Raw genomic sequence first — 57,671 nt, 5'->3', positions numbered from 1 at the left:
TCACCGACGAGGATCCGTACGAGGTGCCGATGCGGATCTACCCGGCCGTGCACTACACCATGGGCGGACTGTGGGTCGACTACGACCTGCAGACCACCGTCCCGGGCCTGTTCGCGATCGGCGAGGCCAACTTCTCCGACCACGGCGCCAACCGCCTCGGCGCCTCCGCGCTGATGCAGGGCCTGGCCGACGGCTACTTCGTGCTCCCGGCCACCATCAACGACTACCTGGCCCGCAACCCCCACCAGGACCCGGTGACCCCCGAACACCCGGTGGTCCAGGAGGTGTTGGCCGAGACCGAGGACCGGATGAACCTGCTCCTGTCCGTCGACGGCGACCGCACCCCCGACTCCTTCCACCGTGAACTCGGCGAGCTGATGTGGGAGTTCTGCGGCATGGCCCGTACGGACTCGGGGCTGCGCAAGGCCCTGGAGCGCATCCCGCAGATCCGCGAGGAGTTCTGGCGGCGCATCAAGGTGCCCGGCACCGGTGAGGAGTTCAACCAGTCGCTGGAGAAGGCCAACCGGATCGTCGACTACCTGGAGCTCGCCGAGCTGATGTGCCTCGACGCGCTGCACCGCGCCGAGTCCTGCGGCGGCCACTTCCGCGAGGAGTCCCAGACCCCGGACGGCGAGGCCGCCCGCAGGGACGAGGAGTTCTCCTACGCGGCGGCCTGGGAGTTCACGGGTACGGGCGAGGCCCCGACCCTCCACAAGGAAGACCTGGTCTTCGAGTACGTCCACCCCACCCAGCGGAGCTACGCATGAAGCTCACCCTGCGCGTCTGGCGGCAGAAGAACGCCGACGCCCAAGGCGCCATGTCCACGTACGAGGTGGACGGCATCTCGTCCGACATGTCCTTCCTGGAGATGCTGGACGTCCTCAACGAACAGCTCATCCTGTCCGGCGAGGAGCCGGTCGCCTTCGACCACGACTGCCGCGAGGGCATCTGCGGCGCGTGCTCCCTCGTCATCAACGGCGACGCGCACGGACCGGAGCGCACCACGACCTGCCAGCTGCACATGCGGTCCTTCAAGGACGGCGACACGATCGACATCGAGCCGTGGCGGGCAGCGGCCTTCCCGGTGATCAAGGACCTGGTCGTCGACCGGTCCGCGTTCGACCGGATCATCCAGGCCGGCGGCTACATCACCGCGCCGACCGGATCCGCGCCGGAGGCGCATGCCACACCGGTGCCGAAGGCCGACGCCGACTTCGCGTTCGAGCACGCGGAGTGCATCGGGTGCGGGGCGTGTGTGGCCGCGTGCCCGAACGGGGCGGCGATGCTGTTCACCTCCGCCAAGGTCAACCATCTCGGCGTCCTGCCCCAGGGGGCGCCCGAGCGGGAGACGCGGGTGCTGGACATGGTGGCGCAGATGGACGAGGAGGGTTTCGGCGGGTGCACGCTGACCGGTGAGTGCGCGACCGCCTGCCCGAAGGGGATTCCGCTCGTGTCGATCACCCACATGAACAAGGAGTGGCTGAGGGCTACCCGGAAGGTGGGCAAGAGGTAGCGCGGGCCGCACCGAGGACGTTCGTCGCACAGGCGAACGGGCGGGGCCGGGAGTGGTGCTCACCGGCCCCGTCTGGTTTTCCGGTGATCGCCGGGACCCCGGCGTTCAGCATTCCCACATCCGCTCTCCTGGCACAGGTCACGTACCGGCCAACCGGCGTCGGAAGAACAGGAGAGGCGGGTCGTACGCACCGGCCCGCCGCCGTCGCCGAACCGGCCCGTGACCAGGAGAGAGCCATGACCGGCGTTTCCACCCTCGACCGCCCCCCACAGCCCGCGGCACCGACCCGCTACACCGTCACCCTCGCCCGTGACGAGGACGACGTGCGGGCCGCCCAGCAGCTGCGGCACGACGTCTTCGCCGGTGAGATGGGGGCCCTGCTGGCCACGCCGCAGCCGGGACTCGACGTCGACGCCTTCGATGCCTACTGCGACCACCTCCTCGTCCGGGACACCGCCACCGGGCAGGTCGTCGGCACCTACCGGCTGCTGCCGCCGGAGCGGGCCGCGGTCGCGGGCCGGCTCTACTCGGAGGGCGAGTTCGAGATCGCCGCGCTCGACCCGATCCGGCCCGGACTGGTCGAGGTCGGCCGCTCCTGTGTGCACCCCGACCACCGCGACGGCGCCGTCATCGGCCTGATCTGGGCCGGGATAGCCCGCTACATGGTCGACCGCGGGCACGAGTGGCTGGCCGGCTGCTGCTCGGTGCCGCTCGCCGACGGCGGGGCCCTCGCGACGGCCACCTGGGAACGGGTACGCGCCAAGCACCTGGCCCCCGAGGAGTTCCGGGTACGGCCGCTGCTGTCGTGGACCCCGAACGCCGAGGCCCCGGCCGGGCACAGCGAGCTCCCCGCCCTGCTGCGCGGCTACCTCCGCCTCGGCGCCTGGGTCTGCGGCGAGCCCGCGCACGACCCGGACTTCGGGGTCGCCGACCTGTACGTGCTGCTGTCGATGCGCCGGGTGAACCCGCGCTATCTGCGGCACTTCCTCTCGCTCGTGCCCGCCTGATGAGCGTCTGGCTGCCCAGCGCGCCCTGCACCCCGGGCGCCTGTGTGGAGCAGGCCCGGGCCGCCGCGGCCGTACCCCGTGCCGTGCTGCGGCTGACCGCGGTCGTGGTCCTGATGCTGGCCGGCATCGCGCTGTCCCCGCTCGGCGGGAGGATCCCCGCCGAGTGGGTCAGGCGCTGGTGCCGGGCGATCGTGCGGGCCATGGGGGTCCGGGTCCGCTTCACCGGCACCGCCGCACCGGCCGGCGGACTGCTGCTGGTCGCCAACCATGTCTCATGGCTGGACATCCCGCTGCTGGCCGCCGTACGCCCCGCTCGGATGCTCGCCAAGACCGAGATCCGGCAGTGGCCGGTGGCAGGCGCGCTGGCCGCGCGCGGCGGGGTCCTGTTCATCGACCGGGACCGGCTGCGCGCCCTGCCCGAGACGGTCGCCCGGGTCGCCGGGGCACTGCGCGAGGGCGCGGCCGTGGCCGCCTTCCCCGAGGGCAGCACCTGGTGCGGGCGGGCCCAGGGCCGATTCCGCCGGGCCGTCTTCCAGGCCGCGCTCGACGCCGGCGTCCCCGTGCAGCCGGTGCGGCTCCGCTACACGCAGCAGGGCGGCACGGCCAGTACCGCCGCCGCGTTCGTCGGCGAGGACACCCTGCTCGCCTCCCTGTGGCGGGTGGCCCGTACCCGGGGCCTGATCGCGGAGGTGGAGATACGCCCGCTGATCCCACCGGGCACCCACCCCGACCGCCGCTCCCTCGCCCGAGCGGCCCAGCCCGTCGACCCGGAGCCCGCCTGGACCCACGCGGTGCTCGTGTCGTAGGCGCCGGTCCATCGATGATCCCCGGGCGCGATCGCGGCAATCCCGGGCATCCGGCTGGGCTGGACAGCCGTCGGCTCAGGGCATCACCCGCGCCAGATAGGGCGCCGTCACACTGCGCGCCGCCCGCGCCACCCGCTCCGGCGGGCCGGACGCCACGATACGGCCGCCCCGGTCACCCCCGCCGGGGCCCAGGTCGATCACCCAGTCGGCGCCGGACACCACCGTCATGTCGTGCTCGACCACGACCACCGTGTGCCCGGCGTCGACCAGCCCGTGCAGGCGGTCCATCAGCACCTCCACGTCGGCCGGGTGCAAACCGGTGGTCGGCTCGTCCAGCAGATAGAGCGTGTGGCCGCGCCGCCCGCGCTGCAGCTCGCTCGCCAGCTTGATCCGCTGCGCCTCGCCGCCGGACAGCTCGGTCGCCGGCTGGCCGAGCCGCAGATAGCCGAGGCCCACGTCGAGCAGCGTGCCGAGGCTCCGGGCGGCGGCCGGGATGTCGGCGAAGAACTCCGCCGCGGCCTCCACCGTCAGATCGAGCACCTCGGCGATGTTCCGCTCCCGGAACGTCACCTGGAGCGTCTCGGGGTTGTAGCGGGCCCCGCCGCAGTCCGGGCAGGGCGCGTAGGTGCTCGGCAGGAACAGCAGCTCGACGCTGACGAACCCCTCGCCCTGGCAGGTCTCGCAGCGCCCTCCGGCCACGTTGAAGGAGAACCGGCCCATCCCGTACCCGCGCGCCCCCGCCTCCTCGGTGCCGGCGAACACCTTGCGGACGACGTCGAACAGGCCCGTGTACGTGGCCAGGTTGGAGCGCGGGGTGCGCCCGATCGGCTTCTGGTCGACGCGGACCAGCCGGTCCACGCCCGCCGGCTCCTGAGTCAACTCGCCGATCAGCGTGGACTTTCCGGAACCGGAGACCCCGGTGACGGCGGTGAACGCACCCAGCGGAAACTCTGCCGTCACCCCGCGCAGGTTGTGCCGGGTCACCGGGCCCACCTTCAGCCAGCCGCGCGGCTCGCGGACTTCCCGCGCCGGGCCGGGTGACTCGTCGAAGAGGAACACGGCCGTCGCCGACTCCTCCGCACCGGCCAGCTCGGCCGGCGGCCCGCTGTACAGCACGCGTCCGCCGTGCTCACCGGCGCCCGGCCCGACGTCCACCAGCCAGTCGGCGCCGCGCACCACCTCCAGGTGATGCTCGACCACGAACACCGAGTTGCCCGCGGCCTTCAGCCGGTCCAGCACGGTCAGCAGCGCCTCGGTGTCCGCCGGGTGCAGTCCGGCGGACGGCTCGTCCAGCACGTACACCACGCCGAACAGCCCGGAACGCAACTGCGTGGCGAGCCGCAGCCGTTGCAGCTCGCCCGCCGACAGGGTCGGGGTGGACCGGTCCAGGCTCAGATAGCCGAGGCCCAGCTCGACCACCGGGGCGATCCGGGACTTCAGGTCCTCGGTGAGGACGCGGGCCGTCTCGGTGCGGCCGTCGAGCAGTGCGGCGAGGTCGGTCAGCGGCAGCGCGGCCAGTTCGGCGATGGTCCGGCCGCCGAAGGTCACCGCGAGCGCCTCCGGCCGCAGCCGGCTGCCCCCGCACACCGGGCAGGGCGCGCTGGTCAGGAAGCGTTCCGCCTTCGCCCGCAGCGACGCGGACTTGGTGTCCGAGAAGGTCTTCAGCACATAGCGGCGGGCGCTCATGTACGTGCCCTGGTAGGGCCGTTGGATGCGGTCGGCGTCCCGGACGGGGTGGACGGTGACGACCGGCTGCTCGTCGGTGAACAGGATCCACTCCCGCTGCTCGGCGGGCAGTTCGCGCCAGGGCCGGTCCACGTCGTACCCGAGCGCGTCGAGGATGTCGCGCAGGTTCTTGCCCTGCCAGGCGCCGGGCCAGGCGGCGATGGCGCCCTCGCGGATGGACAGCGCGGGATCCGGGACCAGCGACTCCTCGGTGGTGCCGTGCACCTGGCCGAGCCCGTGGCACTCCGGGCAGGCACCGGCCGCCGTGTTCGGCGAGAACGCGTCCGAATCGAGCCGCTGTGCGCCCGGCGGGTAGTCCCCGGCACGGGAGAACAGCATGCGCAGCGAGTTGGAGAGGTTGGTGACCGTGCCCACCGAGGAGCGGGAGGTGGGGGCCGCGCGGCGCTGCTGCAGCGAGACCGCGGGCGGCAGTCCGGTGATCTCGCCGACCTTGGGCGCCCCGACCTGGTGGATCAGCCTGCGCGCGTACGGGGCGACCGACTCGAAGTACCGTCGCTGCGCCTCGGCGTAGATCGTGCCGAACGCCAGGGAGGACTTCCCCGAACCGGACACGCCGGTGAACACGGCCAGTACGTCTCGCGGGATGTCCACGTCGACGCCCTTGAGGTTGTGCTCACGGGCGCCGCGGACCCGGACGCAGGGATCATGTGGGCTGTGCATAGAGGGGAGACTCTATCCGCCCTCGGGCACTACGACTGCGGAGGGTTGTCCCGGTCCTGCCGGGTGCCGAACTCGTCCCTCAGCTTGTCCTGCGTGGCGTCGACCTGCGACCGGTACTTGTTGCCGGTGCGCTGGTCGATGTAGTCGCCGCCCTTGTCGATGCCCTTGTCGGCCATGTCCTCGTGACCCTTGAGCATGCCCTTGAGCTTGTCCATGAAGGACATGGCAGCCCTCCTCGTCGCTTGCGGCTTCCCCTCCCAGGGTCACCGGCCCGGGCCGCGTTCGCATCTCGGGCCCGGTCAGCCGCCCGGCGCGAAGAGGGCGGCGAGCCGCCGGTGGGAGTCCAGCAGGGCCGGGCGGTCGTAGCCACTGGTGGTGACCAGGACCTCGTCGGCGCCCGTCTCCTTCAGCACCGTCTCCAGCTCGTGGGCGACCCGGTCCCCGGTGCCGGCGATGTGCCCGGCGAGCCCGGCCTCGTAGAAGCCGCGCTCCTTGGTGGTCATCGGGCGGGTCTCGATCTCCTCGGCCGGGGCGAGCGGCGGAAAGGTGCCGTGGGTGCGCGAGTACGCCATCGACCAGGCCTCCGGGACCAGCAGCCGCCGGGCCTCCGCCTCGCTGCCGGCCACCGCGACCGTGCCGGAGATCACGACGTACGGCTCGGACGCCCAGGGGGAGGGGCGGAACAGGGAGCGGTACTGGTCGATGCCGCGCAGCATCTTCTCGCGGCCCCGCAGATCGCCGATGACCACCGGCAGTCCGGCACGGGCCGCGATCCGCGCGCCCTCGCCCATGGCCAGCACGAACGGCGGCACGCGCAGCCCTTCCGCCGGGCGCGCCCGCACCCCCGTCGCCGACCCGCCCTCGAACCAGCCGAGCAGTTCGCCGAGCTGTGCGGCGAAGTCCTCGGCGTCCTCCTTGTCCCGGCCGAGGGCCTTGCGGACCCCGTCGGTGAAGCCGACGGAACGCCCGAGCCCCATGTCGATCCGCCCCGGGAACAGGGACTCCAGGACGCCGAACTGCTCGGCGACGACGAGGGGTTGGTGATTGGGCAGCATCACCCCGCCGGTGCCGACCCGGATCGTACGGGTGGCCGAGGCGACCGCGGCGGCCAGCACGGTCGGCGCGGAACCGGCGACTCCGGGCACACCGTGGTGCTCGGACACCCAGAAACGGTGATAGCCCAGCGCCTCCGCCTCGCGCGCCAGCGCGACGGTGTCCCGCAGCGCCTCGCCGGGCGGGTGCCCCTCGCGGGTGCGGGAACGGTCGAGGACGGAGAACCGGGTCCGGGCGATCACTGTGCTGCTCACACAGGGTTCAACGCCCTGGCGGGCCGGGGATTCCCGGGTGCGCCGGCGCCTGGCTAGGGTGACCCCGTGACCGACAGCACCAGGCGTCCGCTCGCCGTGTTCGACCTCGACAACACCCTGGCCGACACCGCGCACCGGCAGCACTTCCTGGAAGCCCGTCCGAAGAACTGGGCGGGCTTCTTCGCCGCCGCGCCCGCGGACCCGCCCCTCACCGAGGGCATAGCGCTCGCCATGGAGAGCGCTCGCGACTGCGAGGTGCTGTATCTCACCGGCCGCCCCGAGCGGTACCGGCGCGACACGCTGGACTGGCTCTCGGCCCAGGGGCTGCCGGAGGGGCGTGTGTACATGCGCGGCAACGCCGACCGCAGGCCCGCCCGGTTCACGAAGCTGGAGATCCTGCGCCGGCTCGCCGGGGAGCGCGAGATCCGCTTCCTGGTGGACGACGACGAACTGGTCTGCGACGACGCCGAGCGCGCCGGGTTCACCGTCGTACGCGCCCGCTGGGCCGCGAAGTCCGAGGCGCTTCAGGAGGCTCAGGAGCGGGAGGGCCGCACCTGAGGCGGGAACGGGCCGGCGCCGGTCAGGTCTGGTCCTCGATGCGGAAGCCCACCTTCAGTCCCACCTGGTAGTGCTCGATTCGCCCGTTCTCGATCTGCCCGCGCACCTGCGTCACCTCGAACCAGTCCAGGTTGCGCAGGGTCTGGTCGGCACGGGCGATGCCGTTGCGGATGGCCTGGTCGATCCCCTCGTGCGACGTGCCGACGATCTCGGTGACCCGGTAGGTGTGGTTCGACATCAGGGTGCTCCTCTCGTGTCACGCCGTACTCCACCGTGCCCCATCCCCGCCCGGCCCGCCCCTTGACCTCCGCATTGGTCCATACCAAAATCCAGCACACCCGTACGAGCGCCGCCGCTCGTCCCCCCACGTCGGGCTCCCGACCCCTGTCCGCACCCCCTGGCCAGACAGAAGAGGACCCCTCGTGAGACGTCGTCTGCTCGCCCTCGTGTGTGTCACCGGTTCCCTCGTGAGCGCCTGCGGGATGCTCCCGGGCCAACACGAACGCAAGACCGTCACCGTGTGGCTGATGAAGGACAGCGCCTCCGAGGAGTTCCTCCGGCGCTTCACCGCCGACTTCGAACACACCCACAAGGACCTGCGCCTGGACATCCGCATCCAGGAATGGACCGGCATCGTCGACAAGGTCCGGGCGGCCCTCAAGGGCGGCTCCAAAGACGGTCCCGATGTCATCGAGGTCGGCAACACCCAGGTGCCGCTGTACGCGGACGGCGGCAAACTCGCCGACCTGACGCTGGAGTCGATGCGCGACTGGGACAAGGACACGTGGCTGCCCGGCCTCGCCGAACCCGGCAACGACGGCAACGCGCAGTACGGCATCCCCTGGTACGCGGCCAACCGCGTCGTCATCTACCGCAAGGACCTGTTCGAGGCGGCCGGCATCACCCGCCCGCCGCAGACCCGCGAGGAGTGGCTCGCCGACACCGGGAAGCTCAACTCCGGCGGCAACCAGGGGATCTACCTCGCCGGACAGGACTGGTACACCCTCTCGGGGTTCATCTGGGACGAGGGCGGCGACCTCGCCCGGCAGAAGGACTACAAGTGGGAGGGCACCCTCGACACCCCGGCCGCGCTGCGCGGCATGGACTTCTACCGGCGGCTGCAGGCACTGGGCCGGGGCCCGGTGGACGCCGACGAGGAACACCCGCCCCAGGCCGGGGTGTTCGCCGCCGGCAAGGTGGCACAGATCGTCGCCGTACCGGGGCTCGCCCAGTCGATCGTGCGGCAGAACCCGGAACTCAAGGACAAGCTGGGCTTCTTCCCGGTGCCCGGGAAGACCGCCGCGCGTCCCGGCACGGTGTTCACCGGCGGCTCCGATCTCGTCGTCCCCGGCAACACCAAGGACCAGTTCGCCGCGACGGCGGTGGTCGGGGCGCTCGTCGGCGCCAAGTGGGACACCGAACTCGCCCGCACCATGAACTACGTGCCCAACAAGACCACGCTGGCGAGCGCGGTCGCGGGCGAGGAGGGGGTCGCCGCCATGGCCGCGGGCGCGGCACACGGCCGGGCGACCCCCAGCACCCCTCAGTGGGCCGACGTCGAGGCCGACAACCCGATCAAGGAGTACATGACCCGGGTGCTGAACGGAGCGGACCCGCGGGCGGAGGCCCGCCGGGCCTCCGCCAGGATCACCGGTGAACTCGCGCCGGACGTCTGAGTCAGCGCACCACGCTCAGCGACAGCGCGAAGCGACCCTGAGCGTCCGTCCACCAGTGGGTCAGCTCCAGGTCGGCGGCGGCCAGTTCGGTGGTCACTCCGTCCTTGCGGAACTTGGCCGACACCTCGGTGCGCAGCTCCTCGCCCGCCGCGAAGTCCACGGCGAGGTCCAGCGCGGGCACCTTCACGGTCTGCGCGACACGGGAGCGCAGCCGCATCTCGATCCACTCGTGCTCGGGGTTCCAGAGGGCCACATGGTCGAAGGTGTCCGGATCGAAGTCGGCGCCCAGCTCGCGGTCGACGACGGCCAGCACGTTCTTGTTGAACGCGGCCGTCACCCCGGCCGCGTCGTCGTACGCCCGGACCAGTACCCGCTCGTCCTTGACCAGGTCCGTGCCGAGCAGCAGCCCGTCGCCCGGCGCGAGCAGTGAGCGCACGGAGCCCAGGAACTTCGCCCGCTCGTCCGGCAACAGGTTCCCGATCGTGCCGCCGAGGAAGGCCACCAGCCGGGGTCCCGGCGTGGCGGGCAGGGTGAGCGGGGCGGTGAAGTCGGCGATCAGCGCGTGGACGTCGAGGTCCGGGAGTTCCTCGACGAGCGCCTCCCCGGCCTGGGTGAGGGCGCTCTCACTGACGTCGACGGGGACGTACACCGAGGGCGCGAGCGCGTCCAGGAGGAAGCGGGTCTTCTCCGAGGAGCCCGAGCCGAGTTCGATCAGCGTGCGGGCGCCGCTCGCCGCGGCGATCTCGCCGGACCGGTCGGCGAGGATCTCCCGCTCGGCACGGGTGGGGTAGTACTCGGGCAGGTCGGTGATCTGCTCGAACAGCTCGCTGCCGCGGGCGTCGTAGAACCACTTGGGCGGCAGCCACTTGGGGTGGACGGTGAGGCCGTGCAGGACGTCGGCGCGCAGCGCGGCGTCCGTCGCGTCCTCGGGGAGGGTGCGGGTCACGTGCAGGGGGCTCACGTACAGGGCTCCTTCGATGATGGGGTCGCCCCCGCCCGAGCGGAGTCGAGAGTGGGGGAGGACGCCGGATCCTCCAGCGGTGCGAGCAGCACGCCGGCTCGGCTCGCGATGAGCACGGTGCGGTCGGGGACTTCCTGCCAGAGCGGGTCGTCGTCGTAGGGCTCGGAGGCGACGACCGTGCTGCGGCCGGGCTCCGTGCGGTACCAGAGGGAGTCGCCCCAGGCGGTCGCGGCGATCGTCTCGCCGTCCGTCAGCAGCAGGTTGAGCCGGGAGGCCGGGGCCGCCCCGGCCAGCTGGCGAACCGTTTCGCCAAGGGCCTGGTCGGGTTCGTCGCCGCCCCGCAGCCGGTGCAGGACCAGCGCCCAGACGAACGCCGAGTCGGTACGGGCCTGCAGCGACAGCAACTCGACCGGGGGCAGCGCGGACACCAGCGGCGCCACCGAGTCGGGCCAGCCCGCGAGGGCGCCGTTGTGGCTGAACAGCCACCGCCCCGACGCGAAGGGCGCCGCGGCGGCCTCGGCATCGGCCCCCGCGAGCGTCGCGTCGCGTACGGCGGCCAGGACGGCGCCGGAGCGCACCACCCGGGCCATGTCGGCGAAGGACAGGTCCGCCCAGATCGGCCCGGCCCGCCGGTAGCGCGCCGGCACGGGGTCGTCGGGTGCGTACCAACCGACCCCGAAACCATCGGCGTTGACGGTGCCGTAGCGCTGCCGCCGGGGCGCCCACGACTGGCGCAACAGACTGTGCGCAGGTTCGGTCAGGATGTGGCCGAGCGGTACCTCGAGCCCCAGATAAGCCAGGTGACGGCACATCAGACGGCCTCCGAGCGGGCCGTGCGGAACCCGGAGAAGATCTGCCGCCGGATCGGGTAGTCCCAGTTGCGGAACGTGCCCCGGCAGGCCACCCGGTCCACGGCGAACGAACCGCCGCGCAGCACCTTGTGGTCGGAGCCGAAGAACACCTCCGAGTACTCCTTGTACGGGAAGGCCTGGAACCCCGGGTACGGCAGGAAGTCGCTCGCCGTCCACTCCCACACGTCACCGATCAACTGCCGTACCCCGAGCGGTGATTCACCGGCCCGGTAGCTGCCGGCGGGCGCGGGCCGCAGGTGCCGCTGGCCCAGGTTGGCGTGTTCCGGCGCCGGGTCCGCGTCGCCCCACGGGTAGCGCAGGGAGCGGCCGGTGGCCGGATCGTGCCGGGCGGCCTTCTCCCACTCCGTCTCGGTGGGCAGCCGGCGCCCGGCCCAGCGGGCGTAGGCGTCGGCCTCGTACCAGCACACGTGCAGCACCGGCTCGTCGGGCGGGACCGCCTCGGTGACCCCAAAGTGGCGGCGCAGCCAGCGGTCGCCGTCCCGGCGCCAGAACAGCGGCGCCGTGATCGAGTGCCGCTTGATGTGCGCCCAGCCCTCCCGGGTCCACCAGCGCTCGGTGTCGTAGCCGCCGTCCTCGATGAACGCCTGGTACGCCGCGTTCGTCACCGGGGTCGTGTCGATCCAGAACGGGTCCACCTCCCGGACGTGCGCCGGGCGTTCGTTGTCCAGCGCCCAGGGCTCGGTGGAGGTGCCCATGGTGAACGGGCCGCCGGGGACGAGGACTTCGGCCGGACCGGTGAACAGCGGGGCCGGTTCCGGGTCCGGGGCGGTCAGGGCCTGCGGGCCCTTTCGCAGCTGATGGGTGATCAGCATCGTCTCGTCGTGCTGCTGTTCGTGCTGGGCGATCATCCCGAAGGCGAATCCGGCCTCGGTCAGCCGGGTGCCGTGGAAGTCCGCGCCCTGGAGCAGGTCCATGACCCGGCCGCGCACCTCGGCCGCGTACCGGCGGGCCTCGGCGGGCGGCAGCAGCGGCAGCGAGGGCCGCTCGGCCCGCGGGTGCTCGAAGGCGTCGTACAAGCGGTCGATCTCGGGCCGCATGGCGTCCCGGCCGCCGACCGCCCGCAGCAGCCACAGCTCCTCCTGGTTGCCGATGTGCGCGAGGTCCCACACCAGCGGGGACATCAGCGGCGAGTGCTGGGCGGTGAGGTCCGGTTCCTCGACGCAGCTGGTCAGCAGCGTGGTGCGGGCACGGGCGGTGGTCAGCGAGGCGAGCACACGCGCGCGAAGCGACTCGGTGTCCGCCTCGGTCGCCGCGGTGTCGGTCTCGGGGGCGGTCATGTGCGGATGTCCTTCCTCCCGTGGGCGGTGCGGCCGGGCCGGGACGAGGGCGGTTCCATGCCCTCCAGCCGGTCCAGCAGGTCGTCGGCCGGGCAACGGCCCCGGGCGACATAGCGGTCCCGGTACGCGGCCACCGCGTCGGTCACCTCGGCGGTGGCGCCGAGCCGGGGCAGGGCCTGGAGCGCCGCCGCGAAACACACGGCGGCGACCTCGCACAGCTCCGGGTCGGCGAGCCCCCGCCGGGCCGCGTCCATCCACAGCGGGTTGAGCGGGGCGGGCAGATGCAGGGCCCGTTCCGCGAGGGGTTTCACGCTCCGGTACGCCGTCTCGGCCGCCTCCGGGTCGTCGAACAGCGCCGCCGTCACGGCGAGCGGCACGATCCAGCCGTCGTCCCCGGGCTGCGCGTCGATCATCCGCAGCTCCAGGTGGCCGCGCGGCCGGACCGGCGGGAACAGGGTGGTCAGGTGATACTCCAGATCCGCCCGGGTGGGCGGCCGGGGTGACCGGGACCGGGTCCACTCCCGGAAGGTGAGCCCTTCGGGCACCTCCCAGGGCCCGCTGTCCCGGCGTACACACATCACCGGCGAGTCCAGCACGTGCCGGGCCCAGGCGGCCCGTGGCTCGCCGTCCAGCGGGGGAGCGCCCGCACGGCCGGCGCCGATCTCCATCCACATCAGCTGCCGGGTGGAGCACCAGCCCGTGGGCTCACGGCCGATCAGCGGGGAGTTGGCGAACGCGGCCACCAGGACCGGCCCCAACTGATGGGCCAGCCACCAGCGGCGCGTGTGGCCGAGAGGGCCCGGCTCCTCGTGGCCGGCGTCGACGCAGACCTGCACGGAGGCGGAGGCGCACATCATGTGGCGGCCGGCCGGACCGGTGCGGTCCAGGCAGGCCTCCATGGCGTCGTAGCGCGGCTCGTGCAGGAACCTGCGGGGCGTGTGCCACGGGTCGTGGCCGACGCCGACCAGGCCGAGACCGTCCTCGGCGAGGACGGCACGGACGGTGTCCAGGTCGGCGGAGACGGTGCCGATGCACTCCATGAGGGAGGCGGCGGGCGGCGAGCTCAGCTCCAGCTGGCCGCCGGGTTCGACGGTGAGCGGCGAGCGCAGGGGCACGGCCCGCAGCGCGGCGTAGGCCGCTTCCAGTCGTTCGGGTGTCACGGGGAGCTGCGGCGACCGCAGCTCATGGACGAGCCACTCCAGTTCGACACCGAGTGCGCGGGGCGGCCCGGTCTTGAAGCAGATGCCCCTGACCAGGGCCTCCACCTCGGCTTCGGTGACGGCGGTGCGGTGGTCGGTACAGTCACCGCCGTCACTCTGTGAATCGGACATGTCGGGATCCTCCTGAGATTCCACCATGTCACCGGCCCCCTCTGATCGTCGGGCCGGGCAGGCATGCGTTCTACCCAAAACCCTCGGGCCGATTCGCACAAGAGCGCCCCGTCGGACGTTCGGCTTCGGTCATCTCCGTTTCCGTACGCGTTCTCCCGGCCGATGCGGGGACGGGAAACTCCGTTGCACCGCATCACCAGCATCGCCCAGGATGCGTGCATGAGCACGACGGGGGAGACCGCGCGGGCCGCGGACTCGGCGCCCACGGGGGTGGCGCCGTGAGCGCGCGCCTGCGCGGGATCGCCGCGGAGACGGAGCAGATCGTGGCGGCGGGCCGGTACCGCGCGCCGGACGGACGAGAGGTGTCCCTTTCGACGGGGATCGAGGCCGCGCGGGCCGGTACGCGGATGTTCGGTCCAGAACCGGTTCCCGTCCCGGAAGCGATGTCCGGGCCGACGACGGACACGGTCTTCGAGGTCACCGGCGAGAGCAGCCTGGAGGCTGCCCGCCGGTTGGCGGACGCTCCGGTCGCCGTGCTGAACTTCGCCTCGGCGCGGAATCCGGGCGGCGGCTACCTCAACGGCGCGCAGGCCCAGGAGGAGGCCCTGTGCCGCGCCTCCGCGCTGTACGCCTGCCTGCTGACGGCCCGTTCCTTCTACGACCACCACCGCGCCCACCGCGACCCGTTCTACACGGACCGGGTGATCCACTCACCGGCCGTCCCGGTGTTCCGCGACGACCGGGGCCGGTTGCTGCCCGAGCCGTACCTCGCGGGCTTCCTGACCGCTGCCGCCCCCAACGCGGGCGTCGTGCGGCGTACGGAGCCGGAGCGGGCCGCCGAGTTGCCGGGAGCGCTCGCGGCCCGGGCCGAGCGCGTGCTGGAGGCGGCCGCCGCCCACGGCTACCGCCGACTGGTGCTCGGCGCCTGGGGCTGCGGAGTGTTCCAGAACGACCCGGTGCAGGTCGCGGGTGCGTTCCGGGCGTTGCTCGGCCCCGGCGGCCGATTCGACCGGATGTTCGAGCATGTGGTGTTCGGGGTGCTGGACCGGACGCCGGGAGCGGTGGTGCGGGAGGCGTTCGCGCGGGCGTTCCCGGAGCCCCGGTCCGGCACGCTGTACGCCGGTCGGGTTCAGCCGTAGACGCGCCGGTCAGGTCCAGCCGTAGCGCTCGTGCAGCCGCTGCCGGACCAGATTGAACCGCATCCGGTCCAGCGCGCACGCCTCGCGGCGCATGCCGTCCTCGTGCAGCCTGAGGACGCGGTCCACGTCCACCCAGGAGTCCCGGCCCGACCGGTCCCACGGCCCGCTGCCGATCGCGACCCACTCCCGGTCGCCGTCATGGCGCTTGCTGGAGAGCTGTACGGCCAGGAAGGTGCCTGCCGCCTCCCGGGCCACGACCAGCACCGGGCGGTCCTTGCCCCGGCCGTCGTTCTCCTCGAACGGCACCCAGGTCCACACGATCTCGCCGGGGTCCGGGTCGCCGTCGTGGGCAGGGGAGTACTCGGTGCGCACCCGGCCGACCTCGCGCGGGTCGGCCTCGGTCGTCGCGTGGGGGCCGTACCGGCCGGGGACGTTCTCATCGGTAAACGTGGTCACGGGGGCACCCTAGTGGGCCGCCCCGCCGGCGCAATGGGTGCCCGGGGTCTGTGCGTTGTGCCGGTGCGCCTCCGGTCAGCTGCCGGGGCGTGGGCCGATCCGCATGCCCGGACGGCGTCGGTGCACGGTCACATAGGTCAGTCCGTCCTCACCGGCGGTGATACTGCGCGGCGCGCCGTACGGCAGCCAGGCCAGGGCGCCCTCGGCGAGCGGCTGGGGTGCCTCGGCAGGGCCCCTGCCGAGCAGGCCGTCGCCGACGTCATCTGGTGTTCCCCTCGGCTCTTCCGCTTCCGGCCCCCTGCCCACCCCATAATTAATACATATATGGTTCGTGAAAAATAAACGCAGGTGGGAGAGGGGGTCGGAGGTGACCACGCGGGAGAGCCCGCGCCGCCGAGAGGTGCTGGACGTACTGCGTGCCGCACCCTCGCCGCTCGGCGTCGCGGAGACGGCCGAGCGGATGGGCGTCCATCCCAACACGGTGCGGTTCCATCTGGACGGCCTGGCGGCCGAGGGCCTGGTCGAGCGCAGGGCCGAGCCGTCCCCGGGACCCGGCCGGCCGCGCATCGTGTACACCGCACGTCCCGGTATGGACCGAGGCGGCACGCGCGACTACCGGCTCCTCGCGCGGATCCTGCTCAGCCGGTGGACGTCCGCCGACCCGGCGACGGCCCGCGCGGAGGCGATGGAGACGGGCCGCGCCTGGGGAGGTCACCTGATCGAACCGCCGCCCCCGTTCGAGGAACCGGCGGCCGGCCCCTCGGTGGCCGCACTCCTCGCCCTGCTGGGCGAGCTGGGTTTCGCGCCACGGGCGGAGGGAGCGGACGAGGCCGGCGGACCACCCCGGCGGATCCGGCTGCGGCACTGCCCCTTCCTGGAACTCGCCGAGGAACACGGCCAGTTGGTGTGTCCGCTCCATCTGGGCCTGATGCAGGGCGCGTTGGCCCGGCTGCACGCCCCGCTGACAGCGACCGGCCTGGAGCCCTTCGCCGAACCGGACTCCTGCGTGGCCCACTTGGCCGAGACCGGCGCCGCCCCCTGACCGGAACGGCAACTCCCCCCACTCCACGCACTCCACCCGCCCGCCCCGGCGGAGAAAGGCCCCCACAGATGAACGCCACGTCCGCCGCCACCGCGAGCGCCGTCACCTTCGTCTGGCTCGGCATGGTGCTGGCGATCTCCTCTCTGGAGGCGCCGCTGAAGTTCCGCGCCCCGGGTGTGACCATCCCCGTCGGCCTGGGCATCGGCCGGCTGGTCTTCCGCGCGCTGAACGCCGTGGAGGTGGTGCTGGCCGTCGTCGCGACCGCAGCGATCGCCGTGGGCGGTGCCCCGGCCGGGATCACGGCGCTGACCGCGGCCGTCGCGGTGCTGCTCCTCGTCCAGCTGGCCGTCGTCCGGCCCATCCTCAACCGCCGGTCCGACCGGGTCCTCGCGGGTGAGGAACTGCCCCGCTCCCGCGGCCACTTCTGGTACGTGGCGCTGGAACTCCTCAAGGTGGTGGCCTTGATCGCCCTCGGGGTGGGCCTGCTCACGGTATGACGACGTAAGGTCGTCGGCGGGAGCCCGCAAGGGCGGTTCACCAACGGGGGGAGACAGAAGGCATGGGCACGCCCGGCCGGATCTGGGAGGAAGCCGACCTGCCCGCGCGCCGGCTCGCGGGGCTCGCCCTCAATCCGTCGGCGCCGCCGGACGTCCTGCTCCGGCTGCTCGCCGAGGCACCGCTCGCCGCGCGGATGGTGCTGTGCCGGGACCGCGATCTGCCCGCCGTCGTCGTGGACGCCGTGATCGAGCACCCCGACCGCCGCACCCGGGCCTTCTTCGCCGTCAACCCCCATGTGGATCCGGCCCAGCGGGCGCGGCTGGTGGACGACCCGGAGTGGTTCGTCCGCGCCCATCTCGCCGACGGCCCCCGGGTGACCTGGCCGGACCGGCCCCGGCCGCTGCCCGACGCCACCGTGGTCCGTATGTTCACCACGTACGAGCCCGAGAACCTGTGGAACCTGTACCGGCAGATGTCCACCGAGCTGACCCGTTCCCTGCCCACCCACCCGGTCGCGAGGATGCGCCGCCAGGCGGTGTTCGGGTGGACGTTCCGGACGGCGGACGAACGGGCCGCCCTGCTGGCGGATCCCGATGACGAGGTCCGGGAGGCGGCGGAGCGGTACGACCGGCACCGGGACCCGCAGTGGGTGGAGAGCGTCCTGCCCGCTCATCGCTGCCACGGCCGGACCGACGCCCTGGTCAACGATGCCCTGAGCCGGGCCGTCGTGGAGAGCGTCCTCACCTGCCCGGTCGACGAGGACGAGAGAGCCACGATCGCCCTCAACCCCACGCTGCCGGCCGACGTGGTGGCCCTGCTGGCCGCCGACCCCGACCACAAGGTCCGTGCGCGCATCGCGGGCCGCGCCGACCTCGGACCGGCCGAGCGGCGCGCGCTCGTCGCCGACCCCGACCCGGACGTACGACGGGTGATCGCCCGTCACGCGGACCTCGACCCGGACGAGCGCCGCACGCTCGCGGCGGATCCCGACCCGAGGGTACGGCTGGCCGTGTCCGTGCACCCCGGGTTCAGCGAGGACGAGCGCGCCCGTATCGACTACACCGTCCCCGTGGACTGCGCGTTCGGTTTCCATCCCGAGCCATCGACGCCCCGCGACCCCGAAGCCGTCCGCCGGGACGCCTGCTCCGGGCACCCGCTGCTGCGCAGGCAGGCCGCCAGGGAACACACGCTGCCGGCGGACCTGGTGGCGCGCCTGGCGGAGGACGACGACCTCGGCGTACGCGTGCTGCTGGCCCAGAACCACCCGGACGCCCCGGCGGCACTGCTGCTGCGCGGCTTCCTGGAGTACACCGGCCCCGAGCGCGCCCGCCTCACCAGCAGGCCGAACTTTCCGCGCGCCGGACTGGCCGGGTACGCCGGCCATGCCGACCCTCAGGTCCGCGCCCTGGCCGCGCGGGACCCGCAGACGCCGCCCGCCATCGCGGAGCGCCTCACCAAGGACCCCGACCCGCAGGTACGGGCCGCGTTCGCCCGGCACCCGAACCTCCCGCCGGCCCGGCTGGCGCAGCTGCTCGCCGACGAGGAACTCGCCCATCCGGCCGCCGCGAACCCGGCTCTGGACCCGGCCACGCGGGACCGGCTGCTGGCGACGCAGGGCCGGGGACCCTGGTGACCGCCTGAGCCGCAGCGGACGGAACCAGGCCGAGGCCCGTGCCGCATCGTGATTGTCCCGGCGGACAACTCGCCCGTCCCCTCGGCGGCGGCCACCGGCGCTCTCCCCTTCGCCTTGGCCTCGGCCACCCGAGGTGCGCGCCCCACGCTCGGCCTCGGTGGCCGGCCGTCAGGCCGCCCACGTCGCCGGGGCGGGCTCCGGCGGCCGGCGTTCGTACCAGCGCAGCTCCGCCTCCAACTGGGCGGCGAGGGACACCAGCAGCGGTTCGCTGTGGGCGGGCCCGAGCAGCTGCGCGCCCACCGGCAGACCGTCGCCGACGAACCCGGCGGGCACGTTCACGCCCGGCCAGCCCAGCACGTTCCACGGCCAGGCGTACGGGCAGGCGGCGATCATCGCACGGTCCGTGGCCAGCCCGCGCAGCCGGTACAGGGCGCCGATCGGTGGCGGGGGAGCGGCGGTCGTCGGAGCGAGGATCACGTCGTACGACGCGAAGAACCGGCCGATCCGCCGGTGCAGCACCGCCTCCGCGCGCCGGGCCGCCCGCAGCGGGGCCCCACCGAGCAGCCGGCCGAGCCGGGCCGCGTCCCGGGTGCGCGGGTCGAGCAGCGCCGGGTCGGGGGCCTCGCGGACCCGCTCCGCGATACCGGCGGTCGCGCGCGGCACGAAGGTCAGGCCGATCTGCCCGTACGGCGGATCGGCCTCGACGACGTCATGCCCCAACGCGGCCAGTTTCCCGGCGAGTTCGACGACCCGGGCGCGGATCTCCGGGTGCAGCCGGGCCGGTACGGCGGTGAACGGCGGCTTCAGGGACAGGGCGACCCGCAGCCGGCCCGGGTCGCGGCCGACCGCGTCCGCCACGGTCAGCGCGGCGGGCCGGTGCGGGTCCCGGTCGTGGTTGCCGCTCGCCGCGTCCAGCAGCACGGCGGCGTCGGCGACCGTCCGGGCGAGCGTGCCGTTGACCGTGATGCCCTGGAAGGACTCGCCGTGCGGCCAGGTGGAGATACGGCCGCGCTGCGGCTTGATGCCGATCAGACCGGTCCACGCGGCCGGGATGCGCACCGAGCCGGCGCCGTCGGAGCCGAGCGCGGCGGGGACGAGCCCGGCGGCGACGGCGGCGGCCGAACCCCCCGACGAACCCCCGGGCGTGTGCCCGGTGTGCCAGGGATTGCGGGTGTCCCCGAACGCCGGTCCCTCGGTGAACGGCCACTGCCCCAGCTCGCACGTGTTGGTCTTGCCGACGATCACGGCACCGGCCGCACGCAGCCGCCGTACCGCCTCCCCGTCCTCGGCGACCGGCGGGAACGCGCCCGCACAGCCGAACGCGGTCGGCTCTCCCGCCACGTCCATGTCGTCCTTCACCGCCACCGGCACCCCGAGCAGCGGGCGCCCCGCCCCGGCCGCCAGCTCCCGGTCGGCGGCGTCCGCTTCGGCGAGCGCGGCCTCGGCCCGTACGATCCGGAACGCGTTCACCGTCCCCTGCGTGGCCTCGATCCGGGCCAGCGCCCGCTCCACCAGCGCACGGGAGGACACCTCCCCGGCGGCGAGCGCGCGCTGTGTCTCCACGAGGCCGGCGGCACGATCGTGCGTCATGGGCGAGCACCTCCGGGGGGCTCCGGGAACGATGTCTACCGAACGGTAACGTCAGAACCCGGGTGGCCACAGGGGTTTCGCACGGATGCCCGAGCGGCAGCGGCCCGTGCGCCCAGGTGCCCCGCCAGCCCCAGCCCGGTCAGCAGCGCGACCAGACCGCATACCCCGGGCCAGCCGCACCACGCGTACGCGCGGGCGCCGAGCCAGGAGCCGAGGCTGCCGCCCAGGTAGGCGCAGGTCATGTACGCGGTGTTGAGACGGCTGCGGACGTCCGGGGCGAGGGCGTAGATGCGCACCTGGTTGGCGACCATGCCGGACTGCATGCCGACGTCCAGCAGCAGCGTGCCCGCCACGAGGGCCGCCAGACCGGCGGTGCCGCCGCGGCCGCCGAGGGCGAGGACCGCCGCGGAGGCGAGGACCAGGAGGAAGCAGACCAGGTTCACCGCGTCGGCGCCCCGCCGGTCCACCAGCCGGCCCGCGACCGGCGTGACCAGCATCGTGACCGCGTTGACCAGCGCGAGCAACCCCACCGCGCCCGCGCCGAACCCGTACACCGGGCCGGTCAGCAGTAGCGCCACCCCGGTCCACACCGCGGAGAAACCGGCGAACACCGTCGCCTGGTAGAAGGAGGAGCGGCGCAGGGCCGGTTCGCGGAAGAGGAGGCGGACGGGCTCGGACAGCAGGCGCGGGTAACTCTGCCGGGACGGCGGCACCGTGGGCGGCAGCGCGCGGGCCAGGAGCAGTGCGAGCGCGAGGGTGAGCAGGGCCGCCAGCACGTACGGTGCCCGCCAGCCCAGCCGGTCGCCGAGGGCGCCGCCGGCCGTGCGGGAGAGCAGCATGCCCGCGAGGGCCCCGCTCAGCAGGGTCCCGCCGACCACGCCCCGCCGCTGAGGCGGCACCAGTCCGGCCGCCAGCGGACCGGCCAGCGGGGCGATCACCGTGGCCGCGCCGACCAGCACACTCGCCGCGAGCAGCGGCGGCAGCGCGGGCGCGGCGGCAGCGGCGCACAGGCCGAGGCCGGTCACGAGGAGCAGGGTGACCAGCAGCGGGCGCGGCGGCACCCGGTCCCCCAGCGGGACGAGCAGGAAGATGCCCGCCGCGTAGCCGAACTGGGTCGCGGTCACCACCCCGGCCGCCGTGCCCGGCAAGACGCCGAGGCCCGCCGCCACGAGCGGGACGACGGCCTGCGGGAAGTACACATTGCCGACCCCGACCCCGCAGGCGAGCGCCAGCAGCGCGACGAGCCGCGGGGTACGCTGCCCGGTGTTGTGATCCGTCATGGGCCGAAGTCCACGCCGTGGACGGACAGTTGGCCAGGGATGTAGGCGGGGGCTAAATGATCAGCTTCCGGCTCGGGGTAGACGACCTCGCCGACACCCGGTTCGCGATCTCCCCGCTCGGCCAGCTGATGGAGAGCCTGCGCGTGCTGCGCGCCCCCGCCCTGCACCCCCTGCACCGCGGCTGGCGCGGCACCGTGCTCACCGCCCTCGCCCCCGCCGACCTGCCCCTTCTCGCGGCCTTGGTGGGTCCCACGCTCGCGCTGCCCGACTTCCTGACGCCCCGCCCCACCGCCTACGCCCCGACGCTCGACGAGGAGCTGGCCGTCGTGCGGGCCACGCCCCCCGATGTCGTGCGGCGTGACCTGCTCGCCGCGCACGCCCCGCGCCCGCTCCCCGGCGCGCTGCGGCAGGCCACCGCCCCCGGTGACGGCCCCGTCCTCGAACTCCTCGACGCCCTCTGCGCGTTGCTGCACCGCTACTGGCAGACGGCCCTGCTGCCGTACTGGCCCCGGATCCGGCTCGTCCTGGAGACCGACATCTCGCACCGCGCGGGGCAGCTGGCCACCGGCGGCGCACGGTCGCTCTTCTCCGGTCTGCACCCGAATCTCGGCTGGCGGGACGGTGTGCTGACGGTGGACAGGATGATCGGCCGGCACGCGGTCGAGGGCGCCGGGCGGGGGCTGCGGCTGGTCCCCTCGGTGTTCGCGCACAAGCCCGCGCCCCCGATCAGCGCCGACGCCCCGCCGATGCTCGCGTACCCGGGCCGGGGCACGGCGACCCTGTGGGAACCGGAATCCGCGCCCGATGCCTCCGCCCTCACCGCCCTGCTCGGCGCCCCCCGCACCACCCTCCTGCGGCTGCTCGCGGAACCCCTGCCCACCGTGGAGCTCGCCCGTCGGCTCGGGGTGACCCCGAGCGCCGTCTCCCAGCACCTCCGGGTGCTCGCCACCACGGGCCTGGTGACCCGCGCCCGGGACGGCCGCCGGGTGCTGTACCGGCGCAGCGCGCTGGGCGATCGGCTGGTGTCGGGGTGAGAGGGACGGAGACGGCCGTGAAGAAAGGGGGCCGGACGGATCCGGCCCCCTTTCCTTCCGCTTCTTCGCGCGCGTACGGCTCAGGCGGCCGCGGCCTCGCCCACGTTGCCGTGCAGACGGGCGACGACCTCGGTGAGCTGGGCGGCGACCTCGGCGTCGTCGACCGGGTGGGTCTCGGCGAAGCGGGTCATCGAGCCGGGGATGGACAGCTTGATGTCCTCGATCACCTTGCCGCCGGCGATGCCCACGGCCTTGCGGGCCTCGTCCTGCGCCCATACGCCGCCGTACTGGCCGAAGGCGGTGCCGATCACGGCGACGGGCTTGCCGCCGAAGGCGCCGGCGCCGTACGGGCGGGACAGCCAGTCGATGGCGTTCTTCAGGACGGCGGGGATGGTGCCGTTGTACTCGGGGGAGAAGAGCAGGAACGCGTCGGCGGCCTGCGCGGCCTCACGCAGCTTCCCGGCCACGGCCGGCACGCTGCCCTCGACGTCGATGTCCTCGTTGTAGAAGGGGATCTCGGCCAGGCCCTCGAACAGCACGACCTCCGCGCCCTCGGGAGCGAGCTTGACGGCCGCCTCGGCGAGCTGACGGTTGTGCGAACCGGCGCGAAGGCTGCCGACGAGCGCGAGAATGCGAACAGACATGGGGAACTCCAAGGGGCTGAAACGTCGCCGTTACGATCCGGACCGGGGTCCGTTTAATGTTCTAGCACCCTAAGCGGACCGCGGTCCAGTTTTGTTCCCGATGCTTTACGCTGTCTTCATGTCCCGCGCCCTGCCGCCGTTCCCCCCGCCTCCGGAGCCCGTCGACGCGCCTCAGCTGCTGGAAGTCGGCACGGCGCCCGAGGGGCCGTGCCTGCGGGCCGACGCCGCGCGCAACCGGGCCCGTCTGCTGGAGGCAGCCGCCCGGCTGATCGCGCAGCACGGGGTGGCCGGCGTGACCATGGAGGCGGTGGCGGCCGCGGCCCAGGTGGGCAAGGGGACCGTCTTCCGTCGCTTCGGTGACCGCACGGGGCTGCTGATGGCCCTGCTCGACCACTCGGACCGCACGCTGCAGGCCGACTTCCTGGGCGGGCCCCCGCCACTGGGTCCCGGAGCGCCGCCCCTGGAGCGCCTCAGGGCGTTCGGCGTGGCGGTGCTGTACCGCTATGCCGAGCAACTCGACCTCCTGCTGGCCGCCCAGACGGAACCCACCCGCAGGCTCTCCCATCCGGCGGTCACCGCGCTGCGGACGCACGTCACGATGTTGCTGCGGCAGATCGTGCCGGACGCCGACTGTGAACTCCTGTCCCAAACCCTGCTCGCCTCGCTCGACCCGGCCGTGATCCACTACCAGGCCAGGGTATGTGGGATGCCCATGGCACGCCTGGAGTCCGGCTGGATCGACCTGGTCGCCCGAGTGACCGGAACCGCGCCGCCTCACTGATCCCCCGCTGTGCCGGATTCCGTCGAACCGTGAACCATGCCGCCCCGCCTCTTCCCGGCCCCGCCCCCTCTGCCAAGATGCGGTCTGTCATGGTGCAGATACCGAACACGCCCACGAGTGCCGATGTGGCCCGCCTGGCGGGCGTCTCGCGCGCGACCGTGTCCTATGTCCTCAACAACACCAGCGCCGTACGGATCAGCGAACCGACGCGCAGGCGCGTGCACGAGGCCGCGCGGGAACTGGGATACGTCCCTCACGCGGCCGCCCGCAGCCTGCGCGCCGGGCACAGCCGTATGGTCCTCATGCCCGCCCCGGCGATCCCCGTGGGCCCGCTGTACAGCAGATTCGTGAACGAGCTGCAGTGGGCGCTCGGCCGGCTCGACTACACCGTCGTGCAGTACGGCACCGTGGGCCTCCAGGGTGACGAAGCCGCCCGCGCCTGGGCGGAGTTGCGGCCGGTCGCCGTCCTGGTGCCCGGCGCGGAGCTCGGGCCGCAGGGCGTCGGGGTCCTCAAGCGCTCCGGTGCCCGGGCCGTGGTCACGCTCGGTCCCGGACGCGTCGACGGCGCGCACGCCCTGCTGATGGACCACGACGCGGTCGGCCAGTGCGCGGGCGCCCATCTGTACGCCCGGGGCCGGCGCCGGATCGGTGTCGTGGTGCCCGAGGAGCCCGGCCTGGAGGCCTACTCCCGGCCCCGGCTCGCCGGTGTGCGCCAGGCGCTGCACGGCACGGACGCCGCCGTGTCGGAGCTGCCGCTCGCCTACACCGAGGAATCCGCCGCGCAACTGGCCGCACGCTGGCTCGAGTTGGGGCTGGACGCGGTGTTCGCCTACAACGACGAATATGCGATGCTGCTGATGCGCGCTCTGCAGGACGAGGGTCTGCGCATCCCCGAGGACGTGGCCCTGATCGGCGCCGACGACCTGATGCTCGGCCGGCTGCTGCGCCCTCGCCTCAGCACGGTCCACGTCCAACTGCCCTCGGGGCGCGACCTCGCCGAACTGGTCGACCGAGCGGTACGCGACCCCGGCGGCGAGCCGGAGGTGCACGAGGTCCTGGGAGCCTCGGTGGTGCGGCGCGAGTCCACCTGACGGCGGACGCCGGTGCGCGTAGGGGGCACGGGTGACGCGAAGGGGGTACACCTGCTGGCGGTGGCGGGGTTCCGGAGCGGCGCCACCGCGATGTAGTTTCGCGCTCAACAAGTAGCGCCGAGGGAAGCGTTCCGTACCGCCCGGCGACCGATCGGAGAGCCGAATGCCGCTGCTCGACCCGAAGACCTGGCAGGACCGCGGCCTGGCCGGTCCTGTCCACACCGTCACCGAACCCGCCACCGGAGACGCGCTCGGGGCCGTCACCCTCGCCGGCCCCGAGGACGTCGGCCGCGCCGCGCGAGCCGCCCGCGCCGCGCAGGCCGCCTGGGCCCGCGCACCGCACTTCCAGCGGGCCCAAGTACTGCGCAGGGCAGGGGACCTGTTCACCGAGCACGCCGGCGAACTGCGCGAATGGCTGGTGCGGGAGTCCGGATCCATCCCCGGCAAGGCGGACTTCGAGCTGCACGTGGCCGCCCAGGAGTGCTACGAGGCCGCCGCCCTGGCCTCCCGCCCCACCGGACAGGTGCTGCCCAGCGAGGCGCCCCGGCTGTCGTACACCCGCAGGGTCCCGGTCGGCGCGGTGGGTGTGATCGCCCCGTTCAACGCGCCGCTGATCCTGTCCATCCGCTCCGTCGCGCCGGCCCTCGCGCTCGGCAACGCGGTGGTCCTCAAGCCGGATCCGCGCACCGCCGTCTGCGGCGGCCTCGCCCTCGCCGCCGTCTTCGCCGCGGCCGGACTGCCGGAGGATGTGCTGCATGTGCTGCCCGGTGGCGCGGACACCGGCCGGGCGCTGGTCGAGGACCCGCTCCTCCCCGTCATCTCCTTCACCGGTTCCACCGCGGCGGGCCGGGCCGTCGGCGAGGCGGCCGGCCGCCACCTCAAGCGGGCCCACCTCGAACTCGGCGGGAACTCGGCCCTGATCGTGCTGGAGGACGCCGACCTCGACACCGTGATCTCCACGGCGGCCTGGGGCTCGTTCTTCCACCAGGGCCAGATCTGCATGACGACCGGCCGCCACCTGGTCCATGCCTCGCTCTACGACGAGTACGTCGAGCGGCTCGCCGCCAAGGCCGACGCGCTCACCGTGGGCGACCCCCACCGCGAGCAGGTCCACCTCGGCCCGGTCATCGACGCGGGGCAGCTCGCCAAGATCGACGGCCTGGTGCGCACGAGCACCGCCCGCGGCGCGAAACTCGCCGCGGGCGGCACCCATGAACAGCTCTTCTACCGGCCGACCGTGCTGGCCGGCGCCGACGACCGCACCCCGGCCTACACCGAGGAGGTCTTCGGCCCGGTCGCCCCCGTCCGCTCCTTCGCCACCGCCGACGAGGCGGCGGCACTCGCCGCGGACAGCCCCTACGGCCTCTCCCTGGGCATCGTCACCCGGGACACCGCCCGCGCCCTCGACCTGGCCGAGCGGATCCCGACCGGGATCGTCCACGTCAACGACCAGACCGTGAACGACGAGGCGGTGGCCCCCTTCGGCGGCGTCGCCGCGTCCGGCACCGGCGCCCGTTTCGGCGGCGAGGCCAACCTGGACGCCTTCACCGACCTGCGCTGGACGACCGTACGCGGCGACGTGGCGCCGTACCCCTTCTAGGGGCTACTGGGCCTGGCCCTCCTGGGCCTCCTGCGCCGCGATGTCCTTGCGGACCTTGTCCATGTCCAGATTCCGGGCCTGCCCGATGAGGTCCGTCAGCGCGGGCTCCGGCAGGGCACCCGGCTGGGCGTACACCGCGACCTTGTCGCGGACGATCATCAGCGTCGGGATCGACTGGATGCCGAAGGCCGCGGCCAGCTCCGGCTGGGCCTCGGTGTCCACCTTGCCGAAGACCAGGTCCGGGTTGTCCACGGCGGCCTTCTCGTACACGGGTGCGAACTGGCGGCACGGCCCGCACCAAGCAGCCCAGAAGTCGATCAGAACGAAGTCGTTGTCGGTGACCGTCTGGTCGAAGTTGTCCTTGGTCAGCTCCACGGTGCTGCTCATGGCGTGAGTCCCTCTTCCTGGTGTGGGGTGTGCCGACGGCGGAAACACGGCCGCCGGGCCGCCTATTCCACACGTGCACGTCTGTGTCCCGCGCACGTACCCATGTGGCCGTCGCGCACACCACCCACCAGACTGACCCCATGACGGAAACGGAAACCATCGCGTACGACGTCGTGGTGCTCGGGGCCGGTCCCGTGGGGGAGAACGTCGCCGACCGCACCCGCGCGGCCGGTCTCACCACCGCGATCGTGGAGAGCGAACTGGTCGGCGGCGAGTGCTCGTACTGGGCGTGCATGCCCAGCAAGGCCCTGCTCCGGCCGGTGATCGCCCAGGCGGACGCCCGCCGCCTGCCCGGCCTCGCCCCGGCGGTCCAAGGCCCGCTCGGCACCCCCGCAGTCCTGGCCCGCCGGGACGAGTACACCTCCCACTGGAAGGACGACGGCCAGGTCGCCTGGGTGGACGGCATCGGCGCCGACCTGTACCGCGGCCACGGGCGGCTCGCCGGCCCCCGTACGGTCACCGTGACCGGTCCCGACGGCACGGTCACCACCCTCACCGCCCGGCACGCCGTCGCCGTCTCCACCGGCACCCGCGCCCAGCTGCCCGACCTGCCCGGCCTTGCCGAGGTCAAGCCGTGGACCAGCCGCGAGGCCACCAGCGCCAAGGCCGCTCCCGGCCGGCTGATCGTCGTCGGCGGCGGTGTCGTCGCCACCGAGATGGCCACCGCCTGGCAGGCCCTGGGCTCGCAGGTGACCGTGCTGGTCCGGGGCAAGGGCCTGCTGAACCGGATGGAGCCGTTCGCCGGCGAGCTGGTCGCCGAGGCCCTCAGCGGGGCGGGCGCCGACGTGCGCACCGGCACCTCCGTCGCCTCCGTCGCCCGCGAGAACGGCACGGTCGTCGCCGTCACCGCCGACGGCGACCGGATCGAAGCCGACGAGATCCTCTTCGCCACCGGCCGCGTCCCGCACACCGACGACATCGGCCTCGACACCGTCGGCCTGGAACCCGGCTCCTGGCTGGACGTCGACGACACCCTCCGTGTCACCGGCACCGACTGGCTGTACGCCGTCGGCGACGTCAACCACCGTGCCCTGCTCACCCATCAGGGCAAGTACCAGGCCCGTATCGCCGGCGCGGCCATCGCCGCCCGCGCGGCCGGCGACCCCGTGCCGGACGAGTCGTGGGGCGCGCACGTGGCCACCGCCGACCACCACGCCGTACCCCAGGTGGTGTTCACCGACCCCGAGGCCGCCGCGGTCGGCCTCTCCCTCGCCGAGGCCGAGCAGGCCGGCCACCGCGTCCGCGCCGTCGACGTCGAGTTCTCCTCGGTGGCGGGCGCGGGCCTGTACGGCGACGGCTACAAGGGCCGCGCCCGCATGGTGGTCGACCTGGAGGACGAGATCCTGCGCGGCGTCACCTTCGTCGGCCCCGGCGTCGGCGAGCTCATCCACTCGGCCACCATCGCCGTCGCCGGCCGCGTCCCGGTCAGCCGTCTGTGGCACGCCGTCCCGTCGTACCCGACCCTGAGCGAGGTGTGGCTGCGGCTGCTGGAGGCCTACCGCGACAACTGAGCCCACGTCACCCGGCTGACCCCGGCTCGCCCGACTGACCTCGGGTCACCCGAGGCCGAGGCCGAGGCGGTCCCGCCAGGAGCGGGACAGCCTCGGCCGCAGGAAGACGACGCCCTGCTGGGTGCCCACGGCGATGTCGAGGTGGGGGCTGCCCGGGACGGCGGTGAGCGCGGTCACGCGGGCGGGGACCGGAGTCCGCCAGACGGGCGCACCGCTGGGCAGGTGGCAGAGAGCCAGGCCCTGTGCGTCACTGAGCGCCAAGAGCGCCTCGCCACTGGGAGAGTGACCGGTCCACAGTATGTGAGACGCCTCCAGGGGGAGCGGGCGGGTAACGCTCGGGTTCCGGGCGTCCCAGACGAGGAACGGGTCGGAGGCGGAACGACCGGACCGGGCGCCGCGCACGACGAGCAGGGGACCGCCGTCCGCGAGGTGGACCCAGTGGGCACCGACGGCCTGGCGGATCCCGGACCCTGTCATCCTGTGCCGCCACAGCCGAGTGTCGTTGACGGTGTGCTGCCGGCCCGTCGTGACATCGAGAACCCGGACCCGGCCGTCCCTGCGTATCTGCGCGACCCAGCGGGCTTCGCCGGCCGTGCGCTCGGGGAGCAACACGCGGCACTCCGGGATCAGTTCGATGCCGTCACACTGGTGCGCGCGGCGTGCGGAGACGTCCCACAGCCGACCGATCGTACGTCTGCCCGGGTAGGGGTCACAGACCGCTGCCAGTACCACGTCATGCCCTTCGGGTGTCGTCATGGCGGTCACCGCCGTGACCTGATCGTCCGACACCTCCCACGAGGGAAGCCGGGCCTCCTCGACGATGCCCCCCGCCGACTCCAGGAGCCGGACCTGACCCTCCTGCCTGTCGAAGGCCATGAGCCGGGTGTGCGGGCGGGCATCGGTGGGACCGAGGAACCGGATGTGCGTGCGGTCGCGCCTGCGGCCCAGGACGCCGGGCAGCCGGACGGTCTCGACCTGCCCCTTCGTCCCGAGACGGTGCCAGACCAGGTACACCCTGTCGGTGTCCGCCGCGCCGTCCGCCGCGCCGTCCTGCCACCCGAGGATGTTGACGGTGCCGTCGCTCTCCTCCACGAGGCTCTCGCCGTCGGCGTGGCTCTCCTGGTCCGGCTCCATCTCCTCCGGCAGCTCGACCCCGCTCACCAGCGGCGCGTTCGGGTCGGCACGCACACAGCGAAGGGAGCCGGTGGTCGTGGCGGTCAGGACCCCGCCGGGAACCCAGGACCAGGGGAACATCGCCGCGACGGCCGACGGCGAGAGGGCGGTCGCGGCGCCATTGTGCGGGACCGTGGCGCTGCACGCGTCCCATGTCCAAAGACGGGCGGTGCCGTCGTTGCCGATGGCGAGGATGTCGGGCCCCTCGGCTCCGGGGTGGTCGAGTACGCGTACTGCGCAGACGGCACCTTCGTGACCGCTCAGGGGCATGCCCGTGGTCCTGCCCGTGGCGCAGTCCATCACCTCCAGATGGTTGGTGAAGTTCGCCGTGACCGCGTACACGGTGCCGCCGGCGGTCAGCGGGGCCATCAAGGACCCCGCCTGCACCTGTGTCGGGCTGTGCACCGCGGGCGAGCCTGGCCGCAGGACCAGAACGGTCCCGGCGTGGCCGGAGTTGGGCATGGCGACGAACACCGGCTCACCGGCGCTCCCGCGGGCGAAGCCCATCGCCTCCGAGTGCGAGGCGGGGAAGGAAACGGCGGTGGGTTCCGATGCGTCGGGGGACAGCAGTACGACCGGCCCGCTCCCGTCACGGATCGCGGCGAACGTTCCGGCCGGGCCGGTGATGCGGTCGACGAGGACGGGCGACGTGAGGTCCTCCAGCACCGTGTGGCACGCCCCCGGCTCATCGAGCGGGTGCAGCGTGACGAGCCCGGTCACCCCGTCGCACAGCAGCAGTCGTACGGTTCCGTCCTCGCCGTGGGCCAGACAGGCCGAACCGCCGGGGCCGTTGTTCCAGCGGTGGTATCGATTCGTGAAGCACGGCACCTCCCGTACCGTCTCCAGATCCGTCGAGCGGACCACGGCCACGTGCTCCCGGTCCGCGCACACGACGACGGGCGTGCCGTCGTCGCGGAATCCGGCATCGAACAGGCAGGTGAAGCCGGTTCGGGTGAAGGTCCGCGCCGAGGTCTGGTCCGCCAGGTTCCACAGGCGCAGTGTGCCGTTGTCGTCCAACGTCACGGCCTGGGGCCCGCCATCGGCGTGCCGGAGCACCGCGAGGCCCGCGACAATGGCCGGGTGCGGCAGGATCGTGGACTGCGCGGGCTCGTCCAGAAACCAGACGTGCACGGAGGCCGACCACGGCGGAGCGGCCAGGACGGCTCGGCCGCCGTCCGGCAGGACCACGTCTTCGATCAGCCAGTGCGGGTTCAGCTGGTTGATCGCATAGGCGTCACCTCGGTGCCGCCCCACGATCCGGTGCGCGGTGATGGCCCGCGGCTCCGCGTACAGCCGCTCGATCGAGCCCGCGATCCCCTCCGCACGTTCGGCGAGCGCGTGCTCGCCGTAGGTGCGGGCCACGAACGCGAGGAGCGCGGCCCGGTCCGACCAGTCGGACTCGGCGTCCACGAGCAGATAGGCGTATCGCTCCACCACCATCGACACGGACGGGCGGCGCACCGCCTGCCGAACGGCCGGAAGCAGCGTGGAGGGCACGGCACTGACGAGGAACGAAGCGTCCTCGAGCAGGTCGTCCAGTGCCCCCGACGCGGCCGCGTGGGTGGCCAGATGGGCGCGGACGTAGTACGGAGCCCGTGCCCAGTCCTGCTGGGGAACCAGGTCGGACAACGTGTCCACGAAGCACTCCTGGACGTCCGCCGGATCACGGTGTCTGAGGACCCGCCGCTTGAGATGGTCCGTCAGTTCCTGGTGGTAGAGACGGAAGTGGGTCGTGCCGTCCACCCGGGCCCCGGCGAGATAGGAGCCGTCCTCCTCCAGCAGCATGTCCACATCGGCCTGGACGAGCGCGAGTCCGGACAGTCGCGCGGCCGCGGGCACCCAGACCCGGCGCGGGAGCCCATTGCCCTCACCGAAGGCGAGCGCGGTCAGCAGTGCCATCGTGGCCGCGTGACGGCTCGACGGCAGACGCTGGAGGTAGGCGTCGAAGGCTCCGCCCACGTCGGAGGGGAGTTGCTCGGCCCAGCCTGGCGCACCCGTGTCCACGACGGGCCCGCGCAGCAGCGCACTCGCCGTCATGCGGGCCACCAGGAAGCAACGGCCCGCCCGGCGGGCGACCTCGCGGGCGATGCGACGTGCCGGTCCGGTGTTCCGCGCATACGGCGCGCCGGTGTCGCAGAGGATCTTCTCCACGTACGCGGCCGTGTCCGTGTCGTCGGCGTAGGCGCTGTCGTCGAGGTCGACGACGGGCACCTGATCTCCCAGATGGGGCAGCAGTTCCCGGCGCGAGCCCACCACGAGCCGGACGCATGCCACCCCGGACAGGGGCCGCAGCAGGTCCCAGCCGATGCGCCGGGCCTCCGCCTTGTCACCGCCCGCGCCGGCCTCGTCCAGGGAATCCACGACGACCCGGAAGGGCTTCGTGCGGCCCGCGAGTGCCGCGAACAGGCCGTCCGCGGTGGTGGCCCGCACGTCGGCCGCGGCAGCGAGCCGTCCCACGAGCGCCTCCAGCGTCTGGTGGTGCGCGTTGACGGAAGCGTCGGTGCACCCTTCCATGACCAGCCGGCCGAGCACCGCGGACTTCCCGGAGCCGGGGTCGGCCGTCACGGCCAGCAGGCCGCCGGGTCCGTCCCCGGCCAGGTGGGCGCGTGCCGTACCCAACGCGCGGGCACGACCCGTGAAGTACGACCCGGGGTCGTGAACGTGCTCCACCCCGCGGCCACGCGGTTCGAAATGAGATGACAGGTCTGACACATCCGGGTCGGTCCGGTCCTCGCCGAGGACCTCGGCGCTCGGGTCGAACCCGGGGTTGGGAAAGAAGGGAGGCGGCTCGGAGTGATCGACGGACGAGCAGGCGGCCCGCTGGGCCACCCCGCCGGCGAGAAACGACCGGTTCACCCGCTCGGCCAGCGCACTTGGGGCGAGATGGCGTTGTGACGGACCGTCTCCCTGTCGGTAGGCGGCGGCCAGTTCGGTGACGAACGCCCCGTCCACGGCCAGGTCGCGGTGTCGTGCGGATGCCAGCAGCCAGGTGCCCGAACCGAAGTCGTCGGCACGGGCGCGGCTCGCCACGATCGCATCGGTGATCGAGGCGATCTCCGAAGCTGCCGCGGCTGCCAGGCACGCGTCCACGACGAACAGCACGTTGCGGATCGGGGACGTGGCGAGGATCTCCGCGAGGTTCATCGGTGACAACCACGAGCGCGGGCGGCCGGATTCACTGTCGGAGCAGGCCAGGCGGTAGCGGCCGGCCGGCGACCGGTCCCCGTGCCCGGCGTAGTACACGACCACGACGTCTTCGGCGGCGAGGCCGGGGGAGCGGCACCAGTCGGCCAGCGCATTCTCGAACTCCTCCGCGGCGGGGTCGTACGACACCTTCGCCAGGATGCGCTCATAGCCCATCGACTCGAACAGACCGGCCGCCCGGTCGGCATCCTGATGGGCCAGCGGGAGTTCCGCGGCCTCCCGGTACCGGCGGGTACCCGCCGCCACGACGTACCGCTTCACTCCGCAACGGCCTCCGGCAGCAGACCGGCCCGGACGGCCCGGCCCGTCTCCACCGCGGTCAGGTACCGGGTCGCGTCGTGCATATGGCTGCCGTTGTGCACGAGCACGTCGGTCACCGCGTCACCGAAGGCGGGCCGCAGGTCGCGTGCGACCGCCACGATGTCCGTCGCGTCGGCGATGTTCGTCCATGCCCGCAGCGGCTTCGGCCACGCGGCCCGGCGTTCCCGGGGCGCGGGGTCGAGGCGGTCCAGCACGAGGGCGCGCATGCCGAGCGGGGAGCCGAGGGTGACCAGCATGCGTACGTCCCAGTCGCGGTTGCGCTCCGGATCGCACAGCGTCTCGTACGCGACCACCGAGCCCAGCGAGTGCGCCACGACGACCCTGGTCCGCGGGGTGATGCGCGCCGCCAGCCGGTCACGGGCGGCCTGCCGCACCGTCTCGTCGGTGAGGTAGCCGGTCAGCTGTTTCAGGCTGCCGATGAGAGTCCGGTCGAGGACCCCGCGCAGGTACCGGGCGCCGGTCAGGGCGTCGAGGGCGGCGCGGACGGCGTTCAGGCGCAGGGAGCGGGAGGCCGCCCAGCCGACCGGGCCCCGGGTGCCCGGCGCGTCGGGCGCCGGTACCCGCGGGTCCGTGCGGGCCGCCGCGGCCCACCACTCCATGAGGAGCGCGAACTCGTCGTCGGTCTCGATGTCGGCCTCGTCGTACGGCAGTTCGCCCACGGAACGCGTGCCGCGGGGCCGGAACAGATCGCCGTAGAACGCCACCCCGACCTCGTCGGACGACGGCACGGGCCCGCCCGCGAGCCGTACGCCGCCGAGGAGTTCGGGGACCACGTCCCGGGCCAGCGAGTCCTCGCTCAGATACTGCTTGCCGACGCCGTGCACGAAGACGACCTTGCTCAAGACCCCTCCCCGAGTGAGGGCACAAGGTTACGCGGTGTCAGGGCCTACGGGAGCGGGAAGCCGAGGGCCTCGGCAGCGGCCTGCGGAGTCGGCCGGTTCCACAGCGCGGCCACCGCCTCGTTCGTCGACAGGGAGCGCAACTCGGCGCGGTCCAGGTAGAGCGTGCCGTCCAAGTGGTCCGTCTCGTGCTGGACGATTCGGGCGGGCCACCCGGTGAACAGCTCGTCCAGCTCGCGGCCCTGCTCGTCCTGGCCGCGCAGCCGCACCTCGGCGTGCCGGGCCACCACCGCCTGCCACCCCGGCACGCTCAGGCAGCCCTCGAAGAACGCGGCGCGAGCGGTGCCGACGGGCTCGTACACCGGATTGACCAGGACACGGAACGGCTGCGGGGTACGGCCCCGGGCCACCGCGACCTCCTCGGGCACCGGGGCCGGATCCTCGATGACCGCGATCCGCAGGTCCACGCCGACCTGCGGTGCGGCGAGGCCCACACCGGGCGCGGCGTGCATGGTGACGCGCAGGGCCTCGATGAAACGGGCGAGCAGGGCGGGACCGAGCTGACCGTCGTACGGCTCGGTACCGCGCCGCAGCACCGGCTGTCCGGCGGCGACGATGGGCAAGGGGCCGCCGGCGGCGAGGAGTTCCTCGACGCGCTCGGCGAGCGGCGCGTGATCACGGGGAGGTGCCATCGCGTCAGCATGCCATGCCACCCCGGCTCTCCCTGTGGCACACCTCACCAATACCCCCGGGGAATCCCTGGGCGGCGAACCTGCCCGACTCCACGGACACGAGGGACGGCGGTACGACGCCACCCGACTGGTGGATCACCAGCTTCTTCGTGCACCGCGCCCGCCGCCGCACGGGTGTGGCCTGCGCCGCCCTGCGCGAGATTGGCGTCCTTCCCGCACAAGGCACGGCTCACTCCTGCGGGAAGTCGCCCGCGAGTGCCGAGGCGATCCGCAGGTGCCGCTCCGCCTCCTCCGGCCGGGCCTGCCGCTCGAGCGTACGGCCCAGCATCAGCCGGGCGTAGTGCTCCACCGGGTCGCGCTCGACTATGATCCGCAACTCCCTTTCCGCACGGTGCAGTTGGGCCGAGTGGTAGTAGGCGCGGGCCAGTAGCAGCCGGGGTCCGGTCTGCTCCGGCACCTCCTCGACCAGCCCGGTCAGCACGCGCGCCGCGCCCGCGTAGTCCTTGGCGTCGAAGAACTGCTGCGCGCGCTCCCAGCGCTCGGCCTGTGTGCCGTGGTCGTAGTACGTCGTGCTCTCCACTCGCGTCTCCACTGGTGACCTCCTTCGACGGCCACAACGGAACGCGTTTGTTCAATATTCCACTAACCCTGAGGGGTCTCCAGGGCGGCCAGCTCCGCGTCGGCCCGCTCGGTGATCAGGGTCAGCACCCGGCCCGTCGCGGCCAGGTCCTCCTCGGAGATGCCGGCGTAGATCCGGGCCGTCACCGGTGCGGTCTCGGCCGCGGCCTTGGCGTACAACTCCCGCCCGGCGACGGTGATTTCCATCCGGGATGCCTCCGTGGCGGCGAGCAGCCCGGCGGCGATCAGCTCCTCGATCGTCCGGTGCGCGTCCGCCGCGTCGATCTTCACCGCGCCGGTGACACCGTCGACCAGCGCGGCGCGCTCGACCGGGCCGTCCGCGACGGCGGCGAGCCGCAGGGTGACGTTCTGCAGGAAGGTGGTGCCGTAGGCGGCCAGTACGCGCTCCAGGACGGCACGTGAGGCGTAGTGCGCGAGGGCGATGGTGCGGGGGTTGGCCAGGGGTGCGGTGGTGGTCATGACTGCTCCGTCTCGGGATCGGTGGTGCCGAATGGGTCGAGTGGTGCGTCGAGCAGGGTCCTCAGTTCCCGGCTGAACTCCTGGGCGCGCGGGCTCCCGGGGCCGCCGAGGGGTGCCAGCAGCTGCCGCAGCAGTCCCTGCACGACGTCGATCGCCTGCCGGGTGACCTCACGTCCCCGCTCGGTGAGTGCCAGCTGCACGGCGCGCGGGTCGTCGGGGTCCCGGGTGCGCTCCAGTAGGCCGGCCGACTCCAGGCCGCGGGCCAGCTTGGAGACGTAGAGCGCCTCCAGTCCGGTGTGATCGGCGAGCCGTCGCTGGCTGGGCCGCAGGCCGGAGCGGTGCATGCCGTACAGCGACGCCACCAGCGCGTACTGCGCGTGGGTCAGCCCCAGTGGAGCCACCGCGCGGTCGACCGCGACCCGCCACTTCATGGACAGTCGCCACACCAGGAAGCCGGGTGTGGGTCCTTCGGGATCCTTGCTCATGGCGAATACCGTACATGGCTACTATGTACATGGCTACTATTTTCTCGAGAGTGCTCGTCGCCCCCCCCCGTGTGGGTCGGCCCGTCCCGGTCGCCTCGTTGTTGGCCGCCGGGAACGATAGAAAGGTGATATGGGTGATGAGTCGGATCGATCCGGGCGTAGTGCCCCTGATGCGTCCAGGAGCACTCATGGGCCGGACCTGCCCCGTCAGAGGGGAGCGGCGTGGCGGTCGCTGCTGAGTGTGCGCAGCCTCGCCGGCCAGGTCTTCCTCCTGCAGCTGGCGGTCGTGGTGCTGATCGTCGCCGCCACCCTGCTGGCGCTCGTGGTGCAGGCTCGACGCGACATCATGGCGGACGCCCGGCACCGGACTCTCACCACGGCACAGACGTTCGCGAACTCCCCCGGAGTCGTGGCGGCACTGAAGAGCAAGAACCCGAGCGCGGTGCTGCAGCCGCACGCCGAGGCGGCCCGCAAGGCCGCGGGGGTCGACGCCATCATCGTGTACGGGCTGAACGGGATCACCCTCACCCACAGCGACCCGCACCAGATCGGGAAACACGTCATCGGGCCCTACGCGCAGGCGGCGACCGGCAAGCCGTTCACGAGCACCTTCCAGGGGTCCCTGGGGCTCTCCGTGATCTCGGCGGTCCCCGTGCGGGGTCCTGACGGCTCGGTCATCGCCATCGTCTCCGTGCCCGTCACGGTCGAGAGGGTGCAGCACCGGGTGAACCGGCAGCTGCCGGTCCTCGTCGGCGGCGCCGCCACGGCCCTGGTCGTCGCCGCGGGCGGCTCGGCCCTGGTGAGCCGCCGGTTGCGACGGCAGACCCATGGCCTGGGACCCACCGAGATGACCCGGATGTACGAGCACCACGACGCGGTGCTCCACGCCGTACGGGAAGGGGTGCTGATCGTCGGCGGTGACGGCCGGCTGCTGCTGGCCAACGACGAGGCACGGCGGCTGCTGGACCTGCCGGCGGACGCGGAGCGGCGGCACGTCACCGATCTGGGGCTGGACGAGGACCTCGCCCTCCTGCTGGCCTCCGACCGCCCCGCCACCGACGAGGTGCACCTGGCGGGCGACCTGCTGCTCGCGGTCAACAAGCGGCTCACCGACCCACACGGACCGGCCGGCAGCGTGGTCACGCTCCGGGACACCACCGAGCTACAGGCCGTCTCCGGCCGGGCGGAGGTGGCGCGCGAGCGGTTGAAGCTGCTCTACGACGCCGGGCTGCGGATCGGCACCACGCTCGATGTGCAGCGCACTGCCGAGGAACTGGCCGAGACGGCGGTGCCCCGGTTCGCCGACATCGTCACCGTCGAACTGCTGGACCCGGTCCTGCACGGCGAGGAGCCCTTCCGTGCGACCGACGGGATCACCGACTTGCGCCGCAGTGCCGTCGCCGGTCTGGACACGGACGATCTCCGCCACCCCGTCGGCGAGCTGATCCGGTTCGTCCCGGACCACCCCGTCTCCATGGCGATGGCGGACGGCCGACCGGTCCTGGTCGGGGACCTGAACGCCGCCGACGGCTGGCCGGCCCGGCACCCCGAATCCGCCCGGCGGATCCTCGACCAGGGCATCCACTCGATGCTCGTGGTTCCCCTGCGAGCCCGCGGCGTGGTGCTGGGAGTGGTCGACTTCTGGCGCGCGCAGGGCTCCTCGCCGTTCGAGGACGAGGACCTGTCCTTCGCCGAGGAACTGGCCGCCCGCGCGGCGCTGTGCATCGACAACGCCCGCCGCTACACCCGCGAACACACCATGGCCGTCACCCTGCAGCACAGCCTGCTGCCGCGCGGACTGCCCGAGCAGTCCGCCCTCGACGTGGCCTACCGCTATCTGCCGGCCCAGGCCGGGGTGGGCGGGGACTGGTTCGACGTCATCCCGCTGTCCGGCACCCGGGTGGCGCTGGTCGTGGGCGACGTCGTCGGCCACGGTCTGCACGCCGCGGCCACCATGGGCCGGCTGCGCACCGCCGTGCACAACTTCGCCGGCCTGGACCTGCCCGTGGAGGAGCTGCTGGGCCGGCTGGACGAGCTGGTGACCCAGATCGACGCCGAGGAGGTCGACGCCGCGGACGGACAGGGGATGGTCACCGGGGCGACCTGCCAGTACGCCGTCTACGACCCCACCTCCCAGCAGCTGGCCCTCGCCACCGCCGGCCATCCGGGACCGGCGGTGGTCCATCCCGATGGAACCGTCGACTTCCCCCGGCTGCCCGTCTCCCCACCCCTGGGACTCGGCGCCGGCCTGCCGGTCGAGACCGCCGAACTCACCGTGCCCGAGGGATCCCGGCTGGTGCTCTTCACCGACGGACTGATCGAGGACCGCACCCGAGACCTGGACGCCGGTCTGGAGGCCCTGCGCGCTGCCCTGGCGGGGCCCGAGCGCACGCCGGACGCCACGTGTGCGGCGGTGATGGAGGCCATGCTGTCCGACCGGCCCAGGGATGACATCGCGCTCCTGGTGGCCCGCACACGCCGACTCGGACCGGCGCAGGTCGCCGAGTGGGACGTGCCCCGCGACCCGGCGGCGGTGGCCCCCGTGCGCACCGCCTGCGCCCGCCGGCTGACGGAGTGGGGCCTGGAGCACATGGCCTTCACCGCCGAACTGATCCTCAGCGAGCTGATCACCAACGCCATCCGCTACGGCACCGAGCCCATCGCCGTCCGGCTGCTGCGCACGATGCCACTCGGCGACTCCGCCGCGGGCACCCTGATCTTCGAGGTCTCCGACGGCAGCAGCACCTCGCCCCGGATGCGCCGGGCGAAAGTCACCGACGAAGGCGGCCGCGGCCTCTTCCTGGTCGCCCAGTTGGCAGAACGCTGGGGGACCCGCTACACGCCCACCGGCAAAGTCATCTGGGCCGAACAGTCCCTGCACGACAGCGCCGTGCCGGGGGAGGGACTCGGCGAGATCCTGCTCGACCAGTGGGACGACACGGCGCTGTGAGACGACACGGCAGTGTGCGGAGAGCGGGTAGGTCCCACCCATAACGGGGGAAGGCGCTGTTCGCAGGCTTCCCGCGCGGGATTCCGCCATCGAGGCAGCCGGGTACCCTGGCTTTCGGAACTCCACGACCGCGCCACGGCGGCCTTCCTCGGTGACAACAGCATCCCCTGACCCAGGAGCAGTCGTGACTACACCCCGTGCCCGAGCAGCGGTCGTCTACGGCTGCGCCGCTCTCGTGGCACTGGGTCCGACCGCCGCCTGCGAGCACACACCGAGCGCCGGACCCGAGTCGCCGGCGGTGGCCACGTCCGCCGAGGACGCGGGCGGCATGCGCGCACTGATCGCCGCGGCGAAACGAGAGGGCAGGCTCAGGGTGATCGCGCTGCCGCGTGACTGGGCCGACTACGGCGCTCTGATCGACGGATTCCAGAAGAAGTACGGGATCAAGGTCACGGTCGAAGATCCGCACGGCCACAGCGAGGACGAGATCGACGCCGTGCGCACGAGGGGGCACAAGGCGACAGCCCCCGACACGATCGACGTGGGCGATACGTTCGCGCGCAACGCGGCGGAGCAGAACCTGCTCGCGCCCTACAAGGTCGCCGCCTACGACTCGATCCCCGACAACCAGAAGGACCCGAAGGCCCGCTGGTCCAACAACTACGGGGGCTACATCTCCATCGGCTGCGACGCCAACCGGGTCAAGATCTGTCCGCAGACCTTCGCCGATCTGCTGAAGCCCGCTTACAAGGGCATGGTCGCGCTGGAAGGCGACCCGCCCCGCTCGGCCACCGCCTTCGCCGGCGTCTATGCCGCCGCGCTGGCGAACAACGGGTCGTTCGACAACATCCAGCCCGGTCTCGACTTCTTCGCCGAGCTCGACAGGACGGGCAACTTCAACCCCCTCGATTCCACCACGGCAACGGTCGAGGACGGCCGGACCCCCATCAGTATCAACTGGGACTACATCAACCTCCACTACGCCGACCAGCTCCGCGACAAGGGCGTGAACTGGCAGGTCGCGATCCCCTTCGACGGCAGCTTCGCCCAGTACTTCGCACTGGCGGTCAACAAGAACGCCCCGCACCCGGCCGCTGCCCGCCTGTGGCAGGAGTACCTCTTCAGCCCGGAGGGCCAGAACCTCCGGCTGCGCGGTTACGCCCGCCCGGTGCTCATGGACGCCATGAAGCAGGACGGCACCCTCGACAAGGCCGCGGCCGCACGACTGCCGACGGTTGAGGGAATCCCGCAGTTCCCGACGGACACGCAGCTGGAGAAGGCGAGGAACACGGTCAGCCAGGGCTGGGCGAAGGCCGTCCCCGGCTAGCCGGTCGTAGCCCTCCACCTCACCGGACTCCTGTGAGGCACATGGGGGACCGCCAACCGGGTGACTCGCGCGCTCCCTGTCATCGCGCAGAACCCAGGGAAGGGGGACCAACCGGCCATTCCACTCGTAGGGTTGAACCAACGAGGTGAGTGGCGCATTTTCGTCTTTCCGGACAAACTGAATCCGCCGGTTCTTGATCAGGAACAACCACGTTCTCCAGGAGACCGCATGGTGGATCAGTCCTTCGAGGCCGTTTCGGAGCCGGGTGAACCTGCCGTCGCCCCGAGGGGCACCGACACCAGCAGGGTGGAGACCGAGCGGAAGCTCGCGCAGACACTGGCCGACCTCCTGGGCGCCGAGCGCGTTCCGGTCGACAGCGACTTCTTCGCCGACCTCGGCGCCAACTCCCTGGTCATGGCCCAATTCTGCGCGCGAATACGGAAGACAGGGGGTCTGCCGTCCCCGTCCATGAGGGACATCTACCAGTACCCCACGATCCAAAGCCTGGCGGCGGCTCTCGGGGAGGCCTCTCCCGCTCCTGTCGATCCGGCGGTCGCTTCGTCGGCGTCGGCGCCCATGCCGTCGTCGCCTTCGGAGCCGCGCGGGACCCGGTGGAACCATCTTCTCTGCGGAACGTTCCAGTTGCTGATCTTCCTGGGCTACTCCCTCGTCTCCGGATTCGTCGCCGCCGCGGGTTACGAGTGGATCGCCACCGGTTCTAACCTGGCCGTCGTCTACCTGCGGTCGTTGCTGTTCGGAGGCATCGGGTTCGTCGGGCTGTGCGCGTTCCCGGTCGTCGCGAAATGGCTTCTCATCGGCCGTTGGCGACCCGGCGAGTTCCCCGTCTGGAGCTTGACGTATCTACGCTTCTGGGTCGTCAAGGTGCTGCTTCACGCCAATCCGATGGTCTTCCTCACCGGGACGCCCCTGTACGTGCTGTATCTGCGGGCCCTCGGCGCGCGGATCGGCAGGGGGGTCACGATCCTCTCCCACTCCGTCCCGGTCTGCACGGACCTGCTGACGATCGGCGCGGGCACGGTCATCCGCAAGGACTCGTTCTTCCTCGGCTACCGGGCCCACGCGGGACACATCCAGACCGGCCGGATCACGCTCGGCCGCGATGTCTTCGTCGGCGAGAAGACCGTCCTGGACATCGACACGTCGATGGGTCACGGTGCCCAGCTCGGCCACGCGTCCGCGCTGCAGCGCGGCCAGGCGGTCCCGGACGGTCAGCACTGGCACGGATCTCCGGCGGAGCCCACGCAGGTCGACTACGTCAGGGTTGCTCCGGCCGGATGCGGCACCGCGCGCCGGGCCTGGTTCGGCCTCGGCACCCTGGTGCAGCTGTTCCTGCTGTACATCCCGCTGGTCACCGGGGGGGCGTACATGCTGTTCACCGAGGTACCGGCGATCGGCAAGCGGCTCGACCCGAAGACGGCCGCACTGTCCCGGTCGGAACTGCTCTCCGACGCGCTGGTGCTCTCCCTGGTGCTGTTCTTCGGGTGCGCCGCCCTGGGGCTGGTGGCCCTGTGCACCGTTCCGCGTCTGCTGGGTCTGGTCGTCAAGCCCGACAAGGTCTATCCGCTCTACGGATTCCACTACGCGCTGCATCGGGCCACGGCTCGCATGACGAACATCAGGTTCTTCGCCTGGCTCTTCGGTGACAGCTCCTACATCGTGCACTACCTCCGCGGACTCGGATACGACTTGTCACAGGTCGAGCAGACCGGGTCGAACTTCGGCACCGAAGTGCAGCACGAGACGCCGCTCCTGGTCTCCGTCGGCACCGGAACGATGGTCGCCGACGGACTCTCGATCATCAACGCCGACTTCTCCAGTACGTCCTTCCGGCTTTCCCGGGTGTCGATCGGGCCGCACAACTTCCTGGGCAACAACATCGCCTATCCGGCAGGCGGCAGGACGGGGGACGACTGCCTGCTCGCGACGAAGGTGATGATTCCCCTCGACGGCGAGGTCCGTGAAGGTGTGGGGCTCCTCGGCTCACCCTGCTTCGAGATCCCCCGCTCGGTGGACCGTGACGCACGGTTCGACCACCTCAGGACGGGCGACACACTCCGCCGCCGGCTCGCCGCGAAGAACCGCTACAACCTTCGCTCCATGCTGCTCATGCTGCTCGTGCGCTGGCTGCACACCTTCGCGCTCACCCTGTTCGCTCTCGCCTCCGTGGACCTGTACGGCGTGGTGGGACACGTGGTGATCGCCGGCTATCTGGCGCTCACGCTCGGTTTCTCCACCGTGTACTTCATCCTGGTGGAGCGCTGCATCACGTCGTTCCGCGCGCTACGCCCCCGGCTGTGCTCCATCTACGACCCGTACTTCTGGTGGCACGAGCGGCTGTGGAAGGTTCCGGACCACTTCCTCAACGTCTTCAACGGAACCCCTTTCAAGAGCCTGGTCTGGAGGCTGCTGGGCGTGCGCATCGGCAGCAGGGTCTTCGACGACGGCTGCTACCTGACCGAGCGGACGCTCGCCACCATCGGCGACGAGTGCACCCTCAACGCCGGCAGCAAGATCCAATGCCACTCGCAGGAGGACGGCACCTTCAAGTCCGACCGCACCACACTCGGCGCCGGCTGCACGCTGGGCGTCGGCGCCCATGTGCACTACGGCGTGACCATGGGCGACGGCTCGGTGCTGGCACCCGATTCCTTCCTCATGAAGGGCGAGGAAGTCCCCCCGAACGCCGAGTGGGGCGGCAATCCCGCGGTCGACATGACGCAGAGCGGGAGCCGGTCCATCGGAACCGGCCGGACAACGTCACCAGCCAACGCCACTGCGGCGACCGTGAGTTGAGGAAGGCCATCGGATGGGAACACGAGTGGAACCGGACCGGGAGTTCTGGAGCCGGGTACTGACGGCCGGCGGTGTCACCACGGTGCCACGGTGGGTTCGAGAGCCGGTTCCCGGAGCGGCCGAGCACGAGATGCCGGTGCCGGACGACGTGACAGAGGCGGTGCGTGAACTGGTCCGGCACCGGGGAGCGCCGGTCAGCGCGCTGATGCTGGCCGCACACCTCAAGGTATTGGCCGTGCTGTCCGGCGAACCCGAGGTGGTCACGGGGTACACCACCGGTGTACGCGGCGAGCCGCTGCCGTGCCGGTCGGCCGTTCCCGCGGGGTCCTGGCAGGCCCTGCTGGCGGCCGCCCAGCACGCCGAGGCGGAGGTGCTGGAGCACCGGGAGTTCCCGGTGGAGAAGCTACGGCGGGAACTCGGACTGACGGAGCCGCCGTACGACGTCGTGTTCGGTCCCATCGGAGCCGACGAGACCCACGCCGACGACGGGGTCCTGCACGTGCGCTGGTCCGACCGGGGCGGACATCCGACCCTGCGCCTGCGGTACCGCACGGACGTGCTGGACGCCGCGGCGGCGGCGCGTATCGGCGGCTACCACCTGACGGCGCTGCGGCTCATGACGGCGGATCCGGACGCCGACCACACGCGGCAGAGCCTGCTGTCGGCCGACGAGGTACAGGAGCAGCTGGAAGGTCTGGCAGGGCCCCGCCGACCGCTGCCCGACGCGCGGGCACACGAACTGTTCGAGCAGCGGGTGCGGGCGCATCCACAGGCCGTGGCGGTCGTACACGGCGAGCACGAGTGGACGTACGGCGAGCTCGACCAGCGCGCGAACAGGCTGGCGCGAGCGCTGCTGGCGAGGGGCCTGGGCCGGGAAGACGTGGTCGCCGTCGTCACCGAGCGCAACCTCGACTGGCCGGCAGCGGTGCTGGCGGTGTTCAAGGCGGGCGGCGCGTACCTGCCGATCGAGCCGCACTTTCCGGCCGCCCGGATCGCGGCGACACTGTCGCGAGCGGGGTGCCGACTGGTCCTCACCGAATCCGGCAGCACCCACACCCTCGACCAGGCGCTGGCCACCCTGCCGGGAGTCGAGAAGCTGCTGGTCGACACGGCGTGCGCCGAACCGCACGCCGACGACGACCCCGGTGTTCAGGTCGACCCCGGCCAACTCGCGTACGTCTACTTCACGTCCGGCTCCACCGGCGAGCCGAAGGGGGCGATGTGCGAGCACGCGGGCATGCTCAACCATCTCCTTGCCAAGATCGACGACCTGGCGATCGGCGAGGGCTGCGTGGTGGCGCAGACCGCCCCGCAGTGCTTCGACATCTCCCTGTGGCAGCTCTTGGCCCCGCTGCTGGTCGGCGGGCGGACCCTGCTGGTCGAGCAGGACGCGATCACGGACGTGGAGCGGTTCGTCGACACACTGGAGCGCGGCCGGGTCGGCGTGGCGCAGGTCGTGCCGTCCTATCTGGAGGTCGTGGTCGCATATCTGGAGCAGCACCCGCGTACGCTGCCGGACCTGCGATGCGTGTCGGTGACCGGCGAGGCGCTGAAACGGGAACTGGCCCAGCGCTGGTTCGCGGTCCAGCCGGGCATCGGACTGCTGAACGCCTACGGGCTGACGGAGACGTCGGACGACACCAACCACGAGCTCCTTCACGGGGTGCCCGAACGGGTGCTGCTCGGGCGGCCGGTCAACAACGTGCGCGTCTACGTCGTCGACGAGCAGCTCTCGTTGGTCCCGCTCGGCGCCCCGGGGCTGATCGCGTTCTCCGGCGTCTGCGTGGGCCGGGGGTACGTCAATGATCCCGAGCGGACCCGGGAGTCGTACCGGACGGACCCCTACCGGCCAGGTGAACGGCTCTACCTGGGAGGGGACTGGGGGCGCTGGCACCCCGGGGGCAAGCTGGAGTTCCTCGGCCGCAGGGACAGCCAGGTCAAGATCCGCGGCTTCCGGATCGAGATCGGCGAGATCGAGAACTGCCTGCTGCGGGTGGACGGAGTACGGGACGGCGCGGTCGTCGTCGCCGAGCGGTCCGGCGGCGGCAAGCAGCTGATCGCCTTCTACTCCGGCAGGCAGCAACAGCCGGAGGCACTGCGCGAGGCCCTCGGCACGGCGCTGCCCGCCTATATGGTCCCGTCGGCCTTCCACTGGCAGGACAGCCTTCCGCTGACCGCCAACGGCAAGATCGACCGAAAGGCCCTGACCGGACTGGCCGAAGCGTCGGCGCCGGACAGGGTGGCGGGGGACGAGGCCGGCCCGCTCAGCCCGTCCGAGCGGAGGCTGGCCGCGGCCTGGGCCGAACTGCTGGGGGTGCCCGAGGCGCAGATCTGCCGCACGGACCACTTCTTCGATTCCGGGGGCACCTCCCTGACCGCGGTCAGACTCACCCTCGCGCTCGACCGCGTGGTGTCCCTGAAGGACATCACCCGGCACCCGGTGCTCGCCGACCTGGCCGCCCTCATCGACGGCACGGCCCGGCAGCGCCCGGAGCTGCTGCTGCCCCTGTCGGGCGGCGGCGGAGCGCCGGAGTGCGCGTTGGTGTGCTTCCCCTACGCAGGCGGCAACGCGGTCAACTACCAGCCGATGGCGAGCGCGTTGGCGGGCAGCGCGGTGACGGTCCTCGCCGTGGACCTCCCCGGTCACAACCTGGCCGCACACCCCGAGCCGTTCGCGTCGATCGAGCAGGTGGCCGAGCAGGTCGCCGCCGAGATCACGGCGCGCGGCCTGACCCGGGTCATGCTGTGGGGCCATTCCTCGGGCGCCGCGCCGGCCATGGAGACGGCCAGGAGACTCCTGCGGCGAGGCGTGCGCGTGACGCGGGTGTTCCTCGGCGCGCACCTGCTCGGTACGGCCACCGACCGGCACAAGGCCATCGGCGAACTCGACAGCCGCAGCGACGCCGAGATCGCGGCGCGGCTGACCGCGGACGCCGGCTACACGGAACTGGCGGAGCTGAACGAGCGGCACGCCGAACACATCGGTGCGGCCTACCGGCACGACTGTCTCGGTGCACACCGCTACTTCCGCGAGGCCCTCGAAGCACCGCCGCAGGTGAGGCTGTCCGCGCCGGTCACGGCGGTCGTCGCGGCCGACGACCCGCACACCGCCGGCTACGCCGACCACCACATGGACTGGCTGCTCCTGGCCGAACACGTCGACCTGCACGTGCTCGCCGACGGCGGCCACTACTTCCTTCGTACGCGTCCGGCCGAGGCGGCACAGGCCGTCCTGAGCGCCGTCGTACCACTTGCCTCCTCCTGAGACCCGTCGCAATCCGGGCGGTATACCGAAAGGAATCCGAATTGCCGTTCTCATCCCTGGCATCAGCGCTCGATGTGGAGCTGCGACCGGACAGACCGGCGCTGCTGCACGTCGATCCCCTCGACGACGCCGCCAGCTGGGCGGCCGAGTACCGCGAGGCGCTGCGCGCGCAGGTCACCGAGCACGGGGCGCTGGTCGTCCGTGGGCTCGGGCTGCGGAACACCGACCAGGTCGGCGCCGTCTTCGCACGTCTGGCCGACGCTCTGATGACGGAGAAGGAGGCCTTCGCCCCCCGTCGGACCCACGGCCCCGGCCTGTACGTGTCCACGACCTGGCCCGCCAACCAGCCGATGTGCATGCACCACGAGCTGAGTTACCCCCTTGAGGTGCCCGGCCTGATGCTGTTCGCCTGCCTGACCGCGCCCGAGCAGGGCGGGGCGACGGCGGTGGCCGATGCCGAAGCGGTGCTGCGGGCACTGCCCACCGGGCTCACCGAACGGTTCGAGCGCGAGGGCTGGGTGCTGACGCGTACCTACAACGGCGAGATCGGGGCGAGCCTGGTGGAGTCGTTCGGCACCGGCGACCGCGCCGAGATCGAGCGCTACTGCCGGGCCAACGCCATCGACTTCACCTGGCAGTCCGACGGGACACTGCGCACCGAGCAGCGCCGCAGCGCCGTCGTCCGGCACCCGCTCACGGGCCGGCGCTGCTGGTTCAACCAGATCGCCTTCCTCAACGAGTGGACGCTGGCCCCGGAGGTGCGCGAGTACCTGGTGGATGTCTACGGCGAGGACGGACTGCCCTTCAACACCCGCTACGGCGACGGCAGCCCGATCGGCGCGGACGTCGTCGAGCTGATCAACTCCACCTACGAGGAGCACACCCGACGCGAACCCTGGCACGCCGGTGACCTGCTGCTCGTGGACAACATCCGCACCGCGCACAGCAGAGAGGCCTTCGTCGGAGAGCGGCAGGTGCTGGTCGGCATGGCCGAACCCCTCCGGCCGACCGACGACTGCCCGGCTTCGGAGGTGAGCGAGCGATGACCGACGTACTGCCGACCGCCACCCAACCGGCCACGCCCGAACGGGCTTCCGTGCCGACGTTCGCGGTGATCAGCGGTGAACAGGTGCAGCGAGCACTGAGCGGGCGAGAGAAGCAGCTCGTGGAACTGGTCGAGGCCGCCTACCGGCTGCACGACGCCGGAGACACGGTCAATCCGCCGTCGTACTTCCTGCGCTTCCCCGACCGTCCCACGGCACGGATCATCGCACTGCCGGCCTCCATCGGGGGGTCGGTCCACGTGGACGGTCTGAAGTGGATCTCCAGTTTTCCCGAGAACGTGAGTGCCGGGCTGCCGCGCGCCTCTGCGGTGCTCATCCTCAACGACCACGACACGGGCTACCCGATCGCCTGCCTGGAGAGCTCGATCATCAGCGCCACCAGGACCGCGGCGTCCGCGGCACTGGCGGCCGACTGGCTCAGCCGTGGCCGTCCCCGCCCCGCCCGTGTCGGATTCTTCGGCACAGGACTGATCGCCCGCTACATCCACACCTTCCTCAGCGGCACCGGCTGGAGCTTCGAGGCGGTCGGTGTGCACGATGTGTCCGCCGACAGCGCCACCGGCTTCCGCGGCTATCTGAGGCAGGCCGGCACCACCGCACCGATCACCGTCCACGACAGCGCCGAAGACCTCGTCCGCGCCAGCGACCTCGTGGTCTTCGCCACCATCGCCGGACGTCCACACGTCACCGACCCGGCCTGGTTCAGCCACAACCCCCTGGTCCTGCATGTGTCCCTGCGCGACCTCGCCCCCGAGGTCCTGCTCGGCTCGGCCAACTTCGTCGACGACGTTGAGCACTGCCTGAAAGCCGAGACGTCGCCCCATCTGGTGGAACAGCTCACCGGCAACCGCGACTTCCTGAACGGAACGCTCAGCGACGTCATGGCCGGGCGCGCCGCACCGCCGGCCGACCGGCCGGTGGTCTTCTCTCCGTTCGGGCTCGGCGTCCTCGACCTGGCCGTCGGCAAGTACGTCTACGACGAAGTGTCCCGGGAGGGGAACCTCCGTCGCATCGATGACTTCTTCCACGAACTTCGCCGCTACGGCTGAGGCTGTCGTCCTCGGCCTGGCACCAGGAGGCCTATCGTGCCTGTCGTCTCGGCTCCGTACGACTTCAACCAGGGCGATCTCTTCGTCGATCTGGAGTCGATCTGCGGATACCCGCTCCATCTGAAGTGCGAGGCGTTCAACTTCGCCGGCTCCATCAAGCTGAAGGCCGCGAAGGAGATGGTGGAGAGCGCCGAACGTGACGGAATCCTGGCACCGGATTCCATCCTCGTCGAGTCGTCCTCCGGGAACCTGGGCGTCGCGCTCAGCATGATCGCCGCGAGCAAGGGCTACCGGTTCCTGTGTGTGACGGACTCCCGGTGCAACCTCTCGACCAGACTGCTCATGGAGGCGGTCGGCAGCGAGGTGCACATCGTTGCCGACCAGGACTCCAACAGCGGATTCCTGGGCACGCGAATCGAGTACGTCCGTGCGCTGTGCGCCTCTGACGACCGGTACGTCTGGCTCAATCAGTACACCAATGAGGGCAACTGGTGGGCGCACTACCGCGCCACGGGCCCGGAGATCGCCCACCAGTTCCCGGAACTGGACGTCCTCTTCGTCGGGGCGGGCACCACCGGGACCCTGATGGGCTGTGCGCGCTACTTCCGGCAGTGGCACCGGCCCGTGCGGATCGTCGCCGTGGACAGCGTGGGTTCCGTGGCCTTCGGCGGCGAGCCGGGCCGGCGGATGATTCCGGGCCTCGGAATGAGCATGCGCCCGCCGCTGCTCGACGAGTCCTATGTGGACGAGGTGATCAGGGTGGAGGAGACCGACACCATCCGGATGTGCCGGCGCATGGCCAGACGCGGCTTCCTGTTCGGTGGCTCCACCGGAACGGTGGTCAGCGCGGCGACGGACTGGCTTGCGCGACATGACGGGCGCGCCGTCACCGCGGTGGCCATAGCGCCGGACCTCGGCGAGCGCTACCTCGACACCGTCTACCAGACCAACTGGCTGCAGGACTTGTACGGCGATCAGATACTCGACGCCGAGGACGCCGCGGGCACCGCACACGCGGACACCCTGTCCCGGGAGGCCTAGGCCCTGTCGTTTGGATCAGGCCGGCTGTAGGTCACGGCGCCTTCCAACCGGCGAAACCGGTCGAGCGCGTTCAGGCCTGTGACGATGCCGTCGGCAGGATCCGTCGTCGGATGCGGCGCAGCGGCGCCGGGGCCCACCAGGCCCAGTGGCCGAGCAGCTTCATGGTGGCTGGGACGAGTATGGCCCGGACCAGGGTGGCGTCCACGACGACGGCGATGACCAGGCTGACGCCGATCATCTGCATGAAGGCGATCGAGGAGGTGAGGAAGCCGCACACGACAACGACCAGGAGCAGGGCCGCACTCGTGATGATCTTTCCGGTCCGCTGAAGGCCGAGCGCGATGGACTCGGCCGCGCCGGCGCCGTGGTCGTGTGCTTCCTTGATCCTGGAGAGCAGGAAGACCTCGTAGTCCATCGCCAGCCCGAACGCGATCGCGACGATCAGCACGGGGAAGTTGGCGTCGATCGCGCCGATCGGAGTGAAGCCGAGCGGTCCGCTCAGGTGCCCGTCCTGGAAGATCAGTTTGATCGCGCCGAACGCCGCCGAGAGCGACAGCAGGTTCAGCACAACGGATTTGAGCGGGATGGTGACCGATCCGAAGGCGAGGAAGAGCACCAGCGAGGAGACCACGGCGACGAACAACGCCATCCACGGCACCCGGGAACCGATCATGTCGACGATATCGGCCCGGGAGAACGGCATGCCGGTGAACAGCACGCTCGCCCCGGCCGGTGTCGGCTGCTCGCGCAACCGGTCGACCATGGTGCGGGCGTCGCGGGACATCGGGTCCATCGAGTAGTAGGCGGTGATCCGGGCCAGGTTGCCGTTGGTTCCGGTGACCGTGGCGCCGTTCACGCCGGGCACGGCATCCAGCCTGGCCGCGTAGTGGGCGAGTGGTCCGGAGGCATCGGCTGCCCGGGTGGACAGGGTGACCACGGCCGTGACGGTCCTGGTCGGGTCTTGCCGGAAATCGGTGGCGAGCTGCCGGCTGACGATCCGGGCGTCGGCACCGGCCGGCAATACCCACTCGGCGGGGCGAGCCCAGTTGGCTCCCAGGAACGGCAGGCCGACTCCGACCAGCAGTGCCATCACGGCGAGGGTGGTCGCCAGCGGACGGCGCATCACCAGCTCGGCCGTCCGGTACCAGCGGCCGGTGTGCTCAGGACGTGGGGACGAGGCTCGGCGGCCCCACGGCATCGGCACTCGCCAGGAGTTGATGTGGTGTCCGGCCACCCGCAGCAGCGCGGGCAGCAGGGTGAGCGAGCCGATCACCGCGAAGGCGACCACGGAGACGGCCGCGTAGCCCATGGAGCTCAGGAAGCGGGACGGGAAGAGCGTCAGGCTCGCGAAGGAGATGGCGACGGCCAGACCGGAGAAGGCGACCGTGCGGCCGGCGGTCGCGCAGGTCCGTTCGACGGCCAGGTCCACAGCCATGCCCGCGGCCAGCTCCTCGCGGAACCGGTTCACCATGAACAGGGCGTAGTCGATGGCGAGACCGAGCCCCAGGATGGTGATCACGTTGATCACGCTGCTGGAGATGTCGACGAAGAAGGTCAGGGTGCGCAGCACCGCGAAGGAGCCGAGCGCCACCATCGCGCCGACTGCCAGCGGGAGCGCGGCCGCGACGACACTGCGGAAGATCAGCACGAGCAGCACCAGCAGCAGCGGCACCGACAGCAGCTCGGCGCGTCCGATGTCCTTGCCGGTCAACGCGTTGACCTGCTCGGTCATCGCGGTGACACCTCCGAGGGCGACCTCGACGCCGGGGACGTCGAACCGGTCCTCGATGCCGTGAAGCGCCTTGACGCGCTCCTGGTCATCGGCCGACTTGAACCGCAGGGCCACGTACGTGGCGTGAGCGTCCTTGCTGAGGAAGTCCGGGTTCCCGCCAGTCGACCAGTAGGTCTCCACCCCGTCGAGGGCGTCCCGCGGCACGGCAGCCACAGCGGCCTGGATCGGCCGGGCCACGGCCGGGTCGGTGACCGGCCGGTCAGCGCTGCGGTAGAGCACCACGGCGTCGACATTGTGGCGGCCGAGCGGGCCCGCGAGCACCCGGTCCGCCTGGACGGACTGGCTGCCCGGGTCGTCGAACCCGGCTCCGCCGGTCATGGCCCGGAACACCGTGGTGCCCCAGCCGCCCGCCAGCAGGGTGAACAGGACCGCACCGACGATGACCCACCGTCGTCGTGCGGCGGCGAGTCTTCCAAGTGAGGCGAGCACGTGGGGCGCTCCTTCGAGTGTGAGGCACAGAGCCTGGGCGATTCGGATCACCGACCACCCTTCCGGCCTCGTGCGTCCGTCACCTCGGGCGATCGGTCCGACCCTCCGGCCTGATGGACGAGAGCGGTGGCCGGAAGGAGGAGGTGGCGTCTCCGCCCGCAGGAGGATCGGATGGCCGCGTGATCGCCGTAGAGTCTCAGGCGTGCTGCGGGAATCGACGCGATCTCTTGTCGGCCGCCGGTTCGGGCCGATGCGGCTGGCGCTGCTGTGCTTCGGCCTCGGCTACCTGCTGCTCCTGCGCCGACCGGCCGACCTCGACGCGGTGGAGTGGTGCACCGGCCTCGGGGTACTGGCACTGGCGGCGCTCGGCGGAACCCGCCCGCTCGCGGTGGCACTCGCCCAGGCCGGGATGCTGGCGCTGGCCGAACTGTCCGCACCCGACGTGCTGGTCGAGGCCAAGGTAGGGGCCGCCGCCGCCCTGTTCGAGCTGGCGGTACGGAGCCCGGGCCGATCCACCCAGGTGGCCGCGGCCGCCGTGCTGGCCGCCCAACTCGTCTCCGCAGGGCCGACCGTGCCGGGCCTGGGCTCGGCGCTTTACCGTGCTGCGGTGATCGTCGGCGCACCCGTGCTGCTGGCCGGCTACATCCGCTCGACCGAACAGGCTGCCCAGGCAGCTCAGGAGCGGGCCCGTGAGGCTGAGCGTACCCGTGACCTCGCCGAGTGGGGCGCCCGTATGGGCGAACGAGCCGCGGTCGCCCGGGAGTTGCACGACATGGTGGCCCACCACCTGGCCTCCACCGTGCTGCGGGTCGGCGTCGCACGGCACGTACTGCCACAGACCGACCAGCGGCTCACCGAGGTGCTGGACGACGTGCACGCCGGCGCCACCACCGCTCTCACCGACCTGAGGCGGCTGCTGACCGCGCTGCGCGACCCCGCCGCCGATCACCTGGCACCGCTCCTCGCGGAAACCACCGACCTGCCGGCAGCCGTACGGGACGTGGTCGACCGGTCACGGCAGACCGGCCTGGCCATCGAGGCACGGATCGGCGCGGAGATCGCCGAACTGGATGCCATCCGCGGCCTGACCGTGCTCCGGCTGGTCCAGGAGGGGTTGGCGAACGTGGCCAAGCACGCAGGGCCGCACGCAGAGGTCAGGCTCCACGTGGCGCTGGAGGACGGCACCTTGCACCTGGACCTGCACAACTCCCTGCCCGGACCGGGCGAGGTCGACCACCCCGCCATACCCGCACCGAACGGCACCGGACACGGCCTGCTCGGCATGCGAGAACGCGTCGCCCTGGCAGGTGGAACGATCGACTCCGGGAGGATAGCCGATGGCTGGCGCCTCACAGCCAGCCTTCCCTCCGCGCCGGCGCGCTCGGCCCTACGGGAAGGGAGCCCGAGATGATCAGGGTGCTGATAGCCGACGACCAGCAATTGGTGCGCTCCAGCGTGCGCATGCTCTGCGAATCCACCTCCGACATCACCGTGGCCGGAGAGGCCGTGAACGGCGCGGAAGCGCTGCGGCTGGCCGAACGCCTGCACCCGGACGTCGTGCTGATGGACCTGCACATGCCGGGCATGGACGGCACCACGGCCACCCGCCGGATCACGGTGTCCCGGCCCGAGACCAAAGTCGTGGTGCTCACTACCTTCGACGACGACGAAAGCCTCTACCCCGCACTCGACGCGGGCGCCTGCGGCTTCCTGGCCAAGGACGTCTCGCCGGCCTCGGTGCTGGACGCCATCCGCCGCGCGAAGGCCGGCGAAAGCCCGTACAGCCCGGATGTGCTGCGCAGGGTGGTCGACAGGGCCTCCTCGGCCTGGAGCGGCGACAGCGAGCGACGCACGCCCACAACGCACTTCACCGCACGCGAGCGAGAGGTCCTGCGTCTGGTGGCGGCCGGCCTGTCCAACACGGAGATCGCCGGGCTGATGCACATCGGGGTGACCACCGTGAAGACCCACGTCTCCAACCTGATGGCCAAGACCGACAGCCCCAATCGGGTACGCCTCGCCGTACTCGCCCTCCGCCAGGGCCTGGCAGAGGGCTGAGGCATTAGGCCCGACGTCACCCTCGGCCCCCTCGCGGTGAAGACCTGGGAAGCGGCGCCCGAGCTGACGGCGTGGTCCGCGGTCTGCGCGTCCGGCGCCTGGTGCAGGTTCGATCAGGCAGGCGCGGCGGTGGTGGCCAGGGCATCCGTGAGCCGCTGGAGGTGTGGCGTCTGCGATTCGAGGAGCGGAAGGCGCACTGTCGCGTGCGGGATGATCCCGAGCTGGGCCAGCGCGGCCTTAGCCATGATGGCTCCTTGTGAGGTGCGCATGACGGCGTCCGTCAAGGGGAGCAGCGACACCTGGATAGCCTTCGCCGAATCGAGGTCGCCCCGGCGGACCGCCCGGATGAGTTCGGCGTTGCGGTCGGCGACGACATTGCCCACGACGCTGACCACGCCGGTGGCACCACACGCGAGGTAGGGCAGGTTGAGCTCATCTATTCCGCAGTAGTAGGCCAGTGACGTGCGATCCATGACGGACATCGCCTCGAACAGGTCGCCCTTGGCGTCCTTGACGGCCCGGATCCGGGGGTGGCCGGAGAGTTCGATCAGTGTGGCGGCTTCCATGGCGATGCCGGTGCGCGCCGGGACGTCGTAGAGCATCACGGGCAGTTCGGTGGCGTCGGCCACTGCCACACAATGGGCCACCACGCCGGCCTGAGTCGGCCTGGAGTAGTAGGGGCAGACCAGCAGCAGGGCGTCTGCCCCGGCTGCCTCGGCTTCGCGGGCACGCTGCACGGCTTCGGCCGTGTTGTAGGTGCCGACACCTGCGATCACCCGCGCCTGTCTCTGCGACAGGGCCACCACGGTGCGGACGAGCCGGGCCGACTCGGCTTCGGTCAACGTGGGCGACTCGCCGGTGGTACCACCGACGACGATGCCCTCGCACCCTGTGTTCAGCAGGTGGCCGACGAGGTTGGCAAGTCCTGGTTCGCTGATCGTGCCGTCGGGCTGCATCGGGGTCGCCATGGCGACGAGGTTGGAGCCGAAGAGACGGTCGGCGGTGTGCTGTTGGTCGGTCATGGTCCGATCGTGCCCCGAGCAATACCTCTGGTCTACCGATGCTTTTTTACCTGTACTGCGTAATCTGGCTTCATGATTGATGTCGGAGCCCTGCGGGCGTTGCGGTCGGTGGCCACCCTCGGGACGCTGGCGCGGGCGGCCGAGGACCTCGGTTTCACGTCATCGGCTGTGTCACAACAGATCAAGAGACTGGAACGACAGGTCGGCGTGCCCCTCCTCGCACCCGCAGGACGAGGGGTCGTGCTCACCCTGGCCGGGCGGGCCATCGTCGACTCGGCACCCGACGTGTTCCAAGCGCTGGAGCGTTGCGCCGAGTCGGCCCGATCCGTGGCGGAGGATGCGCCGCGCGGGATACTCCGCGTGGTGTCCTTCTCGACAGGTATCCGCGGGCTGCTCGCGCCCATCATGGAGCGAGTGTCGACGCGCTGCCCGGACCTTCGTGTGCACATCACCGAGCAGGAGCCGGACCAAGCCCTCCACAGCGTCGAGGGCGGCGCAGCCGACCTCGCCCTCCTCCACGACGCCGACGGGCTGCCCGTGCACCTGCCGTCGTCACTGACTCAGCGCCACATCCACACCGACGTCGGCGACATCGTCATGCATCAAACGCATCCACTCGCACGACTCGACCCGCCACTGAAAGGTGGTGACCTGGCCGGCCACGCATGGGCGACGAGTCCGCCCCACACCGTGTGCCACCAGTGGTTCCGACGGCTCGTAGCAGATCTGCCCGAAGCCCCCGACGTGCGCCACCTGATCGACGACTTCTCCACCCAGCTGGCACTGGTCGCCTCCGGCGAAGTCATCGCCCTGATTCCTCGCCTTGCCCGCCCACCCCTGAGGGAAGGACTCGTCGTCCGGCCACTGCTGCGGCCACCCAAGCGTGAGGTGTACGCGGCATGGCGGCACAGCGCCCATGCCAGCCCAGCGATCCACGCCGTGCTGGTGGAGCTTCAGAAGTAGGAGAACGCTGTATCTCGCAGGGCGTTCTCCGACCCTTAGCCTGCTTTCGGCCCGGTCCAATCGCAGGCACTACTACTTTCCGCAGCCGTGGCTAGGGCCGGAGCACGATCTTGCCGTGGGTGTGCTGCTGTTCCAGCTCGCGGAAGGCGTCTCGCACCTGTTCCAGCGGGTAGGTACGGGCGATCGGCACCTCCAGCCGGCCGCGCGCGGCAAGCCGGGCCAGCTCGCCGAGTACGACCGCGCACGCCGCCGCGCCCTCTCCGTAGGTTCGCGCGCCGACCTTGGCCGCGGCCTGCCAGTCGCGGATCGTGTCGATTCGCTCGGGCCGCACGCCCAGCTCCACTGCCAGTGCCACGTAGCCGTCGCCGTAGGTGTCGATGAACGCGTCGACCCTGCCGCCGGACGCCTGGCGGATCCGCTCGGCCACACCTGGCCCGTACTCGACCGGGAGGACGCCGTGATCCTTCAACCAGGCGTGGTTCCGCTCGCTCGCCAGTCCGATCACCGTGGCGCCGCGCCGCCGCGCGAGCTGTACGGCAAGCGACCCGACGCCGCCCGCCGCACCGGAGACGACGACCGTGTCGTCCGGACCGGGGTCCACCGCGAACACGGTGGCGTAGGCGGTCGTGCCGGCCACGTACAGCGCCCCGGCCACGTCCCAGGCCAACCCCGCCGGACGGGAGACCAGATTCACGTCGTCGACCACGACGAACTGCGCGTGGCTGGCCCGCCTGTGGGTGAAGCCCAGAACCTCATCGCCCACCGCGAAGCCCCGCACGTGCGGGCCGGTCTCCACCACGACGCCGGCCAGGTCGCTGCCCTGCCCGGAGGGAAACGCCGCCGGCCAGCGTTCGTGCAGCGCGCCCGTGCGGATGTGCGCCTCGCCGGGCTGGATCCCGGCCGCGCGGACCTCGACCAGCACCTGCCCAGGACCGGGCACCGGCCGCTCCACCTCCTCCACCCGCAGCACATCGATCCCGCCGTACTCGTGAAACCGCACCGCCTGCATCGCGTGATCACCGCACTTCCTCGTCCGGACAAGGCCACCGTGTTCAAAGATCAAGCGCGGATCCGTATTCCCCACAGCATCACCGGCGGCGATGCCTCGTCCGGATCGATGGCCTTGCAGCCCTTGGCCGCGCATGCGTCGATCCAGGCGTTCACCTTCCGCGCGATCCACTTGCGCTCGGCGTCGGCGTGAACGTCCAGCATCTCCTCCCCCTCCGCGCCCGGTTGAGCCCGGAAGGCGTTGACGTAGCAGATGTTGCACAGCCCCGGCGCAGGCGCCGCCGCCCCGGCCGGCGGGATATGGGGACCGCCGAGCTGACAGTCGAAGCCCGCGTGCCCAGGCGGAAGCATCACCTTGGACGATCCCTTGGCCGCATTTCCCGACGCCGCGGAAGGTGGCGGTGCGTGCGGTGTGTGTACGGGCACGTGGGATTTCCTTGGGACGGAGCGGGCAGAGTTTCGAAGCGCTTCGATGCTCGCCAGGCGCAAGGGGAGTGTCAAGAGATCAACGTCGATGCCTTACGACCTCGTGCACGGTTGGCCGTGGCTCGGCGCCCGGGTTACTCGTTGAACTGGGCATGATGGGGGTTGGGGCACGCGAGTTGATCGTGGCGGAG

General features: G+C 71.8%; 48 protein-coding genes and 1 pseudogene (1 of these 49 running past the window's edge). 25 read left to right on the top strand and 24 right to left on the bottom strand.

Annotated elements, in window-relative coordinates:
* From ACWC0C_RS05435 to ACWC0C_RS05420, 4 genes are all read left to right on the top strand, one after another.
* Nucleotides 1–767 carry the end of a fumarate reductase/succinate dehydrogenase flavoprotein subunit gene (locus ACWC0C_RS05435; RefSeq protein ID WP_450861796.1) on the top strand. 1,183 nt of this gene lie to the left of the window's left edge, so the window shows 767 of its 1,950 coding nt (coding positions 1,184–1,950); the start codon falls outside the window, past its left edge; its stop codon occupies nt 765–767.
* Nucleotides 764–1,513 carry a succinate dehydrogenase/fumarate reductase iron-sulfur subunit gene (locus ACWC0C_RS05430; protein ID WP_449196887.1) on the top strand — a complete coding sequence of 250 codons (750 nt, stop codon included), beginning with the start codon at nt 764–766 and terminating at the stop codon, nt 1,511–1,513. Before ACWC0C_RS05435 ends, ACWC0C_RS05430 begins: the two co-directional genes overlap by 4 nt.
* Before the next feature lie 236 nt (nt 1,514–1,749).
* A complete protein-coding gene (locus ACWC0C_RS05425; protein ID WP_450861794.1) occupies nt 1,750–2,520 on the top strand; it encodes a GNAT family N-acetyltransferase in 771 nt (256 codons plus the stop codon).
* On the top strand, nt 2,520–3,326 hold the full coding sequence (locus ACWC0C_RS05420; RefSeq protein WP_450861792.1) for a lysophospholipid acyltransferase family protein: 807 nt from the start codon (nt 2,520–2,522) through the stop codon (nt 3,324–3,326). Before ACWC0C_RS05425 ends, ACWC0C_RS05420 begins: the two co-directional genes overlap by 1 nt.
* Nucleotides 3,327–3,401: 75 nt before the next feature.
* Here ACWC0C_RS05420 and ACWC0C_RS05415 read toward each other — a convergent pair whose 3' ends face one another.
* The 3 genes from ACWC0C_RS05415 to ACWC0C_RS05405 all read right to left on the bottom strand — a co-directional run bounded on the left by ACWC0C_RS05415 (nt 3,402) and on the right by ACWC0C_RS05405 (nt 7,039).
* Nucleotides 3,402–5,732: an ABC transporter gene (locus ACWC0C_RS05415; RefSeq protein ID WP_450861790.1), complete on the bottom strand. Its 2,331-nt coding sequence runs from the start codon at nt 5,730–5,732 to the stop codon at nt 3,402–3,404.
* A 29-nt stretch (nt 5,733–5,761) separates the two neighbouring features.
* Nucleotides 5,762–5,956 (bottom strand): antitoxin, encoded by a 195-nt coding sequence (locus ACWC0C_RS05410; protein WP_450861788.1) that lies wholly within the window; start codon nt 5,954–5,956, stop codon nt 5,762–5,764.
* A 75-nt stretch (nt 5,957–6,031) separates the two neighbouring features.
* Complete coding sequence (locus ACWC0C_RS05405; protein ID WP_450861787.1) at nt 6,032–7,039, bottom strand: LLM class flavin-dependent oxidoreductase; 1,008 nt, start codon at nt 7,037–7,039, stop codon at nt 6,032–6,034.
* Nucleotides 7,040–7,105: 66 nt separating this feature from the next.
* Between ACWC0C_RS05405 and ACWC0C_RS05400 the strand changes: the two genes are divergently transcribed.
* The gene (locus ACWC0C_RS05400; RefSeq protein WP_450861785.1) at nt 7,106–7,597 is read left to right on the top strand and encodes a phosphatase domain-containing protein; all 492 of its coding nucleotides are present in this window, start codon (nt 7,106–7,108) and stop codon (nt 7,595–7,597) included.
* 22 nt (nt 7,598–7,619) lie between these two features.
* Here ACWC0C_RS05400 and ACWC0C_RS05395 read toward each other — a convergent pair whose 3' ends face one another.
* Nucleotides 7,620–7,835, bottom strand: coding sequence for a dodecin (locus ACWC0C_RS05395; protein WP_449196894.1), 216 nt, complete (start codon nt 7,833–7,835; stop codon nt 7,620–7,622).
* Between the two features lie 184 nt (nt 7,836–8,019).
* Between ACWC0C_RS05395 and ACWC0C_RS05390 the strand changes: the two genes are divergently transcribed.
* Nucleotides 8,020–9,273: an extracellular solute-binding protein gene (locus ACWC0C_RS05390; protein WP_450861783.1), complete on the top strand. Its 1,254-nt coding sequence runs from the start codon at nt 8,020–8,022 to the stop codon at nt 9,271–9,273.
* Between the two features lies 1 nt (nt 9,274).
* On the opposite strand, the gene egtD is transcribed toward ACWC0C_RS05390, so the two are convergent.
* Genes egtD through egtA form a run of 4 tightly spaced genes read right to left on the bottom strand, consistent with a single transcriptional unit; the run spans nt 9,275 to nt 13,714 of the window.
* Nucleotides 9,275–10,234: an L-histidine N(alpha)-methyltransferase gene (gene egtD / locus ACWC0C_RS05385; RefSeq protein ID WP_450861781.1), complete on the bottom strand. Its 960-nt coding sequence runs from the start codon at nt 10,232–10,234 to the stop codon at nt 9,275–9,277.
* Nucleotides 10,231–11,046 (bottom strand): ergothioneine biosynthesis protein EgtC, encoded by an 816-nt coding sequence (gene egtC / locus ACWC0C_RS05380; protein ID WP_450861779.1) that lies wholly within the window; start codon nt 11,044–11,046, stop codon nt 10,231–10,233. Before egtC ends, egtD begins: the two co-directional genes overlap by 4 nt.
* On the bottom strand, nt 11,046–12,383 hold the full coding sequence (egtB, locus tag ACWC0C_RS05375) for an ergothioneine biosynthesis protein EgtB (RefSeq protein ID WP_450861778.1): 1,338 nt from the start codon (nt 12,381–12,383) through the stop codon (nt 11,046–11,048). Before egtB ends, egtC begins: the two co-directional genes overlap by 1 nt.
* Entirely contained in the window at nt 12,380–13,714 is a 1,335-nt protein-coding gene (gene egtA / locus ACWC0C_RS05370; RefSeq protein ID WP_450861777.1) for an ergothioneine biosynthesis glutamate--cysteine ligase EgtA, read from the bottom strand. Before egtA ends, egtB begins: the two co-directional genes overlap by 4 nt.
* A gap of 278 nt (nt 13,715–13,992) precedes the next feature.
* Between egtA and ACWC0C_RS05365 the strand changes: the two genes are divergently transcribed.
* Nucleotides 13,993–14,853 carry a TIGR02452 family protein gene (locus ACWC0C_RS05365; RefSeq protein WP_450861776.1) on the top strand — a complete coding sequence of 287 codons (861 nt, stop codon included), beginning with the start codon at nt 13,993–13,995 and terminating at the stop codon, nt 14,851–14,853.
* A 9-nt stretch (nt 14,854–14,862) separates the two neighbouring features.
* Here the strand turns inward: ACWC0C_RS05365 and ACWC0C_RS05360 are convergent, their stop codons facing one another.
* On the bottom strand, nt 14,863–15,309 hold the full coding sequence (locus tag ACWC0C_RS05360) for a type II toxin-antitoxin system PemK/MazF family toxin (RefSeq protein WP_356307133.1): 447 nt from the start codon (nt 15,307–15,309) through the stop codon (nt 14,863–14,865).
* Between the two features lie 75 nt (nt 15,310–15,384).
* A pseudogene (locus ACWC0C_RS05355) lies at nt 15,385–15,564 on the bottom strand (cupin domain-containing protein); the annotation flags it as partial.
* A gap of 112 nt (nt 15,565–15,676) precedes the next feature.
* On the opposite strand from ACWC0C_RS05355, the gene ACWC0C_RS05350 reads away from it, so the two are divergent.
* The 3 genes from ACWC0C_RS05350 (at nt 15,677) to ACWC0C_RS05340 (ending at nt 18,482) form a co-directional block, all read left to right on the top strand.
* Entirely contained in the window at nt 15,677–16,351 is a 675-nt protein-coding gene (locus ACWC0C_RS05350) for a helix-turn-helix transcriptional regulator (protein WP_450861775.1), read from the top strand.
* 68 nt (nt 16,352–16,419) lie between these two features.
* Entirely contained in the window at nt 16,420–16,848 is a 429-nt protein-coding gene (locus ACWC0C_RS05345) for a hypothetical protein (protein WP_450861774.1), read from the top strand.
* Between the two features lie 62 nt (nt 16,849–16,910).
* Nucleotides 16,911–18,482 carry a hypothetical protein gene (locus ACWC0C_RS05340; protein ID WP_450861772.1) on the top strand — a complete coding sequence of 524 codons (1,572 nt, stop codon included), beginning with the start codon at nt 16,911–16,913 and terminating at the stop codon, nt 18,480–18,482.
* 168 nt (nt 18,483–18,650) lie between these two features.
* Here ACWC0C_RS05340 and ACWC0C_RS05335 read toward each other — a convergent pair whose 3' ends face one another.
* On the bottom strand, nt 18,651–20,072 hold the full coding sequence (locus tag ACWC0C_RS05335) for an amidase (protein WP_450861771.1): 1,422 nt from the start codon (nt 20,070–20,072) through the stop codon (nt 18,651–18,653).
* A 35-nt stretch (nt 20,073–20,107) separates the two neighbouring features.
* Nucleotides 20,108–21,352, bottom strand: a complete 1,245-nt coding sequence (locus ACWC0C_RS05330) for an MFS transporter (RefSeq protein WP_450861770.1) — start codon at nt 21,350–21,352, stop codon at nt 20,108–20,110.
* A gap of 56 nt (nt 21,353–21,408) precedes the next feature.
* Between ACWC0C_RS05330 and ACWC0C_RS05325 the strand changes: the two genes are divergently transcribed.
* Nucleotides 21,409–22,386, top strand: coding sequence for a metalloregulator ArsR/SmtB family transcription factor (locus ACWC0C_RS05325; protein WP_450861768.1), 978 nt, complete (start codon nt 21,409–21,411; stop codon nt 22,384–22,386).
* 80 nt (nt 22,387–22,466) lie between these two features.
* Here the strand turns inward: ACWC0C_RS05325 and ACWC0C_RS05320 are convergent, their stop codons facing one another.
* Nucleotides 22,467–23,030, bottom strand: a complete 564-nt coding sequence (locus ACWC0C_RS05320; RefSeq protein ID WP_449196907.1) for an NADPH-dependent FMN reductase — start codon at nt 23,028–23,030, stop codon at nt 22,467–22,469.
* A 100-nt stretch (nt 23,031–23,130) separates the two neighbouring features.
* Between ACWC0C_RS05320 and ACWC0C_RS05315 the strand changes: the two genes are divergently transcribed.
* The 3 genes from ACWC0C_RS05315 to ACWC0C_RS05305 all read left to right on the top strand — a co-directional run bounded on the left by ACWC0C_RS05315 (nt 23,131) and on the right by ACWC0C_RS05305 (nt 26,502).
* A complete protein-coding gene (locus ACWC0C_RS05315; protein WP_450861766.1) occupies nt 23,131–23,811 on the top strand; it encodes a TetR/AcrR family transcriptional regulator in 681 nt (226 codons plus the stop codon).
* 77 nt (nt 23,812–23,888) lie between these two features.
* Nucleotides 23,889–24,902, top strand: coding sequence for a LacI family DNA-binding transcriptional regulator (locus ACWC0C_RS05310; RefSeq protein ID WP_450861764.1), 1,014 nt, complete (start codon nt 23,889–23,891; stop codon nt 24,900–24,902).
* Nucleotides 24,903–25,065: 163 nt separating this feature from the next.
* Entirely contained in the window at nt 25,066–26,502 is a 1,437-nt protein-coding gene (locus ACWC0C_RS05305; RefSeq protein WP_450861763.1) for an aldehyde dehydrogenase family protein, read from the top strand.
* A gap of 3 nt (nt 26,503–26,505) precedes the next feature.
* Here ACWC0C_RS05305 and trxA read toward each other — a convergent pair whose 3' ends face one another.
* Entirely contained in the window at nt 26,506–26,889 is a 384-nt protein-coding gene (gene trxA / locus ACWC0C_RS05300; protein ID WP_450861761.1) for a thioredoxin, read from the bottom strand.
* 140 nt (nt 26,890–27,029) lie between these two features.
* On the opposite strand from trxA, the gene ACWC0C_RS05295 reads away from it, so the two are divergent.
* Nucleotides 27,030–28,460: a dihydrolipoyl dehydrogenase family protein gene (locus ACWC0C_RS05295; RefSeq protein WP_449196912.1), complete on the top strand. Its 1,431-nt coding sequence runs from the start codon at nt 27,030–27,032 to the stop codon at nt 28,458–28,460.
* A 45-nt stretch (nt 28,461–28,505) separates the two neighbouring features.
* Here the strand turns inward: ACWC0C_RS05295 and ACWC0C_RS05290 are convergent, their stop codons facing one another.
* From ACWC0C_RS05290 to ACWC0C_RS05265, 6 genes are all read right to left on the bottom strand, one after another.
* Entirely contained in the window at nt 28,506–33,098 is a 4,593-nt protein-coding gene (locus ACWC0C_RS05290; protein WP_450861759.1) for a caspase family protein, read from the bottom strand.
* On the bottom strand, nt 33,095–34,000 hold the full coding sequence (locus ACWC0C_RS05285) for a hypothetical protein (protein ID WP_450861758.1): 906 nt from the start codon (nt 33,998–34,000) through the stop codon (nt 33,095–33,097). The genes ACWC0C_RS05290 and ACWC0C_RS05285 overlap by 4 nt, the downstream gene beginning before the upstream one ends.
* A gap of 44 nt (nt 34,001–34,044) precedes the next feature.
* Nucleotides 34,045–34,689, bottom strand: coding sequence for a peptide deformylase (locus ACWC0C_RS05280; protein ID WP_449196915.1), 645 nt, complete (start codon nt 34,687–34,689; stop codon nt 34,045–34,047).
* Nucleotides 34,690–34,918: 229 nt separating this feature from the next.
* Complete coding sequence (locus ACWC0C_RS05275; RefSeq protein ID WP_449196991.1) at nt 34,919–35,269, bottom strand: tetratricopeptide repeat protein; 351 nt, start codon at nt 35,267–35,269, stop codon at nt 34,919–34,921.
* A 62-nt stretch (nt 35,270–35,331) separates the two neighbouring features.
* A complete protein-coding gene (locus ACWC0C_RS05270) occupies nt 35,332–35,787 on the bottom strand; it encodes a MarR family transcriptional regulator (protein WP_450861756.1) in 456 nt (151 codons plus the stop codon).
* Complete coding sequence (locus tag ACWC0C_RS05265) at nt 35,784–36,272, bottom strand: MarR family winged helix-turn-helix transcriptional regulator (protein ID WP_450861755.1); 489 nt, start codon at nt 36,270–36,272, stop codon at nt 35,784–35,786. The genes ACWC0C_RS05270 and ACWC0C_RS05265 overlap by 4 nt, the downstream gene beginning before the upstream one ends.
* A gap of 130 nt (nt 36,273–36,402) precedes the next feature.
* Between ACWC0C_RS05265 and ACWC0C_RS05260 the strand changes: the two genes are divergently transcribed.
* From ACWC0C_RS05260 to sbnA, 7 genes are all read left to right on the top strand, one after another.
* On the top strand, nt 36,403–39,222 hold the full coding sequence (locus tag ACWC0C_RS05260) for a SpoIIE family protein phosphatase (protein ID WP_450861753.1): 2,820 nt from the start codon (nt 36,403–36,405) through the stop codon (nt 39,220–39,222).
* Between the two features lie 184 nt (nt 39,223–39,406).
* On the top strand, nt 39,407–40,549 hold the full coding sequence (locus ACWC0C_RS05255; RefSeq protein WP_450861751.1) for an ABC transporter substrate-binding protein: 1,143 nt from the start codon (nt 39,407–39,409) through the stop codon (nt 40,547–40,549).
* A 228-nt stretch (nt 40,550–40,777) separates the two neighbouring features.
* Nucleotides 40,778–43,363 (top strand): Pls/PosA family non-ribosomal peptide synthetase, encoded by a 2,586-nt coding sequence (locus tag ACWC0C_RS05250; RefSeq protein ID WP_450861750.1) that lies wholly within the window; start codon nt 40,778–40,780, stop codon nt 43,361–43,363.
* 13 nt (nt 43,364–43,376) lie between these two features.
* Nucleotides 43,377–46,628 carry a non-ribosomal peptide synthetase gene (locus ACWC0C_RS05245; protein ID WP_450861748.1) on the top strand — a complete coding sequence of 1,084 codons (3,252 nt, stop codon included), beginning with the start codon at nt 43,377–43,379 and terminating at the stop codon, nt 46,626–46,628.
* Nucleotides 46,629–46,669: 41 nt separating this feature from the next.
* Nucleotides 46,670–47,674, top strand: coding sequence for a TauD/TfdA family dioxygenase (locus ACWC0C_RS05240; RefSeq protein ID WP_450861747.1), 1,005 nt, complete (start codon nt 46,670–46,672; stop codon nt 47,672–47,674).
* Nucleotides 47,671–48,741 carry a 2,3-diaminopropionate biosynthesis protein SbnB gene (gene sbnB / locus ACWC0C_RS05235; protein ID WP_450861746.1) on the top strand — a complete coding sequence of 357 codons (1,071 nt, stop codon included), beginning with the start codon at nt 47,671–47,673 and terminating at the stop codon, nt 48,739–48,741. Before ACWC0C_RS05240 ends, sbnB begins: the two co-directional genes overlap by 4 nt.
* A gap of 36 nt (nt 48,742–48,777) precedes the next feature.
* Nucleotides 48,778–49,782, top strand: coding sequence for a 2,3-diaminopropionate biosynthesis protein SbnA (sbnA, locus tag ACWC0C_RS05230; protein WP_450861745.1), 1,005 nt, complete (start codon nt 48,778–48,780; stop codon nt 49,780–49,782).
* Between the two features lie 70 nt (nt 49,783–49,852).
* On the opposite strand, the gene ACWC0C_RS05225 is transcribed toward sbnA, so the two are convergent.
* Nucleotides 49,853–52,003: an MMPL family transporter gene (locus ACWC0C_RS05225; RefSeq protein ID WP_450861743.1), complete on the bottom strand. Its 2,151-nt coding sequence runs from the start codon at nt 52,001–52,003 to the stop codon at nt 49,853–49,855.
* 202 nt (nt 52,004–52,205) lie between these two features.
* On the opposite strand from ACWC0C_RS05225, the gene ACWC0C_RS05220 reads away from it, so the two are divergent.
* Both ACWC0C_RS05220 and ACWC0C_RS05215 read left to right on the top strand, forming a co-directional pair.
* The gene (locus ACWC0C_RS05220) at nt 52,206–53,414 is read left to right on the top strand and encodes a sensor histidine kinase (protein WP_450861741.1); all 1,209 of its coding nucleotides are present in this window, start codon (nt 52,206–52,208) and stop codon (nt 53,412–53,414) included.
* Nucleotides 53,411–54,061, top strand: a complete 651-nt coding sequence (locus ACWC0C_RS05215) for a response regulator (RefSeq protein WP_449196927.1) — start codon at nt 53,411–53,413, stop codon at nt 54,059–54,061. The genes ACWC0C_RS05220 and ACWC0C_RS05215 overlap by 4 nt, the downstream gene beginning before the upstream one ends.
* A gap of 113 nt (nt 54,062–54,174) precedes the next feature.
* Here the strand turns inward: ACWC0C_RS05215 and dapA are convergent, their stop codons facing one another.
* A complete protein-coding gene (gene dapA, locus ACWC0C_RS05210; protein ID WP_450861740.1) occupies nt 54,175–55,083 on the bottom strand; it encodes a 4-hydroxy-tetrahydrodipicolinate synthase in 909 nt (302 codons plus the stop codon).
* Nucleotides 55,084–55,155: 72 nt separating this feature from the next.
* On the opposite strand from dapA, the gene ACWC0C_RS05205 reads away from it, so the two are divergent.
* Nucleotides 55,156–56,046, top strand: a complete 891-nt coding sequence (locus ACWC0C_RS05205) for a LysR family transcriptional regulator (RefSeq protein WP_450861739.1) — start codon at nt 55,156–55,158, stop codon at nt 56,044–56,046.
* Between the two features lie 91 nt (nt 56,047–56,137).
* Here ACWC0C_RS05205 and ACWC0C_RS05200 read toward each other — a convergent pair whose 3' ends face one another.
* Together ACWC0C_RS05200 and ACWC0C_RS05195 are read right to left on the bottom strand one after the other, a co-directional pair.
* Nucleotides 56,138–57,055, bottom strand: coding sequence for an NADP-dependent oxidoreductase (locus tag ACWC0C_RS05200; RefSeq protein WP_450861737.1), 918 nt, complete (start codon nt 57,053–57,055; stop codon nt 56,138–56,140).
* Nucleotides 57,056–57,105: 50 nt separating this feature from the next.
* Complete coding sequence (locus ACWC0C_RS05195; protein ID WP_450862258.1) at nt 57,106–57,405, bottom strand: endo alpha-1,4 polygalactosaminidase; 300 nt, start codon at nt 57,403–57,405, stop codon at nt 57,106–57,108.
* Nucleotides 57,406–57,671 lie beyond the last annotated feature (266 nt).

It is taken from the genome of Streptomyces sp. NPDC001709 (assembly GCF_053596375.1).
Note: the sequence above shows the minus strand (reverse complement) of the source record. Positions and strands in the feature narration are given on the sequence as shown.

Bases quoted from the DNA above. Each gene is read 5' to 3' on its own strand.
- egtB (WP_450861778.1), bottom strand. From the start codon at position 12,383: ATGACCGCCCCCGAGACCGACACCGCGGCGACCGAGGCGGACACCGAG.
- ACWC0C_RS05330 (WP_450861770.1), bottom strand. From the start codon at position 21,352: ATGACGGATCACAACACCGGGCAGCGTACCCCGCGGCTCGTCGCGCTG.
- ACWC0C_RS05200 (WP_450861737.1), bottom strand. From the start codon at position 57,055: ATGCAGGCGGTGCGGTTTCACGAGTACGGCGGGATCGATGTGCTGCGG.
- egtA (WP_450861777.1), bottom strand. From the start codon at position 13,714: ATGTCCGATTCACAGAGTGACGGCGGTGACTGTACCGACCACCGCACC.
- ACWC0C_RS05205 (WP_450861739.1), top strand. From the start codon at position 55,156: ATGATTGATGTCGGAGCCCTGCGGGCGTTGCGGTCGGTGGCCACCCTC.
- ACWC0C_RS05265 (WP_450861755.1), bottom strand. From the start codon at position 36,272: ATGAGCAAGGATCCCGAAGGACCCACACCCGGCTTCCTGGTGTGGCGA.
- ACWC0C_RS05425 (WP_450861794.1), top strand. From the start codon at position 1,750: ATGACCGGCGTTTCCACCCTCGACCGCCCCCCACAGCCCGCGGCACCG.
- ACWC0C_RS05195 (WP_450862258.1), bottom strand. From the start codon at position 57,405: ATGCTTCCGCCTGGGCACGCGGGCTTCGACTGTCAGCTCGGCGGTCCC.
- egtC (WP_450861779.1), bottom strand. From the start codon at position 11,046: ATGTGCCGTCACCTGGCTTATCTGGGGCTCGAGGTACCGCTCGGCCAC.
- ACWC0C_RS05430 (WP_449196887.1), top strand. From the start codon at position 764: ATGAAGCTCACCCTGCGCGTCTGGCGGCAGAAGAACGCCGACGCCCAA.
- ACWC0C_RS05340 (WP_450861772.1), top strand. From the start codon at position 16,911: ATGGGCACGCCCGGCCGGATCTGGGAGGAAGCCGACCTGCCCGCGCGC.
- ACWC0C_RS05325 (WP_450861768.1), top strand. From the start codon at position 21,409: ATGATCAGCTTCCGGCTCGGGGTAGACGACCTCGCCGACACCCGGTTC.
- ACWC0C_RS05315 (WP_450861766.1), top strand. From the start codon at position 23,131: ATGCTTTACGCTGTCTTCATGTCCCGCGCCCTGCCGCCGTTCCCCCCG.
- ACWC0C_RS05320 (WP_449196907.1), bottom strand. From the start codon at position 23,030: ATGTCTGTTCGCATTCTCGCGCTCGTCGGCAGCCTTCGCGCCGGTTCG.
- ACWC0C_RS05335 (WP_450861771.1), bottom strand. From the start codon at position 20,072: ATGACGCACGATCGTGCCGCCGGCCTCGTGGAGACACAGCGCGCGCTC.
- ACWC0C_RS05345 (WP_450861774.1), top strand. From the start codon at position 16,420: ATGAACGCCACGTCCGCCGCCACCGCGAGCGCCGTCACCTTCGTCTGG.
- trxA (WP_450861761.1), bottom strand. From the start codon at position 26,889: ATGAGCAGCACCGTGGAGCTGACCAAGGACAACTTCGACCAGACGGTC.
- sbnB (WP_450861746.1), top strand. From the start codon at position 47,671: ATGACCGACGTACTGCCGACCGCCACCCAACCGGCCACGCCCGAACGG.
- ACWC0C_RS05310 (WP_450861764.1), top strand. From the start codon at position 23,889: ATGCGGTCTGTCATGGTGCAGATACCGAACACGCCCACGAGTGCCGAT.
- ACWC0C_RS05305 (WP_450861763.1), top strand. From the start codon at position 25,066: ATGCCGCTGCTCGACCCGAAGACCTGGCAGGACCGCGGCCTGGCCGGT.
- ACWC0C_RS05215 (WP_449196927.1), top strand. From the start codon at position 53,411: ATGATCAGGGTGCTGATAGCCGACGACCAGCAATTGGTGCGCTCCAGC.
- ACWC0C_RS05280 (WP_449196915.1), bottom strand. From the start codon at position 34,689: ATGGCACCTCCCCGTGATCACGCGCCGCTCGCCGAGCGCGTCGAGGAA.
- ACWC0C_RS05410 (WP_450861788.1), bottom strand. From the start codon at position 5,956: ATGTCCTTCATGGACAAGCTCAAGGGCATGCTCAAGGGTCACGAGGAC.
- ACWC0C_RS05245 (WP_450861748.1), top strand. From the start codon at position 43,377: ATGGGAACACGAGTGGAACCGGACCGGGAGTTCTGGAGCCGGGTACTG.
- ACWC0C_RS05395 (WP_449196894.1), bottom strand. From the start codon at position 7,835: ATGTCGAACCACACCTACCGGGTCACCGAGATCGTCGGCACGTCGCAC.
- ACWC0C_RS05415 (WP_450861790.1), bottom strand. From the start codon at position 5,732: ATGCACAGCCCACATGATCCCTGCGTCCGGGTCCGCGGCGCCCGTGAG.
- ACWC0C_RS05250 (WP_450861750.1), top strand. From the start codon at position 40,778: ATGGTGGATCAGTCCTTCGAGGCCGTTTCGGAGCCGGGTGAACCTGCC.
- ACWC0C_RS05270 (WP_450861756.1), bottom strand. From the start codon at position 35,787: ATGACCACCACCGCACCCCTGGCCAACCCCCGCACCATCGCCCTCGCG.
- dapA (WP_450861740.1), bottom strand. From the start codon at position 55,083: ATGACCGACCAACAGCACACCGCCGACCGTCTCTTCGGCTCCAACCTC.
- ACWC0C_RS05420 (WP_450861792.1), top strand. From the start codon at position 2,520: ATGAGCGTCTGGCTGCCCAGCGCGCCCTGCACCCCGGGCGCCTGTGTG.
- ACWC0C_RS05260 (WP_450861753.1), top strand. From the start codon at position 36,403: ATGGGTGATGAGTCGGATCGATCCGGGCGTAGTGCCCCTGATGCGTCC.
- ACWC0C_RS05295 (WP_449196912.1), top strand. From the start codon at position 27,030: ATGACGGAAACGGAAACCATCGCGTACGACGTCGTGGTGCTCGGGGCC.